Annotated in this window: 43 protein-coding genes; 29 read left to right on the top strand and 14 right to left on the bottom strand. The window is 54.7% G+C overall.

Features of this window, described 5'->3' with window-relative positions; genetic code table 11:
- Positions 1–49: 49 nt before the first annotated feature.
- From L9059_RS26125 to L9059_RS26105, 5 genes are all read right to left on the bottom strand, one after another.
- Entirely contained in the window at positions 50–976 is a 927-nt protein-coding gene (locus L9059_RS26125) for a GGDEF domain-containing protein (protein ID WP_247293760.1), read from the bottom strand.
- A gap of 375 nt (positions 977–1,351) precedes the next feature.
- Positions 1,352–2,092, bottom strand: coding sequence for a YciK family oxidoreductase (locus tag L9059_RS26120; protein ID WP_247293759.1), 741 nt, complete (start codon positions 2,090–2,092; stop codon positions 1,352–1,354).
- Positions 2,093–2,134: 42 nt separating this feature from the next.
- The gene (gene mupP, locus L9059_RS26115; RefSeq protein WP_247293758.1) at positions 2,135–2,806 is read right to left on the bottom strand and encodes an N-acetylmuramic acid 6-phosphate phosphatase MupP; all 672 of its coding nucleotides are present in this window, start codon (positions 2,804–2,806) and stop codon (positions 2,135–2,137) included.
- 4 nt (positions 2,807–2,810) lie between these two features.
- A complete protein-coding gene (ubiG, locus tag L9059_RS26110) occupies positions 2,811–3,509 on the bottom strand; it encodes a bifunctional 2-polyprenyl-6-hydroxyphenol methylase/3-demethylubiquinol 3-O-methyltransferase UbiG (protein ID WP_247293757.1) in 699 nt (232 codons plus the stop codon).
- A gap of 57 nt (positions 3,510–3,566) precedes the next feature.
- Positions 3,567–4,901, bottom strand: a complete 1,335-nt coding sequence (locus L9059_RS26105; protein ID WP_247293755.1) for a TRZ/ATZ family hydrolase — start codon at positions 4,899–4,901, stop codon at positions 3,567–3,569.
- Between the two features lie 107 nt (positions 4,902–5,008).
- Here L9059_RS26105 and mtnA point away from each other — a divergent pair, with 107 nt between their 5' ends.
- The 19 genes from mtnA to L9059_RS26010 all read left to right on the top strand — a co-directional run bounded on the left by mtnA (position 5,009) and on the right by L9059_RS26010 (position 29,954).
- The gene (mtnA, locus tag L9059_RS26100) at positions 5,009–6,085 is read left to right on the top strand and encodes an S-methyl-5-thioribose-1-phosphate isomerase (RefSeq protein ID WP_247293753.1); all 1,077 of its coding nucleotides are present in this window, start codon (positions 5,009–5,011) and stop codon (positions 6,083–6,085) included.
- A 426-nt stretch (positions 6,086–6,511) separates the two neighbouring features.
- On the top strand, positions 6,512–9,169 hold the full coding sequence (gene gyrA / locus L9059_RS26095) for a DNA gyrase subunit A (RefSeq protein WP_247293752.1): 2,658 nt from the start codon (positions 6,512–6,514) through the stop codon (positions 9,167–9,169).
- Between the two features lie 247 nt (positions 9,170–9,416).
- Positions 9,417–10,502 (top strand): 3-phosphoserine/phosphohydroxythreonine transaminase, encoded by a 1,086-nt coding sequence (serC, locus tag L9059_RS26090; RefSeq protein WP_247293750.1) that lies wholly within the window; start codon positions 9,417–9,419, stop codon positions 10,500–10,502.
- Complete coding sequence (pheA, locus tag L9059_RS26085; RefSeq protein WP_045060590.1) at positions 10,502–11,596, top strand: prephenate dehydratase; 1,095 nt, start codon at positions 10,502–10,504, stop codon at positions 11,594–11,596. The genes serC and pheA overlap by 1 nt, the downstream gene beginning before the upstream one ends.
- A gap of 12 nt (positions 11,597–11,608) precedes the next feature.
- Positions 11,609–12,721 carry a histidinol-phosphate transaminase gene (hisC, locus tag L9059_RS26080; protein WP_247293747.1) on the top strand — a complete coding sequence of 371 codons (1,113 nt, stop codon included), beginning with the start codon at positions 11,609–11,611 and terminating at the stop codon, positions 12,719–12,721.
- Positions 12,722–12,749: 28 nt separating this feature from the next.
- Positions 12,750–14,957, top strand: coding sequence for a bifunctional prephenate dehydrogenase/3-phosphoshikimate 1-carboxyvinyltransferase (locus L9059_RS26075; protein WP_247293761.1), 2,208 nt, complete (start codon positions 12,750–12,752; stop codon positions 14,955–14,957).
- Positions 14,954–15,643, top strand: coding sequence for a (d)CMP kinase (cmk, locus tag L9059_RS26070; protein WP_084322379.1), 690 nt, complete (start codon positions 14,954–14,956; stop codon positions 15,641–15,643). Before L9059_RS26075 ends, cmk begins: the two co-directional genes overlap by 4 nt.
- Positions 15,644–15,762: 119 nt before the next feature.
- Entirely contained in the window at positions 15,763–17,454 is a 1,692-nt protein-coding gene (gene rpsA, locus L9059_RS26065; protein WP_028620532.1) for a 30S ribosomal protein S1, read from the top strand.
- Between the two features lie 272 nt (positions 17,455–17,726).
- A complete protein-coding gene (locus L9059_RS26060) occupies positions 17,727–18,005 on the top strand; it encodes a hypothetical protein (protein WP_247293745.1) in 279 nt (92 codons plus the stop codon).
- Positions 18,006–18,155: 150 nt separating this feature from the next.
- Positions 18,156–18,449: an integration host factor subunit beta gene (gene ihfB / locus L9059_RS26055; RefSeq protein ID WP_134422175.1), complete on the top strand. Its 294-nt coding sequence runs from the start codon at positions 18,156–18,158 to the stop codon at positions 18,447–18,449.
- 428 nt (positions 18,450–18,877) lie between these two features.
- Positions 18,878–19,933: an LPS O-antigen chain length determinant protein WzzB gene (locus L9059_RS26050; protein WP_247293743.1), complete on the top strand. Its 1,056-nt coding sequence runs from the start codon at positions 18,878–18,880 to the stop codon at positions 19,931–19,933.
- A gap of 267 nt (positions 19,934–20,200) precedes the next feature.
- A complete protein-coding gene (locus L9059_RS26045) occupies positions 20,201–21,439 on the top strand; it encodes a hypothetical protein (RefSeq protein WP_247293742.1) in 1,239 nt (412 codons plus the stop codon).
- The gene (locus L9059_RS26040) at positions 21,436–22,680 is read left to right on the top strand and encodes an oligosaccharide flippase family protein (RefSeq protein WP_247293741.1); all 1,245 of its coding nucleotides are present in this window, start codon (positions 21,436–21,438) and stop codon (positions 22,678–22,680) included. Before L9059_RS26045 ends, L9059_RS26040 begins: the two co-directional genes overlap by 4 nt.
- Positions 22,677–23,465, top strand: coding sequence for a glycosyltransferase family 2 protein (locus tag L9059_RS26035; protein WP_247293740.1), 789 nt, complete (start codon positions 22,677–22,679; stop codon positions 23,463–23,465). Before L9059_RS26040 ends, L9059_RS26035 begins: the two co-directional genes overlap by 4 nt.
- Complete coding sequence (locus L9059_RS26030) at positions 23,462–24,565, top strand: glycosyltransferase (RefSeq protein ID WP_247293739.1); 1,104 nt, start codon at positions 23,462–23,464, stop codon at positions 24,563–24,565. Before L9059_RS26035 ends, L9059_RS26030 begins: the two co-directional genes overlap by 4 nt.
- Before the next feature lie 158 nt (positions 24,566–24,723).
- Entirely contained in the window at positions 24,724–25,845 is a 1,122-nt protein-coding gene (locus L9059_RS26025) for a glycosyltransferase family 4 protein (RefSeq protein WP_247293738.1), read from the top strand.
- A gap of 31 nt (positions 25,846–25,876) precedes the next feature.
- Positions 25,877–26,854 (top strand): UDP-glucose 4-epimerase family protein, encoded by a 978-nt coding sequence (locus L9059_RS26020; protein ID WP_247293737.1) that lies wholly within the window; start codon positions 25,877–25,879, stop codon positions 26,852–26,854.
- Positions 26,851–27,870: an MraY family glycosyltransferase gene (locus L9059_RS26015; protein WP_247293736.1), complete on the top strand. Its 1,020-nt coding sequence runs from the start codon at positions 26,851–26,853 to the stop codon at positions 27,868–27,870. The genes L9059_RS26020 and L9059_RS26015 overlap by 4 nt, the downstream gene beginning before the upstream one ends.
- A gap of 89 nt (positions 27,871–27,959) precedes the next feature.
- Positions 27,960–29,954, top strand: coding sequence for a polysaccharide biosynthesis protein (locus L9059_RS26010; protein ID WP_247293735.1), 1,995 nt, complete (start codon positions 27,960–27,962; stop codon positions 29,952–29,954).
- A gap of 73 nt (positions 29,955–30,027) precedes the next feature.
- Here the strand turns inward: L9059_RS26010 and L9059_RS26005 are convergent, their stop codons facing one another.
- Positions 30,028–31,185 (bottom strand): acyltransferase family protein, encoded by a 1,158-nt coding sequence (locus tag L9059_RS26005; RefSeq protein ID WP_247293734.1) that lies wholly within the window; start codon positions 31,183–31,185, stop codon positions 30,028–30,030.
- A gap of 250 nt (positions 31,186–31,435) precedes the next feature.
- Here L9059_RS26005 and L9059_RS26000 point away from each other — a divergent pair, with 250 nt between their 5' ends.
- Entirely contained in the window at positions 31,436–32,506 is a 1,071-nt protein-coding gene (locus L9059_RS26000) for an acyltransferase (RefSeq protein WP_247293732.1), read from the top strand.
- Between the two features lie 74 nt (positions 32,507–32,580).
- Here L9059_RS26000 and L9059_RS25995 read toward each other — a convergent pair whose 3' ends face one another.
- On the bottom strand, positions 32,581–33,522 hold the full coding sequence (locus L9059_RS25995) for an NAD-dependent epimerase/dehydratase family protein (RefSeq protein ID WP_247293730.1): 942 nt from the start codon (positions 33,520–33,522) through the stop codon (positions 32,581–32,583).
- A 388-nt stretch (positions 33,523–33,910) separates the two neighbouring features.
- Here L9059_RS25995 and L9059_RS25990 point away from each other — a divergent pair, with 388 nt between their 5' ends.
- The 3 genes from L9059_RS25990 (at position 33,911) to fabF (ending at position 36,541) form a co-directional block, all read left to right on the top strand.
- Positions 33,911–34,246 carry a ComEA family DNA-binding protein gene (locus L9059_RS25990; RefSeq protein ID WP_247293728.1) on the top strand — a complete coding sequence of 112 codons (336 nt, stop codon included), beginning with the start codon at positions 33,911–33,913 and terminating at the stop codon, positions 34,244–34,246.
- A gap of 203 nt (positions 34,247–34,449) precedes the next feature.
- Entirely contained in the window at positions 34,450–35,244 is a 795-nt protein-coding gene (locus L9059_RS25985) for an SDR family NAD(P)-dependent oxidoreductase (RefSeq protein WP_247293726.1), read from the top strand.
- Positions 35,245–35,266: 22 nt separating this feature from the next.
- Positions 35,267–36,541 carry a beta-ketoacyl-ACP synthase II gene (gene fabF / locus L9059_RS25980; protein WP_247293724.1) on the top strand — a complete coding sequence of 425 codons (1,275 nt, stop codon included), beginning with the start codon at positions 35,267–35,269 and terminating at the stop codon, positions 36,539–36,541.
- Here the strand turns inward: fabF and L9059_RS25975 are convergent.
- A complete protein-coding gene (locus tag L9059_RS25975; RefSeq protein ID WP_247293723.1) occupies positions 36,538–37,095 on the bottom strand; it encodes a TetR/AcrR family transcriptional regulator in 558 nt (185 codons plus the stop codon). The two genes, fabF and L9059_RS25975, sit on opposite strands and share 4 nt — an antisense overlap.
- Positions 37,096–37,298: 203 nt before the next feature.
- Between L9059_RS25975 and L9059_RS25970 the strand changes: the two genes are divergently transcribed.
- A complete protein-coding gene (locus L9059_RS25970; protein WP_247293721.1) occupies positions 37,299–38,150 on the top strand; it encodes an urea carboxylase-associated family protein in 852 nt (283 codons plus the stop codon).
- A 61-nt stretch (positions 38,151–38,211) separates the two neighbouring features.
- On the opposite strand, the gene L9059_RS25965 is transcribed toward L9059_RS25970, so the two are convergent.
- From L9059_RS25965 to rfbC, 6 genes are all read right to left on the bottom strand, one after another.
- Entirely contained in the window at positions 38,212–38,379 is a 168-nt protein-coding gene (locus L9059_RS25965; protein ID WP_247293720.1) for a DUF2897 family protein, read from the bottom strand.
- A gap of 109 nt (positions 38,380–38,488) precedes the next feature.
- A complete protein-coding gene (eat, locus tag L9059_RS25960; protein WP_247293718.1) occupies positions 38,489–39,853 on the bottom strand; it encodes an ethanolamine permease in 1,365 nt (454 codons plus the stop codon).
- A gap of 314 nt (positions 39,854–40,167) precedes the next feature.
- The gene (rfbD, locus tag L9059_RS25955) at positions 40,168–41,040 is read right to left on the bottom strand and encodes a dTDP-4-dehydrorhamnose reductase (RefSeq protein WP_247293716.1); all 873 of its coding nucleotides are present in this window, start codon (positions 41,038–41,040) and stop codon (positions 40,168–40,170) included.
- A 16-nt stretch (positions 41,041–41,056) separates the two neighbouring features.
- Positions 41,057–41,932 carry a glucose-1-phosphate thymidylyltransferase RfbA gene (gene rfbA, locus L9059_RS25950; protein ID WP_247293714.1) on the bottom strand — a complete coding sequence of 292 codons (876 nt, stop codon included), beginning with the start codon at positions 41,930–41,932 and terminating at the stop codon, positions 41,057–41,059.
- Positions 41,929–43,011 carry a dTDP-glucose 4,6-dehydratase gene (gene rfbB / locus L9059_RS25945; protein ID WP_247293713.1) on the bottom strand — a complete coding sequence of 361 codons (1,083 nt, stop codon included), beginning with the start codon at positions 43,009–43,011 and terminating at the stop codon, positions 41,929–41,931. Before rfbB ends, rfbA begins: the two co-directional genes overlap by 4 nt.
- 17 nt (positions 43,012–43,028) lie before the next feature.
- Positions 43,029–43,574 (bottom strand): dTDP-4-dehydrorhamnose 3,5-epimerase, encoded by a 546-nt coding sequence (gene rfbC, locus L9059_RS25940; protein ID WP_247293712.1) that lies wholly within the window; start codon positions 43,572–43,574, stop codon positions 43,029–43,031.
- A gap of 207 nt (positions 43,575–43,781) precedes the next feature.
- On the opposite strand from rfbC, the gene kdpF reads away from it, so the two are divergent.
- From kdpF to L9059_RS25915, 5 genes are all read left to right on the top strand, one after another.
- Positions 43,782–43,871 (top strand): K(+)-transporting ATPase subunit F, encoded by a 90-nt coding sequence (kdpF, locus tag L9059_RS25935; protein ID WP_007899818.1) that lies wholly within the window; start codon positions 43,782–43,784, stop codon positions 43,869–43,871.
- An 8-nt stretch (positions 43,872–43,879) separates the two neighbouring features.
- On the top strand, positions 43,880–45,574 hold the full coding sequence (gene kdpA, locus L9059_RS25930) for a potassium-transporting ATPase subunit KdpA (protein WP_247293711.1): 1,695 nt from the start codon (positions 43,880–43,882) through the stop codon (positions 45,572–45,574).
- Between the two features lie 10 nt (positions 45,575–45,584).
- Positions 45,585–47,642 carry a potassium-transporting ATPase subunit KdpB gene (gene kdpB / locus L9059_RS25925; RefSeq protein WP_247293710.1) on the top strand — a complete coding sequence of 686 codons (2,058 nt, stop codon included), beginning with the start codon at positions 45,585–45,587 and terminating at the stop codon, positions 47,640–47,642.
- Between the two features lie 162 nt (positions 47,643–47,804).
- Positions 47,805–48,350, top strand: coding sequence for a potassium-transporting ATPase subunit KdpC (gene kdpC / locus L9059_RS25920; RefSeq protein ID WP_247293709.1), 546 nt, complete (start codon positions 47,805–47,807; stop codon positions 48,348–48,350).
- Between the two features lie 65 nt (positions 48,351–48,415).
- The coding region (locus L9059_RS25915; protein WP_247293708.1) for a DUF4118 domain-containing protein at positions 48,416–50,160 on the top strand (1,745 nt) is incomplete at its 3' end.

Genomic DNA, 50,160 nt, shown 5'->3' with positions numbered 1-50,160 from the left:
GCTGAACCAGTCCCCGCGGGCCGCCTGACGAGCGTGCCCGCTGGGAAACTCAGCCGGCCATGGCCAGCCGGTTACGGCCTTCGCGCTTGGCCACGTACAGCGCGCTGTCGGCCCGGCGCAACAGGCTTTCGGCGGATTCGCCAGGCAGCAAGGTCGAGCAGCCAAGGCTCACCGTCAATTCGATGGATTTACCGTCCGCCTGGTATTCCTGGGCCTGGGTAGCAAAACGCAGGCGCTCGCCGATCATGGCTGCCGCTTCACGGCCGGTGTTGGACAATAGAATCAGAAACTCTTCGCCGCCGTAGCGGAAAACCATGTCCACATTGCGCAACTGGCCCTTGATCGATGCGGCAACCGCCTTGAGCACTTCGTCACCCGCACTGTGGCCATGGGTGTCGTTAATGCGCTTGAAGTGATCGATGTCCAGCATTAATAACGACAGTGGCTGCAGATGCCGGCGCGACATGTCGATTTCCCGCTGCAGCGTCTGGTCCATGGCGACACGGTTGCCGGTGTCCGTCAGCGGATCGCGCAAGGCGCTCTGCGTGGCCACGCGGTAGAGCAGGGCGTTGCGCATCGGAAACAGCAGCGCCGACAGCAGTGATTCGAGGTTGCCTTGTTCCTGTTCAGTGAAGCGCTGATTGCGGCGGAACGTCAGCTCTCCCAGATGTTCGCCCTCATGGCTCAGGCTGTAGCTGATGGAGTGGTGACCACGCTGGCCGAATTCCAGGCGCAGGTCGCTGGCCTTGTGCTGGTAGCTCAAGGCGTCGAGCGGTACGAGTCGCTGAATTTCACGGAAGAAGAGCCCGAGTATGCGCTGTGGCTCCAGGCTGGTTTGCAACTGCAACACCAACTGCTGGCGTACTTGCGCAAGACTGACGGGTCTTTCCAGGATCCGAGGCTGCTGACCAAAGCCCAGGCGTTGCAATTTGGCACTGTCGAAGTCAATTGCGTTGGTCTGGGAAGGTGATTTCATATTGCATGCGCCCCTGAGCAGTAAGACTGTCTTACAAGCTGGGTGAGAGCGGCTTGTGGGCTGCGCATCGTACTGGTCCGTCAGTCCCGTAGGACATCTGCGCCAAGTCTAGTCCGCTTTGTCGACGATTAGTAACCTATCGACTGGAGCCCTGCCCCTATCTGCTATCACTCGCGTGTCTGAGCAAATTTAGAGCGAAACTCATGCCATTCGGTTCATTCGAATAAAAATACTTTTAAATCAAAAGGTTGGTTGATTAGGAGGGCGTTTTGGCAGGAGTCGGCGACGGATGTTTGACTTAAATCAGGCTTGGTTGCGCCGCCCAATACGTGCCGCGGCGTAAAGCCGGCGCGGCACGATAAGGGACGTGCGGTGTTACTGGGCGTTAAAAGCCTGGCCGTTGATGCCAGAACTGTCCGGGCCCATGAGGTAGAGATACACGGGCATGATCTCCTCGGGGGTCGGATTGTTCAGCGGGTTTTCTCCAGGATAGGCCTGGGCACGCATGCTGGTGCGGGTCGCGCCCGGGTTGATGCTGTTGGAGCGAACCGGGGCAACAGTATCGACCTCGTCGGCCAGCGTTTGCATCAGGCCTTCAGTGGCGAATTTGGAAACACCATAGGCGCCCCAGTACGCTCGGCCTTTGCGCCCGACGCTGCTGGAGGTGAATACCACCGATGCGTCCTGGGACAGCTTGAGCAGCGGCAGCAGGGTGCTGGTGAGCATGAACATCGCATTGACGTTGACTTGCATGACGCGCATGAAGTTTTCGCCCGACAGCTGTTCGATCGGCGTGCGCGGACCAATGATCGAGGCGTTGTGCAGCAGGCCATCAAGGTGGCCAAATTCGGTCTCGATCATCGCTGCCAGTTCATCGTATTGATGGGGCAGGGCGGTTTCCAGATTGAACGGGATGACTGCCGGTTGCGGGTGGCCAGCGGCTTCGATCTCGTCGTAGACCTGGGTCAGGTTGGCTTCTGTCTTGCCCAGCAGCAACACGGTGGCGCCATGCGCGGCGTAGGTTTTGGCAGCGGCAGCACCGATACCACGGCCAGCGCCGGTGATCAGGATGACCCGGCCCTTGAGCAGGTCGGGGCGGGCGGAATAATCAAACATGAGAACCTCGAACAAAAACCATTAGCGATCTTTTGACTTAAATCAGCAGCTACACAAAGCGCTATCAAGCACCTTGCGCAGCTCCAGCGGATGATCCACCACCACATCCGCGCCCCAGTGCCGCGGGTTATCGTCCGGGTGAATGTAGCCATAGGTGACCGCAGCGGTCCGGGTCCCGGCATCGCGGCCGGACTCGATGTCGCGCAGGTCATCGCCCACGAACAGTACGCTGGCCGGATCGAGGTCGAGCATCTTGCAGGCGAGGATCAAAGGCTCCGGGTCGGGCTTGCTGTTCTTCACATGGTCCGGGCAGATCAGCAACGCCGAACGCTCTGCCAGCCCCAGTTGCTGCATGATCGGCTCGGCGAAGCGCAACGGTTTGTTGGTCACCACGCCCCAGATCAGGTTGGCTTTCTCGATGTCGGCCAGCAATTCGCCCATGCCGTCGAACAGCTTGCTGTGCACAGCGCACCCCTTGAGGTAGCGCTCCAGGAATTCCAGGCGCAGTTCTTCAAAACCGGGGGATTGCGGGTCCATGGCAAAGGTCGCTGCGACCATTGCCTTGGCACCGCCGGAGATCTCGTCGCGGATGTGCTTGTCATTGATTGCCGGCAGGCCGCGCTGGGCAAGCATGGCCTGGCAAATGGCAATGAAGTCCGGCGCGGTGTCGAGCAGCGTGCCATCCATGTCGAAAAGGACCGCTCTGATTCGCATCGGCTTACTCCTCGCGCAGCGTCTGGATCATGTAGTTGACGTCCACGTCGCAAGCCAGTTTGTAGTGCTTGGTCAGCGGGTTGTACGTCAGGCCGATGATGTCCTTGACTGTCAGGCCGGCCATGCGGCTCCAGGCGCCCAGTTCGGATGGGCGAATGAATTTCTTGAAGTCATGGGTGCCGCGTGGCAGCAGCTTCATGATGTATTCGGCGCCGACGATGGCGAACAGGTAGGCCTTCGGATTGCGGTTGATGGTCGAGAAGAACACCTGGCCGCCCGGCTTTACCATGCGGTAGCAGGCGCGGATCACTGATGACGGATCCGGTACGTGCTCGAGCATTTCCAGGCAGGTGACTACGTCGAACTGCTCGGGCATTTCTTCGGCCAGGGCTTCGGCGGTGATCTGCCGGTATTCGACGGTGACGCCCGATTCCAGCTGATGCAACTGAGCAACTGCCAGTGGGGCCTCGCCCATGTCGATGCCCATGACCGTCGCGCCGCGTTGGGCCATGGCCTCACTGAGAATGCCGCCGCCGCAACCGACGTCGAGGACTTTCTTGCCGGCCAGATTCACGCGTTCGTCAATCCAGTTGACCCGCAGCGGGTTGATGTCGTGCAGCGGTTTGAACTCGCTCTCGCGGTCCCACCAGCGATGGGCCAGGGCTTCGAATTTGGCGATTTCGGCGTAGTCGACGTTGCTCATGGTTCAGTCCTCTAAAACTTGAAAAATCCTGTTGCCCCGGAATCTGTTCCGGGGGACTTACGATTCGGTATGGCCGCTGATGCGCTGGCCCCAGGCCTTGGCGGTAGCACACAGCTGTTCTTCGTCAAGGCGGGTCAAGCGGCGGTCATCGAGCAATTGCTTGCCGGCGACCCACAGGTGCTTCACACAGTCGCGACCGGTGGCATATATAAGTTGCGAGACCGGGTCATACACGGGTTGTTGCGCCAGGCCGGAAAGATCGAAAGCCACGATGTCCGCAGCCTTGCCGATCTCCAGCGAACCCACCTCGGCATCGATCCCCAGCGCCCGGGCGCCGTTGAGCGTGGCCATGCGCAGCGCGCGATGAGCATCCAGCGCTGTGGCCGAGCCGGCGACAGCCTTGGCCAGCAACGCCGCGGTGCGGGTTTCACCGAGCAGATCGAGGTCGTTGTTGCTGGCGGCGCCATCGGTGCCCACCGCGACATTGACCCCCGCCTGCCATAAACGCTCCACCGGGCAGAATCCGCTGGCCAGCTTGAGGTTCGACTCCGGGCAGTGAATAACGTTGGTATTGCTTTCTACCAGCAACTGCAGGTCTTCCTCGCTGATCTGGGTCATGTGCACCGCCTGGAAACGCGGCCCCAGCAGGCCCAGGCGCGCGAGCCGGGCCAGCGGGCGTTCGCCGCGCTGTTCTACCGACTGCTGCACTTCAAAAGCGGTTTCATGCACATGCATGTGGATCGAGGCGTCCAGCTCTTCGGCGATCACCCGGATTTTCTCCAGATTGTCGTCGCCCACGGTGTAGGGTGCATGGGGGCCGAAGGTGATCCTGATGCGCTCATGGTGCTTGAGATCACCAAACAGCTCCACGCCCTGACGAATGGCTTCGTCCGCCGTGCTGGCGCCGGGAATGGGGAAGTCGAGGATCGGAATGGCGATTTGCGCGCGAATACCGCTGTTATGCACCCGCTCGCTGGCAACCTTCGGGAAGAAGTACATGTCAGAGAAGCAGGTGATACCGCCTTTGATCTGTTCGGCAATGGCCAGGTCGGTGCCGTCACGCACAAAGTCCTCGTCGACCCACTTGGCCTCAGCCGGCCAGATGTGGTTTTCCAGCCAGGTCATCAGGGGCAGGTCATCGGCCAGGCCACGAAAGAGTGTCATGGCCGCATGGCCGTGGGCATTGATCAGGCCCGGGCTGAGCAGCATGTCCGGTAATTCACGCACTTCGCGGGCGTCAAGCTTCAATGCCGCGTCGCGCGGGCCGATGAAGACGATGCGCCCGTCGCGGATGCCAATGGCATGCTCCTTGAGGACTACCCCAGCGGGTTCGACGGGTACCAGCCAGGTCGGCAGCAACAACAGGTCGAGCGCAGCGGCAGTGTTCGGCATCGAGGATCGGTTCCAGAGCTTTTGTAAAGGATGGCGAAGTATACCCGAGCGTCTTGGCGGGGGGATCGCTATAATCGGCGGCTTTGTTTCTGAGTGCGGGGTGGGTAATGCGCGATCGACTATTGGCTGCAGAGAAAGTGAAGGCCATCGATTGGCGCGATGGCGCCCTGTACCTGCTGGACCAGCGTGTACTACCGTTCGAGGAAACCTGGATCGCCTATAACGACGCGGCAGGTGTCGCCGAGGCCATTCGCTCGATGGTGGTGCGTGGCGCTCCGGCGATTGGCATCAGTGCGGCCTATGGCATCGTGCTGGCGGCCCGCGCCCGAGTGGCCGAGGGTGGCGACTGGTATGCAGCGCTGGAAGAGGATTTCGCCCTGCTGGCCGATTCTCGTCCCACCGCGGTCAATCTGTTCTGGGCCCTGGGGCGCATGCATGACCGGCTGGATCGGCTGAAGAGCCAGGCTGATCCGCTGGCGGCGCTGGAAGCTGAAGCCATTGCTATTCATGAAAGTGATCGCGAAGCCAACCTGACCATGGCGCAGTTGGGCGTAGACCTGATCCGCAAGCACCAGGGCAACGCCCAGGCGATCCTCACCCATTGCAACACCGGTGCGCTGGCCACCGGCGGGTTCGGCACGGCCCTGGGGGTGATTCGCGGGGCGTTCATCGAAGGCATGGTCGAGCGCGTCTATGCCGACGAAACCCGGCCCTGGCTGCAGGGTTCGCGCCTGACAGCTTGGGAATTGGCCAATGAAGGCATCCCGGTGACGGTCAACGCCGACTCCGCGGCAGCGCACATCATGAAAACCAAGGGCATCACCTGGGTGATCGTCGGCGCTGACCGGATCACGGCCAATGGTGATGTGGCGAACAAAATTGGCACCTATCAACTGGCGGTCAATGCCATGCACCACGGCGTGCGCTTCATGGTGGTGGCGCCGAGTTCGACCATCGACATGCAATTGGCGAGCGGCGATGACATTCCGATCGAGGAGCGTGACGGGCGCGAGTTGCTGGAAGTCGGCGGCAAGCGGGTCGGGGCGGATGTCGATGCGTTCAATCCGGTGTTTGATGTGACGCCGGCGGACCTGATCGATGCGATCGTGACCGAGAAGGGCATTGTCGAACGGCCGGACACGGCGAAGATGGCGCAGTTGATGTGCCGCAAGCGTCTGCATTGATTAACAGTGGCGTTCCACGGGACGCCATCGCCAGCAGGCTGGCTCCCACAGGGTTTGTGATCGATTCGGATCAATGTGGGAGCCAGCCTGCTGGCGACTAGGGTCTGAAAGTCAGTAAACCTTCGTAATTCGGCGCCTGATTCTGCATTTTCATTAGCTCTGAGCCTCTCTCGTCCCCTTCAAGCCCGCCACCAGACAACTAACTACACTCCATGCGCATCAGGGGGATAGGTGCGTGGCGGCTCTTGTGATAACATTCGGCGGTTTCCAAGGTGGCCCGATGCGGCTGCCTTTACTGCGCAGATCCATGGCATAACTCGTTGATTTGTCGTAAGTCGGTGCATGGCACTCAGCCTGCAGCGGCGAGCTTCGTTCGTCCCATATGGATGTGACGAGGTTTCACCAGAAAAAGGAATCAGGCTTCTCATGGGCGAACTGGCCAAAGAAATCCTCCCGGTCAATATCGAAGACGAGCTGAAGCAGTCCTACCTCGACTACGCAATGAGCGTAATTGTCGGGCGGGCACTGCCGGATGCGCGCGATGGCTTGAAGCCCGTGCACCGGCGTGTGCTGTTCGCGATGAGCGAGCTGGGCAACGACTTCAACAAGCCGTACAAGAAATCTGCCCGTGTTGTCGGTGACGTGATCGGTAAGTATCACCCGCACGGTGATACCGCGGTGTACGACACCATCGTTCGGATGGCGCAGCCATTCTCGCTGCGCTACCTGTTGGTAGACGGCCAGGGCAACTTCGGTTCGGTGGACGGCGACAATGCCGCAGCCATGCGATACACCGAAGTGCGCATGACCAAGCTGGCGCACGAACTGCTGGCTGACCTGCATAAAGAAACCGTGGACTGGGTGCCGAACTACGACGGCACCGAAATGATCCCGGCGGTCATGCCAACCCGTATTCCCAACCTGCTGGTCAACGGCTCCAGCGGTATCGCCGTGGGCATGGCGACCAACATCCCGCCGCACAACCTCGGTGAAGTGATCGACGGTTGCCTGGCTCTCATCGACAACCCCGAGTTGACCATCGATGAGCTGATGCAATACATCCCTGGTCCGGACTTCCCGACTGCCGCGATCATCAACGGTCGCGCCGGGATCATCGAAGCCTACCGCACCGGTCGCGGGCGCATCTATATGCGTGCTCGCTCGACCATCGAAGACATCGACAAGGTCGGTGGTCGCCAGCAGATCGTCATCACCGAACTGCCGTACCAACTGAACAAGGCCCGCCTGATCGAGAAGATCGCCGAGCTGGTCAAAGAGAAGAAGCTGGAAGGCATCACCGAACTGCGTGACGAGTCCGACAAGGACGGTATGCGCGTCGTGATCGAACTGCGTCGCGGCGAAGTGCCTGAGGTGATCCTCAACAACCTCTACGCCCAGACCCAGCTGCAAGCGGTGTTCGGTATCAACATCGTCGCCCTGATCGACGGCCGTCCGCGGATCCTGAACCTCAAGGACCTGCTGGAAGCCTTCGTTCGCCACCGTCGCGAAGTCGTTACCCGCCGTACCGTGTTCGAACTGCGCAAGGCGCGCGAGCGTGGGCACATCCTGGAAGGCCAGGCCGTTGCCTTGTCGAATATCGACCCGGTCATCGCCCTGATCAAGGCTTCGCCGACTCCGTCGGAAGCCAAGGAAGCGCTGATCAACATGGCCTGGGAATCTTCCGCAGTGGTCGCGATGGTTGAGCGCGCCGGTGCCGATTCCTGCCGTCCGGAAACCCTGGACCCGCAATACGGCCTGCGCGATGGCAAGTACTTCCTGTCCCCGGAGCAGGCGCAAGCCATCCTGGAACTGCGCCTGCACCGCCTGACCGGTCTGGAACACGAGAAGCTGCTGGCCGAATACCAGGAGATTCTCAACCAGATCGGCGAGCTGATCCGCATCCTCAACAGCGCCACGCGCCTGATGGAAGTGATCCGCGAAGAGCTGGAAGTGATCCGCGCCGAATACGGCGACGTGCGCCGCACCGAGATCCTCGATGCCCGTCTCGACCTGACCCTGGGTGACATGATCCCGGAAGAAGAGCGCGTCGTGACCATCTCCCACAGTGGTTATGCCAAGACCCAGCCATTGGCTGCGTACCAGGCCCAGCGCCGCGGCGGTAAAGGCAAATCGGCGACCGGTGTCAAGGATGAGGATTACATCGCTCACCTGCTGGTAGCCAACAGCCACACCACGCTGCTGCTGTTCTCCAGCAAAGGCAAGGTGTACTGGCTGAAAACCTACGAAATCCCGGAAGCGTCCCGCGCTGCCCGTGGTCGCCCGCTGGTCAACCTGCTGCCCCTGGACAGTGATGAATACATCACCACCATGTTGCCGGTCGAGGAATACACAGAGGGTCACTTCATCTTCATGGCGACTGCCAAAGGCACCGTGAAGAAGACCCCGCTGGAATCCTTCAGTCGTCAACGCAGCGTCGGCCTGATCGCGCTGGAGCTGGACGAAGGCGACGTATTGATCAGCGCCGCGATCACCGATGGCGAGCGTGAAGTCATGCTGTTCTCCGATGGCGGCAAGGTCACCCGCTTCAAGGAGTCCGATGTCCGTGCCATGGGTCGTACCGCCCGCGGCGTGCGCGGCATGCGCCTGCCAGAAGGGCAGAAGCTGATTTCGATGCTGATCCCTGAAGAAGGCAGCCAGATCCTCACCGCTTCGGCGCGTGGTTTCGGCAAGCGCACGGCGATCACCGAGTTCCCTGAGTACAAGCGCGGCGGTCAGGGCGTGATCGCCATGGTCAGCAACGATCGTAACGGCCGCCTGGTTGGCGCGGTCCAGGTGCTCGATGGCGAGGAAATCATGCTGATTTCCGACCAGGGCACCTTGGTTCGTACCCGAGTCGACGAAGTTTCCAGTCTGGGTCGTAACACCCAGGGCGTGACCCTCATCAAGCTGGCCAGCGACGAAACGCTGGTAGGCCTGGAGCGGGTCCAGGAGCCGTCGGAAGTTGAGGGCGAGGAACTGGAAGAAGGTGAAGAAGGTGCAGTGTTCGACGGTGAGATCGTGATCGACGACGTTGCCGAAGACCAGCAACTCGACGCCGCAGCTGACGAAGAACCGCAGGAATAAGCGGGCACACAGGGGGCGGATGAAAATTCGCCCCCTTGTTGTTTGTCTCCCCGGAAATAATGATGCCCCTGTAGGAGCGAGCTTGCTCGCGACGGACGTCAACGATGACGCGGGTTTTCTGATTGAACGCGGCGTCTTCGAATCTATCGCGAGCGAGCTCGCTCCTACAGTTGATCGCGCCAGCCATTCGCGGGACGATCACACCGTACTATTGCGTGACTACCACCAAATCAGAGCGAGATTGGATGTGAGCAAGAGAGCCTATAACTTCTGTGCCGGTCCTGCGGCGCTTCCTGAAGCTGTTCTGAAGCGCGCTCAGGGCGAACTCCTTGATTGGCATGGCAAGGGCCTGTCGGTCATGGAAATGAGCCATCGCAGCGATGAGTTCGTGTCCATCGCCACCAAGGCCGAGCAGGATCTGCGTGATCTGCTCAATATCCCCTCCAACTATAAAGTGCTGTTCCTGCAAGGTGGCGCCAGCCAGCAGTTCGCCCAGATTCCCCTGAACCTGCTGCCGGAAAGTGGCACTGCCGACTATATCGACACCGGTATCTGGTCCCAGAAAGCCATTGAAGAAGCTTCGCGCTACGGCCACGTCAACGTTGCCGGCACCGCCAAGCCTTACGACTATTTCGCCATTCCTGGCCAGAACGAATGGCAGCTGTCCAAAGACGCCGACTACGTCCACTACGCCCCGAACGAAACGATCGGCGGCCTGGAATTCCAGTGGGTCCCGGAAACCGGTGATGTCCCGCTGGTCGCCGACATGTCCTCGGACATTCTCTCGCGTCCAATCGATGTGTCGCGTTTTGGCATGATCTACGCCGGCGCCCAGAAAAACATCGGCCCTAGCGGCGTCGTCGTCAACATCGTTCGCGAAGACCTGTTAGGTCGCGCCCGCTCCCTGTGCCCGACCATGCTCAACTACAAGGTCGCGGCCGATAACGGCTCGATGTACAACACCCCGCCGACCCTGGCCTGGTACCTGTCCGGCCTGGTGTTTGAATGGCTGAAAGAGCAGGGCGGCGTCGAAGCCATTGGCAAGCTCAACGAAGTGAAGCAGCGCACGCTGTATGACTTCATTGATGCCAGCGGCCTGTACAGCAATCCGATCAACAAATCCGACCGCTCGTGGATGAACGTGCCGTTCCGCCTGGCGGACGACCGTCTCGACAAACCGTTCCTGGCTGGTGCCGACGAACGTGGCCTGCTGAACCTCAAGGGGCATCGCTCCGTGGGCGGCATGCGCGCCTCCATCTATAACGCCGTCGACATCGTTGCGGTCAACGCACTGATTTCGTACATGGCAGAGTTCGAGAAGGAACACGGCTAATGTCTGAGCAAGAACTCAAGGCACTGCGCGTTCGCATTGACGCCCTGGACACCAAGGTCATGGAGCTGATCAGCGAGCGTGCACGCTGCGCCCAGGAAGTTGCGCGAGTAAAGATGGCCTCGCTGGCCGAAGGCGAAGTGCCGGTGTTCTATCGTCCTGAGCGTGAAGCCCAGGTGCTCAAACGCGTGATGGAGCGTAATCAGGGGCCGCTGGGCAACGAAGAGATGGCGCGGTTGTTCCGCGAAATCATGTCCTCGTGCCTGGCTCTGGAGCAGCCGCTGAAAGTGGCGTACCTGGGCCCCGAAGGCACCTTCACCCAGGCGGCGGCCATGAAGCACTTTGGCCACGCGGTGATTAGCAAGCCGATGGCGGCGATCGACGAAGTGTTCCGTGAAGTAGCGGCGGGGGCGGTGAATTTTGGCGTGGTGCCGGTGGAAAACTCCACCGAAGGCGCGGTCAACCACACCCTCGACAGCTTCCTTGAGCACGACATGGTGATCTGTGGCGAAGTCGAGCTGCGCATCCACCACCATCTGCTGGTCGGTGAAAATACCAAGACCGATAGCATCAGCCGTATCTACTCCCATGCCCAGTCCCTGGCCCAGTGCCGCAAGTGGCTGGATGCGCACTACCCGAACGTAGAGCGCGTGGCGGTTTCCAGCAACGCTGAAGCGGCCAAGCGGGTCAAGGGTGAGTGGAACTCGGCGGCGATTGCTGGCGACATGGCGGCAGGCCTGTACGGGCTGACGCGCCTGGCGGAAAAAATCGAGGATCGCCCGGACAACTCCACGCGATTCCTGATGATTGGCAGTCAGGAAGTGCCGCCGACCGGTGATGACAAGACCTCGATCATCGTGTCCATGAGCAACAAACCGGGCGCGCTCCACGAGCTGCTGGTGCCTTTCCATGATAACGGCATCGACCTGACTCGAATCGAGACGCGTCCTTCGCGCAGTGGTAAATGGACCTACGTGTTCTTTATCGACTTCGTCGGCCATCACCGTGATCCGTTGATCAAGGGTGTACTGGAAAAAATCAGTCAGGAAGCCGTGGCGCTCAAAGTGCTGGGCTCCTACCCGAAAGCAGTTCTCTAAGGGCGATAGCAAATGAGTGGTGACTTCCTCGCTCTGGCACAGCCGGGCGTGCAACAACTTTCGCCTTACGTTCCGGGCAAGCCCGTGGACGAACTGGCGCGCGAGCTGGACATCGATCCGGCCAGCATCGTCAAGCTGGCGAGCAACGAAAACCCGCTGGGCGCCAGTCCCAAGGCCCTGGCCGCGATCCGCGAAGAACTGGCCGAGCTGACCCGTTATCCGGACGGCAATGGTTTTGCCCTCAAGACCCTGCTGGCCGAACAGTGCCGCGTCGAACTCGATCAGGTGACATTGGGCAACGGTTCCAACGACATCCTCGAGCTGGTCGCGCGTGCCTACCTGGCGCCGGGCCTGAATGCCGTATTCAGCGAGCACGCGTTTGCGGTCTATCCGATCGTGACCCAGGCCGTCGGCGCTGAGGCGCGGGTGATCCCGGCGAAGGAATGGGGGCATGATCTGACGGCCATGCTGGCGGCGATCGATGCCAATACCCGTGTGATCTTCATCGCCAATCCGAATAACCCGACCGGCACCTGGTTCGGCGCCGAAGCCCTCGATGAGTTCCTTCAGGATGTTCCCGAGCACGTGCTGGTCGTGCTGGACGAGGCCTACATCGAATACGCTGAAGGCAGCGACTTGCCGGATGGCCTGGACTACCTGGCGGCCTATCCGAACCTGCTGGTGTCGCGCACGTTCTCCAAGGCCTACGGCCTGGCGGCGCTGCGAGTCGGCTATGGCTTGTCTACCGCGGTAGTGGCCGATGTGCTCAATCGGGTGCGCCAGCCATTCAACGTCAACAGCCTCGCCCTCGCGGCGGCCTGTGCAGCGTTGCGCGATACCGACTACCTGGCCGAAAGCCGGCGCCTGAACGAAGCCGGCATGCAGCAGCTTGAAGCGGGTTTCCGAGAGCTGGGGCTGAGCTGGATTGCGTCCAAGGGCAACTTCATCTGCGTTGACCTGGGTCGCGTTGCGGCGCCGGTCTTCGAGGGGTTGCTGCGCGAAGGCGTGATCGTGCGGCCGGTGGCCAACTACGGCATGCCGAATCACCTGCGCATCACCATTGGCCTGCCTGCTGAAAACAGCCGTTTCCTTGAGGCGCTGACCAAGGTTCTGGCCCGTGGTTGATGTCACTGCGCTGCAACCTGCTGCACCTATGATCGGTCGCCTGGTGGTGGTCGGTCTGGGCTTGATCGGCGGTTCGTTTGCCAAGGGTTTGCGTGAAAGCGGCCTGTGCCGCGAAGTGGTGGGGGTCGATCTGGACCCGCAGTCGCGCAAGCTGGCGGTTGAGTTGGGCGTGGTGGATCGCTGCGAAGAAGACCTGGCTGTTGCCTGCCAGGGTGCGGACGTGATCCAGCTCGCCGTGCCGATCCTGGCCATGGAGAAAATGCTCGCCCGTTTGGCCAGCATGGACCTGGGCCAAACGATCCTGACCGATGTCGGCAGCGCCAAGGGCAACGTGGTACGTGCGGCGACCGAGGCGTTTGGCGGCATGCCGTCGCGCTTCGTGCCGGGGCATCCTATCGCTGGTTCCGAACAGAGCGGGGTGGAAGCCTCCAATGCCGGGCTGTTCCGTCGCCATAAAGTCATCCTGACGCCGCTAGCGCAAACGGATGCGGAAGCTTTGGCGGTGGTCGATCGACTGTGGCGCGAGCTGGGCGCCGATGTCGAGCATATGCAGGTCGAGCGTCACGATGAAGTGCTGGCGGCTACCAGCCATTTGCCGCACCTGTTGGCATTCGGTTTGGTCGATTCGTTGGCCAAGCGCAATGAAAATCTTGAGATCTTCCGTTACGCTGCCGGCGGTTTCCGCGATTTCACGAGAATCGCGGGCAGCGACCCGGTCATGTGGCACGACATCTTCCTCGCCAACCGCGAAGCTGTCCTGCGCACACTCGATACATTTCGCAGCGACCTCGACGCCTTGCGCGACGCGGTCGATGCAGGGGATGGGCACCAATTGTTGGGCGTATTCACTCGCGCCCGGGTTGCCCGCGAACATTTCAGTAAAATCCTGGCCCGCCGGGCTTATGTGGACGCTATGAACTCCAACGACCTGATTTTCCTGGCACAACCTGGTGGCCGCCTGACTGGGCGGATTCGAGTACCAGGCGACAAATCGATTTCCCACCGTTCGATCATGCTCGGCTCCCTCGCCGAAGGCGTCACCGAAGTAGAAGGTTTCCTCGAGGGCGAAGATGCCCTGGCGACCTTGCAAGCCTTCCGCGACATGGGCGTAGTGATCGAAGGTCCGCACCACGGCCGCGTGACTATCCATGGCGTGGGCCTGCATGGACTCAAACCTGCTCCGGGCCCGATCTACCTGGGCAACTCCGGTACTTCGATGCGCCTGTTGTCCGGCCTCCTGGCTGCGCAGGACTTCGACAGCACCCTGACCGGCGATGCCTCGCTATCCAAGCGTCCAATGAACCGCGTGGCCAATCCGCTGCGCGAAATGGGTGCTGTGATCGAGACGGCGGCCGAAGGGCGTCCGCCAATGGTCATTCGCGGTGGCAACAAGCTCAAAGGCCTGACCTACACCATGCCGATGGCCAGTGCTCAGGTTAAATCCTGCCTGCTGCTCGCTGGCCTGTATGCCGAAGGCAAGACTACCGTCACCGAGCCAGCACCGACTCGCGACCATACCGAGCGTATGCTGCGCGGCTTCGGCTACCCGGTGAGCGTCGAGGGCGCTACCGCGTCGGTCGAGTCCGGACACAAATTGACCGCCACCCACATTGAAGTGCCGGGCGATATCTCGTCCTCCGCATTCTTCCTGGTGGCGGCGTCGATCGCTGAAGGCTCCGAGCTGGTGCTTGAGCACGTCGGCATCAACCCTACGCGAACCGGCGTGATCGACATCCTGCGCCTGATGGGCGCCGACATTACTCTGGAAAACCAGCGTGAAGTGGGCGGCGAGCCCGTGGCGGACCTGCGCGTCCGTGCGGCTAGACTCAAGGGTATCGAGATTCCCGAAGAGCTGGTTCCGCTGGCGATCGACGAGTTCCCGGTGTTGTTCGTCGCGGCGGCCTGCGCCGAAGGTCGTACCATCCTGCGTGGTGCCGAAGAGCTGCGGGTCAAGGAATCGGACCGTATCCAGGTCATGGCTGATGGCCTGCTGGCGCTGGGCGTCAAATGCGAACCGACTCCGGACGGTATCATCATCGACGGTGGCCTGATCGGCGGCGGCGAAGTGCATGGGCACGGCGACCACCGGATTGCCATGGCCTTCAGCGTGGCGTCCTTGCGCGCCACCGCGCCGATCCGCATCCATGATTGCGCGAACGTCGCGACCTCGTTCCCCAACTTCCTCGCGCTGTGCGCGCAGGTCGGCATCCGCGTTGCTCAAGAGGCTCAGTCGTGAACATCAAGCCACCGGTTATCACCATCGACGGCCCGAGCGGGTCGGGCAAGGGCACCATCGCCGGGATACTGGCCAAGCGCCTCGGCTGGTGCCTGTTGGATTCCGGTGCGCTGTACCGCCTGCTGGCATTTGCCGCGCGCAACCACGGTGTCGACCTGACCAATGAGGAGTCGCTGAAGCTGCTGGCCGCTCATCTGGACGTGCAGTTCGTCGGGGCAACCGAAGGGCATCCGCAACGCATCATCCTCGAAGGCGATGATGTGACGGATGACTTGCGCAACGAACAGGTCGGCGCCTGGGCTTCCCAAGTGGCTGCCTTGCCGGCCGTGCGCGACGCTTTGCTGCAGCGCCAGCGGGCGTTTCAGGAGGCGCCGGGGCTGGTGGCCGATGGCCGGGACATGGGCACAGTGGTTTTTCCGGACGCGCCCTTGAAGATTTTCCTGACCGCCAGTGCCGAGGAGCGTGCGCGCCGTCGATACTTGCAGTTGAAGGGGAAAGTCGATGGTGTTAGTCTGTCGAGTCTGCTAGATGAGATACGTGTCCGCGACGAGCGTGACACCCAGCGAGCGGTAGCCCCGCTCAAGCCGGCGGCTGACGCCATACAGCTGGATTCCACGGAATTATCCATCGATCAGGTGCTGGAACGCATCATGAGCGAGATCGCCATTCGCGATATCGCCGGGTGACCAAGAAGCGCAGCAGGGGACCAGTCATAGTCCTGCGGTGTTTCTTTAAATGAACGTAACCCACGTCGTCTGGGATGTGGAGATGGGCGTATTCTTCGCCCTTATACTCAGGAATTAAAATGAGCGAAAGCTTTGCGGAACTCTTTGAAGAAAGCCTAAAAACCCTGAACCTTCAGGCAGGCTCCATCATCACCGGTGTTATCGTTGATATCGATTACCAAGCTCGCTGGGTAACCGTTCACGCTGGCCTGAAGTCTGAAGCACTCATCCCGCTTGAGCAGTTCTACAACGACGCTGGCGATCTGACTATCAATGTCGGTGACGAAGTTCACGTTGCTCTGGACTCGGTAGAAGACGGCTTTGGCGAGACCAAACTGTCCCGTGAAAAAGCCAAGCGCGCTGAATGCTGGATTGTTCTGGAAGCAGCCTTCGCAGCCGAAGAAGTGGTCAAGGGCGTTATCAACGGTAAGGTTAAAGGCGGCTTCACTGTCGACGTTAACGGCATCCGTGCGTTCCTGCCAGGTTCTCTGGTTGACGTTCGTCCAGTGCGCGATACCACGCACCTGGAAGGCAAAGAGCTGGAATTCAAGGTCATCAAACTCGACCAGAAACGCAACAACGTTGTCGTTTCCCGTCGCAGCGTCCTCGAAGCCGAGAACTCCGCCGAGCGTGAAGCTCTGCTGGAATCCCTGCAGGAAGGCCAACAAGTCAAAGGTATCGTCAAGAACCTCACCGATTACGGCGCATTCGTCGATCTGGGTGGCGTCGATGGCCTGCTGCACATTACCGACATGGCTTGGAAGCGTATCAAGCATCCTTCCGAAATCGTCAACGTTGGCGACGAGATCGATGTCAAGGTTCTGAAATACGATCGCGAACGCAATCGTGTTTCCCTGGGCCTGAAGCAACTGGGCGAAGATCCATGGGTTGCTATCAAAGCCCGTTACCCAGAAAGCACTCGCGTTACCGCTCGTGTAACCAACCTGACCGACTACGGCTGCTTCGCTGAGCTGGAAGAAGGCGTTGAAGGCCTGGTACACGTTTCCGAAATGGACTGGACCAACAAGAACATCCACCCTTCGAAAGTCGTACAAGTCGGCGACGAAGTGGAAGTTATGGTTCTGGACATCGACGAAGAGCGTCGTCGTATCTCCCTCGGCATCAAGCAGTGCAAATCTAACCCATGGGAAGATTTCTCTGGCCAGTTCAACAAGGGCGATAAAATCTCCGGCACCATCAAGTCGATCACCGATTTCGGTATCTTCATTGGTCTGGACGGCGGCATCGACGGCCTGGTTCACCTGTCCGACATCTCCTGGAACGAAGTGGGCGAAGAAGCCGTTCGCCGCTTCAAGAAGGGCGACGAGCTGGACACCGTTATCCTGTCGGTTGACCCAGAGCGCGAGCGCATCTCCCTGGGTATCAAGCAACTGGAAAGCGATCCGTTCTCCGAGTACGTTCAAGAGAACGACAAAGGCGCAATCGTTAAAGGCATCGTGAAAGAAGTTGACGCTAAAGGCGCCATCATCACTCTGGCCGACGATATCGAAGCGACTCTGAAAGCCTCCGAAATCAGCCGTGACCGCGTTGAAGACGCGCGCAACGTTCTGAAAGAAGGCCAGGAAGTAGAAGCCAAGATCATCAGCGTTGACCGCAAGAGCCGTGTAATCCAGCTCTCCATCAAGTCGAAAGACGATGCTGAAGAGAAAGAAGCCATCCAAAGCTTGAAAGACAAGCCTTCGGATAGCATCGCTGCTGGTCCTACCACTCTGGGCGACCTGTTGCGTGCACAAATGGAAAAACAGAACTAAGTTCTGTCAGACCATGAAAAAGGGCGACTTCGGTCGCCCTTTTTTGTGCCTGCGATTTGGCAAACCCCCGATCCCCCGTAGGAGCGGCCGAAGGCTCGGACCGCGTTCGGACGATCTTTAGATATTTATGGTCGCCATGTCCACCGTGCGCTGAACCAACACCTCCACCAAACTGTCCCTTTCTTTAACAGGATCAATCGCTTATTTGCAGCTAATCTAGAGCATGGGGCGCAAGCACCCTCCGGTAGGGTGCCTGACTAATAAGGAAGTGCATGAACAAGCTCATGGTCGCCATAGCAGTACTGGCACTGGCAGGCTGCACCACCAGCGCCAAGACCCATGCGGTGCGCGGTGTCAGTGGGATAGAGATCGATTGCTCCGGCCTGGGCTCGGGCTGGGAGAAATGCCGTAAACGTGCCGACAAGGAGTGCAAGGCTGCAGGCTACAAGGTAATTGTAAGGTCGGATGACGCCAAGGACGAGGATGAATACCCATTCGGTTTTAATCCCGCAGGCTACCTGACCCGCACCATGTTGGTGATCTGCAGGTAATTTGCGAGGGACGCCATCAATGCAGATGCCCTGAAATTGGGCTGTGCAGGCCGGGTAAAGATATGTCAAATCTTGGACTGTTCAAATGGCTCCGAGCGTGCTAAAACCTCTGAAGCGCTGATCTAGCTGCTTGAAAAAGAAGGGAAAAATATGACGAAGTCGGAGTTGATCGAACGAATTGTCACCCATCAAGGGCTGCTCTCATCCAAGGATGTGGAGCTGGCCATCAAGACCATGCTTGAACAAATGTCCCAATGCCTGGCCACCGGGGATCGTATCGAGATCCGGGGTTTCGGCAGCTTCTCATTGCACTACCGCGCACCGCGGGTAGGGCGTAATCCCAAGACCGGGCAGTCGGTTAGCCTGGACGGCAAGTTCGTTCCGCATTTTAAGCCGGGGAAGGAACTGCGGGATCGGGTGAATGAGGATGAGGAGGAAAATTAAGTGCGAATCGGAGGTATGAGATGCGTCTATTTCGACGTGTAGGAACAGCTACATTTGGAATAATCTTAGCTTTGGTGGCAATTGTATTCATCTTGGAAAATCAACAGCCGTCTAGTCTGATTTTTTTGGGGTGGTCAACACCTTCCCTTCCGCTGTCGATCTACGTTGCTTCCTCCCTCCTGCTAGGCATGGTCATAGGGCCAGTTGCTATGCTCTTAGTACGAAGTTTTTCAGGCAGGAAGCATTAGTCCCGATAAAATATCATCGGCAGCAAATTCCGATGCTCACCGAGAGAGCGCCACCGCTGTTACAATAGCGCTGTAGAACGAAAGTCATACCTGACGTAATAATGTTATAGATTACATCGTGGTCGAACGAACGTGCACCTCACTGCGGTGTTGTGCCGTAATTGAAAAGGCGAGTGAGGCATGCAAAGCAGTACATCACAATCACACAGCAGTGCTGAAATTGACATTCAGGCGCTGGTCCGTTCGGTATGGAAGCGAAAATGGGTTGTAATTGGCGTGGCTTTAGTGTCAACACTACTGGCTGCCGCGTACGCATTTACAGCTAAACCAATTTATGAAGCAAAGCTTTTTCTCATCCCGCCAACGCAAAATGATATTGCTAACTTCAATTACGGACGCACGCGCGATTACGATTTAGTACCTTTGACGATAAAGGATATCTATACCGTTTTTCTGCGAATTTTGGACTCCGAATCGCTTCACCGCGAATTCTTTAATACTGTTTATCTTCCAAGTCTTACAGAGGAAGTTAGAAAGGGCTCCAGGGATGCTTTGTATTCGCGATTCTCAAAGGCTTTAACTGTAACTTTGCCCGTGAGAGACGCAGGCGATCAGTCCGCAGTTACGGTGCAGACCACTAACCCTGAACTGGCGTCGAATTGGGTTCAGCTATACGCTGATCGAGCTGGAGTGTTGACGAAAGAGGAGATAGTTAAGAACGTTACAACAGAAAGTCGGGTTAGGGCTCGTAATCTCCTCCAGCAGATAAAGTCTCTTAGAGAAACTGCAACGCAAATTCGTCAAGATTCCATTACCAAGTTGCAGGAGGCGCTGAGAGTTGCAGAAGCAATTGGTTTGGAGAAGCCACCAATCATTACTGGTAATCCTTCTGTCGAGTTAGCTGGAAGTATGGACGGACAGATTATTTATATGCGTGGATCCAAGGCGCTGAAGGCTGAAATTCAGAACTTGGAACAGCGGCAATCGGACGATCCATTTGTGATGAACCTTCGTGAACTGCAGTCAAAGCATGATTTTTTCAAAAATCTCGATGTCAGTCCTTCCGATGTTTGGGTGTACCGACAGGACGGCGATGTGAACCGACCTGACGCGCCGATCAAACCTAAAAAATCATTGATTATTACTTTGGGCATGATCTTGGGATTGATGGCTGGGGTATTGATTGCTGTCATCTTGTATCTCACAAATGACGCCAGGATCAAGCGGGCTATATGATGATTCCAGCGGTAGCTATTACGCGTATTTTGACTGAGGCATACATGCTGATACTGTCAGCAGGTGCTAATTGTGCGCTATGGATAACTGATGTAGGTGCCCTGCCGTAAGAAGGGCATCTGCTGCAAGCGGAATCACGATGCCAAGGTGCATAATGCTGCAGTGAGCCCATTAAGTTATCATTCGACTGTTTCGTATATGAGCGTATGCCGATCACAAGCGGAAATTAATTTTAATCATGATTAATACATCTAGAGTGGCCGGGGCGTGAGTAATATTACTACCAAGCAAAGGATGCCGTTTTATATTGTTCTATCAGCATGCGCGCTAGTAGTCCTTGGCGATTTGCGAAACGTTATAACGCCCTTCGGATATTGGGTGGTATGGGGCTTGGTTTTAGCATCCGGGCTCCTGGCTGTCAATGCTAGGCGCATACATATAGATATTGTTTTTTTGTGCGCAAGTTTTGGTTTTGCTATTCTAGTCTTGGCGTTGTTGATAGCCGGGCTTGCTAATGCAGATGCGTACACTGCTTATCAAGCGGCAAAATTTATCATGATTTATGCCGTTTTCGTAGTGGTTTATGCCAATTCGCAGTTCTTAGATATCGACGACTTTTATCGGATTTCAGCTACTGCGACGTGTATCGGGTTAACGGTGTTCATAATATCCAAATACTGGTTGAGCGATTACTATATAGTTTTAGGAGACGGGCGACAAGGCAGCCTATTTGCGTATCCTGGGGTACTGTGGAAAACAAGTGCTTTTTTTTGTGCATTTATGATTGCTAAGATGCTCAGCAGTCCCCTATCTAGAATCATGATTACGGCTTTTGTATTGGTATCGTCGATATATTTGCTGTTAGCTGATTCGAGCCGCACAGGTTTTCTGTGGTTTGCGGTGATTTTAATAGCATTCGCTTCAATAGTATTTTTGTTAAATACAGCAAGATTGTTATCGATTGTATCGATATTAATTTTATTGATCGGTCTATTTGCAGTTTTTAATCTAGACGCTATTTATGGTTTTCTGGAAGGGAAGTCACTCCTCGTAGTAAACAGATTGTTCGAAGGCGATCCAATTAGGTCAAAAATGCTCAGCGATGGCATTTTGAATGCTGAGGCATGTCTACCCTTGGGATGTGGATTCCAAAGCTCGACTTCTATAGTGGGTGGTCAGCCTATGGTTATCCATAATGTGTATTTAGCAATCTTAGGCGACCTTGGTGCGCTGGGTGAGATTGGGCTGCTTATTATTGTACTAAGCCCGCTGCTGTTTTTTGCGTTGCGAGAATGGTTTAATGGGCCTGCTGCTGCTGCTCTTGCTTATTACAAATTGGCAGCGTACTTAGGGGCTTCATGCTTTTGCTTCTTGTTGCTCTTTCATCCGTTGAGTTCAGAGATGTCTGAGTGGGGGTATTGGGCAATTATGCTGTCTTGGTTGTCGAGATTATCGAAAATGGGCGAGAGCTCAGAGGTGGTCCAAGAAATGAGCACTAAATTGTGAGGTATTTGATTAAAAATATGGGGTTGTTGTTTTTTGCCCAGTTGTGCGCCTATCTGATACCCATTCTTGAAATTCCCGTGCTAGCAAGGGCGTTGGGCGTCCAAGAGTATGGAAAGGTAGTTCTTATTCAGTCTGTGGCGTTGCTGTCTTCATTAGTAGTAGAGTACGGGTTTTCTCTAAGCGGTTCTAGACAAATAGCACTGGCGAGTGGTGACAAAAAATCTCTGGCAAAAATATATGGTGAAATCTTCTCTGCTAAACTTTTGATCGTAATAATGGTTTTACTGATTGGTGCGGTTGTGTGCCTTATTCAAGGGTCATATTTTTTTGATGTAAAACTGATTTTTCTAGGATTCTTATATTTCTTGGCGTTTGGGTTTAGTCCATTTTGGTTCTTCCAAGGTTTGGAAAAAATAAGCTTGGTTGTAATAATGGAAGTTGTATTGCGTTTTGCAAGCCTGTTTTTATTGTTTTTGTTCGTAAATTCTGCGGATGACGCATTTTTAGCGCTCTGTATAATGTCTAGTTTGGGGTTGGTGAATACAATCCTGGGGAACGCGTTGTGTTTGAAAAAGGTAGGGCGACTATTTTTTAGTTTTAGTGGTGGCTTGCAGCAATTAAAAATTGGTTTTCATGTATTTATATATAAAAGCTCGAATAATATACTCTTAAGCGCTGGCCCTTCCTTGGTCGGTGCCACCTCCGGGCACGTTGCTGTGGCATCGTATGTCCCAGCCGAGAAAATAATTCGTGGTTTCGTAGGTTTCGTTAATCCTATTTTGATTGGCTTTTTTCCGTATCTGAATAGACAATATCTTTCATCCAAGCAAAATACAATTCGCCTATCGTTATTAATTGTGTTAGGGATGTTTGTTGCTGGCATATTCGCTTCGAGCGCGATATTTTTTGTGGGAGACTTTCTAATCAGAAGTGTTCTAGGTCAAGAATATTTGGTAGCAAGTAGCATACTTAAGATATTCGTTTGGATTATACCTTTTAGACTGGCCAATCAGGCTCTCGGGTTGTGTATGTTAATACCGATGGGTAAAGATAGGATAACAAGTGGCCTTATTATGTTTTTTTCAATTCTGTCAATTCTGATGGCTGCTGCTCTTTCTATTTGGTACGGAGTTGGTGGAGTGGTTTTAGGCTTCGTTCTTGCGGAGATTTTTTTGTTCATCGCATTGATGACCGTTGTGGCGAGAATGATATTCCAGTCATTTAATGGGTGTAAGAAATGATTACTGTCGTCACTGCTACATACAATCGAGCATCAACAATTCCGAGATTATATAGAAGTCTTTGCACTCAAAGTTCTTTGGACTTTGAATGGGTAGTCGTTGATGATGGGAGTGTAGACGATACGCCAAAATTACTAAATGAGATTTCTGAAGCATCACCATTCCCAATCAGGGTGATTCAGCAGGAAAATGGTGGTAAGCATGTTGCGTTAAATGCGGGTGCCCAGAATGCACTCACGCCATGGATCTTAATAGTTGATAGTGATGATGCTTTGGTTTCTTCTGCTGTTGAAACAGTAATATCAGGGATTCGTGGTCAGGGCGCTAGTGACGTTGTTGGATGGTGCTATCGTAAAGCGTTTTTCGACATGCGTGTAGTCGGTGCCAGAGTAGACGAAGATAACTGTCCTGAATATATGTCGCCCACTGAAGCGGGCCATCTATTTAAGGGGGATCTCGCGTACGTGTTTAAGACGGAACTACTCCTGCGGCACAAATTTCCTGTGTTTGGCGAGGAGAAATTTGTGCCAGAACTCTATATTTGGAACAAGATAGGAGATGAGGGGCGTATATGTATACATGGAAATACAGTAATTTATCTATGTGATTATTTGGAAGATGGTTATTCAAATAATTTCTCGTCCAACTTGCGGAAAAATCCTATTGGATTTTTAACTTTTTACTGGTCGCAAATTGCCAGGGAGAAAAGTTTTTTTTATAAAATTAAATATTCTATACGTTCTGTTCAGTGTTGCATCTATGTATTGCTTAAAAGGTTCTCATGAAGATATTATTTTTCATCACTAGTCTGGATGTAGGTGGTGCGGAACGTCAGGTGCTTGACTTGGCTCAGCGGCTAGTCGCTCTCGATCATAATGTTAAAATTGTGTATCTTACGGGTTCCGGTCGGCTGCTATCTTCCAATGAACCTTTTGAGGTTGTCGGGTTGGAAGGCGCAAAATCCCTGCACAGCCTTATCTCATGCCTCTTTGCTTTACGTGCGGTGATCAAATCTTTCAAACCCGATGTAATGCATTCCCATATGGTCCACGCTAATCTCTTGGCTCGGTTGGTAAGAGTCATTATCTCTATCCCACGACTTATATGTACAGCCCACAGCAACAACGAGGGTGGTAAGTTGCGGATGCTAGCATATCGCGCGACCAATTTTCTCGCGGATGTAACAACTAATGTCAGTAGTGGCGCCGTTCAGGCATTTGAGGCCAAAGGGGCTGTAAAGAGCGGTGAAATGTTAGTAGTACCCAATGGTATCGATACTCAAAAATTTATGTTTAAGGAATCTGCTCGTTCTTTGATTCGAAGTGTAGAGGGCGTTGAGCCCGGAGATAAGGTTATTCTTGCAGTAGGTCGACTTGTAGAAGCTAAAGACTATCCTAACCTCCTGCATGCCTTCCAAATCCTATGCAGAGATGACGACACGCTTAAACTTTGGATTGTGGGCGATGGTTATTTGATGGAGGACCTGGTCAATTTATCTATCCAATTATCCATACATAATCGAGTTAGGTTTTTAGGCGTTCGGGACAACGTATCAGATTTTTACAGTTGCGCCGATGTCTACGTTCTGTCATCCGCTTGGGAGGGTTTCGGACTGGTCGTCGCTGAAGCGATGGCCACAGAACGGGTGGTAGTTGTAACAGACAGCGGCGGCGTTAAGGACGTGGTCGGTGATCAAGGTCTCGTAGTTTTGCCCGGCAACGCTAATGCCTTAGCTTCAGCAATGAGGCGAGCGCTTAATTTAGACTCTCGTGCTGCTCAAATTTTGGGCCGTCAGGCCCGAGAGAGGGTGATTGAAAGGTATTCTCTCGATAATGTTGTCACCACTTGGGTGGATCTCTATTCGGGGCCAGCGACAACTCGATGAACGGGCATTAACAAGCCGCGCCTAAGGCATGGTATCGTGTTCTTTTAATGCGCCAACTACGGTTCTCAGCAGGGGTTCTCATGGGTGGACTGATCGCCGCATGTTTGATCTGCGACGTATTGGAGCAAGCTCGTTTGCTACGACGAATGGATCTTTAAATGAAGATAGTGTTGATAGGGACCACAGCGGCTTGTGTTCTTGGATTCAGGGCCGATTTGATTCAGGCGTTGGTGGCAAGAGGAGATCAAGTGTATACCTTTGCGCTTGACTTCGACGTTGAAACGCGGGCAAAAGTTAGAGCTCTTGGAGCTGAGCCTGTTGACTACATTTTCAGTCGGGCGGGCCTGAATCCATTTGGCGACATTTTAAACACTTATAAACTGTCAAAACTTATCAAAAACATTTCTCCGGACCTTGTCTTCAGCTATTTCTCAAAGCCTGTGATTTTTGGAACATTAGCAGCTGCGATGGCGGGTGTTAAGAGACGAATCGGTATGCTTGAAGGGCTTGGTTATGTCTTTACCGAGAAACCTGATGGAGCATCGTGGAAAGGAAGGATTTTGAAATGCGTACAGGTTTTTCTGTATAGAATCTCATTTCCATTTCTTGAGCGAATAATTTTTCTTAACAAAGACGATCCTATCGATCTGATTGAAAAGCACAAACTCAAAGCCCGCAAAGTAAGCGTGCTTGGCGGTATCGGATTGAATTTGCGCAATTATCCTTATTCTGCACCGCCAGTCAGACCTGTAAGCTTTATCTTCGTTGGTCGCTTGCTTGCGGAGAAAGGGATAAACGAATTCATCGAGGCCGCACGATTAGTCCGATCGAAGTCAGACTCCGCAACATTTTTGATGTTGGGTGGTCTGGATGAGACAAATCCCGGAGGGCTGAGCTTGAGCGATGTAAGCAAATTAGTCAGTGAGGGATTGGTAGATCACCGTGGTCACGTTGACGACGTAGCTGGCTGGCTTTCTAACTCCAGTGTTTTTGTACTTCCATCCTATCGAGAGGGCGTTCCCCGAAGTACTCAGGAAGCTATGGCTATTGGTCGTCCGGTTATTACCACAGATGTACCTGGTTGCCGGGAGACGGTAAGGGAGGGTGTCAATGGCTTTATAGTCCCCCCGTGGTCGTCGGAAGCGCTTGCCGAAAAGATGCTATATTTTATTAACCATCCAGATCAGATTGAGATGATGGGATTGAATAGCTTCAAAATTGCGCAAGAAAATTTTGATGCCCGTCAAGTAAATGATCGTTTGATGAGCTATTTTCAGTGAGCAGCTCCTTATTGCAAGTTCTGGTGAGTTAATGGAATTCTCTCGTGAAACAGTGTTGTTGACAGGAGCCTCTGGGTTTGTTGGGGGCGCAATTTTGCGCGAGATGGCTCATCGAGATATTTTTAATATTAAGATTGCCACCCGTGATCCGATGGCGGTGGCTTCTACTATTTTTGATTCTGTATTATTTCGCGAATTAGACGTTCAGCAGTGCTGGGCCCAAGCTTTGAATGGGGTGGATATTATTGTTCACTCAGCAGCGCGTGTTCATGTGATGAACGAGCGGGCTGCGAACCCTTTGGCAGAGTTCCGAAAAACTAATGTTGAAGGTACGTTGAATCTCGCGAGACAAGCTGCTGGAATGGGTGTTAAACGATTTGTATTTATTAGCTCTATCAAAGTCAATGGTGAAGTAACTTCATCTGGGTGTCCTTATACCGCTGAGTCCCTCGCAGCCCCTGTAGATGAATATGGTATTTCTAAGCATGAGGCCGAGATCGGCTTACTAAAAATCGCGACTGATTCTCATATGCAGGTCGTAATAATTAGACCCGTGTTAGTTTATGGGCCGGGTGTTAAGGCCAATTTTTTGACAATGATGCGTATATTGGAGAAAAATATACCGTTGCCATTTGGATCTATCGATAATAGAAGAAGTTTAGTTGCGTTGGATAACTTGGTTGATTTTGTCAATGTTTGTTTGACGCACCCTGCGGCAGCGAATCAAATATTCCTGGTAAGTGATGGTGATGATCTCTCTACCACACAACTCCTTAAGAAACTGTCGCGGGCGTTGGGCAGTCATACTATTCTATTGCCGATTCCTGAGAGGCTGATAAGAATCGCATCGAGTATTGTGGGTAAGGCGAAATTGACCGATAGGCTATGTGGTTCGCTTCAAGTAGATATCACGAAAAATAAAACCTTATTGGGCTGGACACCACCCGTATCAGTGGATGACGCTCTTAATAAAACAGTTAAACATTACCAAGGAATCGCCACTCTATGAGCGCATGGTTTCTAATACCGATTATTTTTATCGTGTCTCTGATTCTTACAAGAATGCTTCGCTTGTACGCGCTCAATCATAGTTTAATAGATATTCCAAATCTTCGGAGTTCGCACTCAATCCCTACGCCCCGCGGAGGTGGGGTTGCTATTGTGGTGAGTTTTTTGATGCTACTCCCACTACTATCTTATTATGGTTATCTCCCTTGGGGGCAGGCCGTTGGCCTAGTCGGATCTGGAGGCGCAGTAGCTCTGATCGGGTTTCTCGATGACCATGGCCATATCGCTGCTCGTTGGAGGTTGTTAGGGCATTTCATGGCGGCGATTTGGGCTCTATACTGGGTCGCAAGTTTACCTTCATTGGTCTTTTTTGGTTTTGAGTTAAACTTCGGCATACTGTCGTATTTTTTTGGCGCTTTATATGTCGTCTGGATGTTGAACCTATACAATTTTATGGATGGAATTGATGGTTTGGCGAGCGTTGAGGCTATTACAGTCTGCTTGAGCGCTGCTGTGCTCTATTTTTTTGGTGGTGTTGAGCAGCTAATATGGGCTCCACTCTTTCTAGCTTTTGCAGTATCTGGATTCCTATATTGGAATTTTCCACCTGCAAAGATATTTATGGGTGATGCCGGGAGTGGTTTCTTAGGTGTAATACTCGCGACGCTTTCCTTACAGGCAGCGGCATTATCTCCAAAATTTTTCTGGGTATGGGTAATTTTACTTGGCGTGTTCATTGTTGATGCTACGTTTACTTTAATCCGGCGTCTGATTAGAGGTGATAAAGTGTATGAGGCTCATAGAAGTCACGCGTATCAGTTCGCCTCTCGACGCATAGGCAAACACCTATATGTAACGCTTGGGGTTGCAGCAATAAATATTATTTGGCTTCTTCCATTGGCCTACCTTGTAGCTGTTGAATATCTAGACGGTGTGTTGGCTCTAGTAATTGCGTACTCGCCTTTAATTTTGATCGCTTCAAAATACAATGCAGGCGGAGTAGAAGTGAATTCTTAGTTTTTACAAAGCAACGTGGCTTCTGTTTTATTGCTTAGATGTGTCGGCAATAAATTTCTGAGAGGATGGGTAGGTTGATTGGAGGATTTATGGATAGATTGAGAGAGTTCCTTCTAGGCTTGCCGCGCCGTCAAAAGCGCCTTATCCAGGTATTGGCCGATACTCTATTAGTTTGGTTTGCCCTGTGGATGGCTTTTGTAGTGAGGCTCGGGCTTGACGAACTGACTAACCCGTTCGTTCAGCACGCATGGCTGTTTTTCAGTGCCCCGGCTGTAGCTATTCCATTATTTATTCGGTTCGGTATGTATCGCGCTGTAATGCGCTATTTTGGTAATGATGCACTAATTGCAATTATCAAAGCAGTTTCTCTTTCCTCTCTGATCCTTGGTGTAGTTGTTTACTGGTATAGCAACCATGAAAATGTAGTTCCTCGGTCGATAATTTTCAATTACTGGTGGTTGAGCCTTATCATGGTTGGTGGATTACGCCTGGCAATGCGTCAATATTTTTTAGGGGATTGGTTTTCTGCCGCACAACATGTTCCATTTACCAGCCGTGATAATGGGCTCACTAGGGTTGCAATCTATGGAGCCGGTGCTGCAGGAAATCAACTCGTGGCCGCACTTAGAATGGGTCGTGTCATGAGGCCGGTGGCCTTTATAGACGATGATAGTTCTATCGCTGATAGGGTCATATCAGGTCTGCATGTGTACAAACCTAAACATGTTCAGCAGATGATCGAATCTACTGGCGCGCAGGAAATACTATTAGCGATTCCTTCATCTAACCGCGCGAGAAGACGAGAAATTCTAGGATTTCTCGAAGGATTCCCACTGCATGTACGCAGTATCCCAGGCTTCATGGATTTGGCTAGCGGCCGCGTTAAAGTTGATGATATTCAAGAGGTTGATATCGCTGATTTACTGGGCAGGGATCCTGTACCTGCACAGAGCGAATTACTCGAACATTGCATTAAAGGTCAAGTAGTTCTTGTAACGGGAGCAGGAGGCTCAATCGGATCTGAGCTATGTCGTCAAATTATAGCTCTACACCCTACGACGCTTCTGCTTTTCGAGCATAGTGAATTCAATCTTTACACAATACTTTCGGAACTAGAGCAGCGTGTTGTTCGTGAGTCCTTGCCTTTACGCGTATTGCCGATCTTGGGTTCGGTTCAAAATCAGGAAAAACTTTTAGATGTAATGAAAACATGGCATGTGGCTACGGTTTACCACACTGCAGCTTATAAGCACGTTCCAATGGTTGAGCATAATATTGCTGAGGGGGTACTAAACAATGTCATAGGCACTTTGTACACCGCGCAGGCGGCAGTGCAAGCTGGTGTTGACAATTTTGTACTGATTTCCACTGATAAGGCTGTGCGGCCGACCAATGTAATGGGCAGCACAAAGCGCCTGGCTGAACTCACACTTCAGGCATTGAGTTGCGAACGTGCTCCAGTTATGTTCGGCGATATCACGGACGAGCCGAAGACGAATAAAACCAGGTTCACTATGGTTCGATTTGGCAATGTACTAGGTTCGTCTGGGTCTGTAATACCGTTGTTTCATAAACAAATTAAATCTGGCGGTCCGCTCACGGTTACGCATCCTAAAATCACGCGTTATTTTATGACTATCCCTGAGGCCGCACAGTTGGTGATCCAAGCTGGCTCTATGGGCGTGGGCGGTGATGTATTTGTATTAGATATGGGCGAACCAGTAAAAATTATTGAGCTAGCAGAGAGAATGATCCATCTGTCTGGCTTAAGTGTGAGATCTGAAAAGAATATTCATGGTGACATTTCTGTAGAATTTACGGGGTTGCGTCCAGGAGAAAAATTATATGAGGAGTTGCTTATCGGCGATAACGTAGTCGCTACTCAGCACCCAATGATAATGCGTGCTAATGAAGACTATCTTTCGTGGGAATCGCTGAAAGCGAAGCTTGAAGAGCTTCTCGTCGCAGTCAAGGAAGATGACTATTCCCGCGTCCGGCAGCTTCTTAGGGAAACCGTCAGTGGGTATGCACCTGATGGAGATATAGTTGATTATATATATCAGCAGCGACGTCTTTTACCCTAAATAGTCTGAGCGTCAAAGCAGCCATGCTCATATGAGCATGGCTTTTTTTTTTGATGAAATTAACTATTAGTGATCAGGATCTTTGAGCCACTGTTATTTGTGGTTTGGTGTATTTTGAATGCAGCATAAATCTTTTCTCAATATAAATAAAAGTCAGAGCAGACGCACTAACTACAACAGGAATTACGATAAAATTAACTGCCCAGAAAGTGTATTTTCCGATGCCGGATAGATCGGAAAGCAGAGCAAGTGATTTGAATGTTACGAACAAGATCGGTAGGTGTAACAGATATATGCTGTAACTAATATCGCTTAGTCTATTTAGAAACTTAAAGTGTAACGCTCTTGGGTTTGAAATTGTGACGCATAGGAAAAACAGCGATGTTATTAAATATCTTTCATATCCGTAACCGGGAATTTCGAGAAGACCACAGGTAAGAATAAAGCTAGCCACGGCTGTTATATTGGCAATACATTTTATCGAACAACGTTCTATTTTAACTTTGAGAATGGCTGCCGCAATCATTCCTGTTAGAAAATATGTCCAGCACACTACTGCAGATGTGCCAAGATCAATTGCTGCTAAAATTACTGTCACTAGAAGCGTCAGGTTTCTATATTTTGAGCGATAACATATCGCAACCATTGGTAGTACTGCATAAAATCTCCACTCATGAACAAGTGTCCATGTTACCGAGCTGAGCGGTATCAGTGAGACATCACCAATTTTCATTGGGTTATCGATGAAGTTAAATGAAATAATTCCTGCAAGTGTAGCGATTGTTTCTCTGTTTAGAATAGTCTGGCCGGAGTATATTGTTGCTATAAGTACAACAATTATTGACGAGGCATAATACAACGGAGCTACTCGTTTCAAACGAGCCACGAAAAAACCGTTCCAATCTATTGATTTTGACTTCATGATTTTGTCGAAAAATAAAAAACCTGTGATGCAAAAGAAAATTTGAACACCGAAGGAGCCTAGGTTTGGATATATCTGTCCCCACGATGAGAATCTGCTGTTTGTTACACCTAGATTCGTGAGGACGAATGGAGCATGATTAACAAATACAAATACCGCAGCAATTCCTCGAAGTCCGTTTATAAATTTATATTGGTGGGGGACTTCAGCGCTTTCTATCTTTCTCTTCCATAGTGTTGAAAAAATTATAAACATCAAAACTATCGAGGCTGATATTAGTGCGGTTTCTAAGTTGTATTCTGTGCGCATTGCCGGGCTACTCTTTTTTTTTGTAATTAACTTTCTTAGGTTAGTCCAAGCTTGGATCATAAACGATGTAGATCCTAGAGTGCGAATTTTCTGAAAAAAAGACCTGTGAGCCATTCACTATTTGTAATGGCGCGCACATTTTATTCTTTCGCCGCTATCGTTTGGCCGTTTCAATCATAAATACTGTTGTTTTAAGATCGTTTTTTTTATAAAGTCTTGATCTGGTGGAGATTTATCGGAGGGTGTTGGTTTGGAAATTCTGGACAGAAATTTTAGGCGCGACGATCACTTTTGGATTCATTGTGTCAAAGCGATGGCGATCGTTATGGTTGTTATCTTGCATATTACTGCGCCTTACCACTACCGATTCAATGAGATGCCTGTGTGGGCTTGGAGCGTTGTGAATTTTTATGAGGCGATTGTACGTCCTTGCGTTCCATTGTTTTTTATGGCGTCTGGCTTTTTGCTTCTAAGATTCAATGAGCCAGCTTCTTTGTTTTTTTATAAGCGCTTGAATCGGATTTTAGTTCCATTGCTCTTTTGGACTGTCAGTTACGTTGTCTGGAAAATTTACTACGGGGGGCAGCGATTTGTTGACTTCGGTGGTGTCGCGCAAATGTTGATGTTTCCTGTCAGTTATCATTTGTGGTATTTGTACGCGATCATTGGTTGCTACTTGTTTTTGCCTATTTTACGAAAATGGACGGTAGGAGGAGAACGAGTGTTGCTTTGGTTTTATTGCTGTCTATGGTTTTTCGCAGTAGGTGTTTTACCTTTGCTGCAAAAATATTTTGGACTAAAAAATCAAATAGACATGTCATATGCCACTGGTTATATAGGGTACTTTGTTCTTGGGTATCTGCTAGGAACTCGTGAGTACTCAGTTTGGCACGCAGCTATCTGCGCTGTTGTGATTGTCTTATCCACATCCATTACTGGATACCTTACCTCTAATTTGACTCTTGCAAACGAAGGCGTGTTGGTGGCTGATTTCACAGCTGTCTTGTCACCAAGCGTGATTGTTGCTTCTGCAGCGTGGTTTATATTCATTAAGTATATAATCGTTGAATACTCTAAGTTTCTTCCGGGTAAGCTATATGATTTTGTGATTTCTTTGAGTGCTGCTAGTTTTGGTATCTATTTAATACATGTTATTGTGTTGGATCTAGTGGTTGGTTTTTATGGTCAGTATTTTGGTCTTGAGTTTGAGGGTTTGACTTGGGTGATACCCTTCTTGTCGTTGATCATAATTCTAGTTTCTTATAGTCTGGTTCTCATGATGGCGCGCATAAAATATCTTGGTAGGATAGTCGGCAAATAATATAATGTATTGCTGCGTGTTCTACTAATAGTAGTCTAATAGTAGAGCGGCAGCAATGCACGGTTGGCTTGCTGTTAGTGCACGCTTGAATGCGCAAGCAATTTTTCTAATCCGGATTTTAGAGAGGTTTTATTTTTGATATCATAATGTGTAGCTAATTTTTTATTGTCTGCCAAAGAGTGCCTAATGTCGCCAGCACGAGCAGGAGCATAGATGACGGCAGGCGAACATTTGGTTATTTCGCGTAAGGCTGCTATCAATTGATTTAATGTCGTTGAATGATTCATCCCAACATTAATCGGGTAGCTATCGACCGTTGGAGCCTCTAACGCTTGAACTAAAATCTGGACAAGGTCGTCAACATAAACAAAATCTCTTGTCTGCTCTCCGTCCCCAAAAACTGTTATGGGTAAATTATTCCGGGCTCTATCAGCAAATATGCTAATAACTCCTGAGTATGGCGATGCTGGATCTTGGCGAGGACCAAAAATATTGAAGAATCGAAAGATTGCTGATTCGAAAGCGTGTTGGCGCCTATAGAAATCAATGTAATGTTCACTTGCCAGTTTGTCTGACGCGTAGGGGGTCAGCGGTGATTTTGGAGTGTCCTCACCGATCGCTTTTTCTTCTCCGTTCCCACCATATACTGCAGCACTGGAGGCGAATAATATTCGACTGATTTTTAATTGTAGCATTGCTTCGCACACATTAAGTGTGCCAACGAAATTACTTTGATGAGTACTGATCGGATCGTCGACTGAAGCCTGAACTGAAGCTACGGCCGCTAAGTGCACTACTGCTTTGCACCCATTCATTGCTTGCGCCACCGCTACTGCATCAGCGATGTTTCCCTCTATCAAATGTACGCGTGGATTCTCAAGTGGCAGGTTGCTACGCTTTCCAGTAGATAAGTTGTCAAATACTCTTACGCTGTATCCTCTCTTAAGTAGAATGTCCGTCAAGTGGGAGCCGATGAATCCAGCTCCTCCTGTAATAAAAATTACACCTTTATTCATTCTAGGTCTCACATAGAAAATATACTTTGTTAAAATTTATAAAATTAAATTTTGCTTGTTCTGTTTGTTTGAAGTGTGAATTATACATTGCTTTTGGCTGCTAAGCACTTACTGCACTTTGGGGAGTTGTTAACAAGTCCAATATCGTCTTTCCATACTGTCTACTCGAGACATTTCCATCGTACCTTTCTGATAATGTTGAGCCTATGCCGACGAACAGAGGGTAGCTTCTACGTTCAATTTATGCCTTGTATCGAGTTGGATTCAGATCCCTGATTGTTTCACATCCAGCAACAGACACACTTTTGACAGGCTCCATACATCACCTAAATTTGGAAGGCAGCTTCGGAAAAGCTGCTTTCCCAATCGATGATATGGAGCTTCAACTATGCGTACTGGCTATCTCTCCTCCCTGGTTTTTGCCCTCCTCACCAGTCTATCCATAAGCGCCTATGCCGCGCCTGCGCCGAAAGCCGAGACCAGCGCAAAAACCGCTGCTCAAGAAATTGCCCCCAAACCACAGGCAGTCCAGGTCGATCTCAACAAGGCTGACGCGTCTACTCTTCAGCGTGACCTGGTAGGAGTCGGGGAAGCGAAGGCTCAAGAGATTGTTGCGTATCGTGATATGAACGGTCCATTCGCTGTGGTGGACGAACTGCTCGAAGTCAAAGGCATCGGTAAGGCGATTCTGGATAAAAACCGCGAAAGGTTAGTGGTGAACTAACCTTATCAGTGAGCTTTGTAAGGCCGGTCATTGACCGGCCTTTTTGCATTCTGGCGGCGGTGATTGTTCTCTCCGTCCGTCGATTTTTTAAGATTACGGCTGTCATATTAACTTTAAATTATGCCTATAATAAAATCATCGGCTACTAGCCAAGGGCATTCCCGGCCTTATTCCACTATTGAATCCCCCACAGGAGCACACCGATGACCTCCCCCCAATCCCAAGGAACAGCCCTCATCACCGGCGCCTCTTCCGGCATCGGTGCCATCTACGCCGAGCGGCTGGCCGCGCGTGGTTTCGATCTGCTGCTGGTAGCCCGCGACCAGGTACGTCTGGAAGCCGCTGCTACCAAACTGCGCGCAACTCACGGCATTCAGGTCGAAGTCTTCACGGCAGACCTGACGCAAAAAAACGACGTGCTGAAACTCGAACAACGCCTGCGCAGTGATTCCAGCATCAGTCTCCTGTTGAACAATGCCGGTGTCGCGGCGGATGGCCTGTTGGCCAATTCCGACCTGGACCAACTGGAGCGCCTGATTCAGCTCAACGTCACCACCGTCACGCGCCTCGCTTCAGCGGCAGCCGCCGGTTTCGCCAAGGCGGGCCGCGGCACGATTATCAACATTGCCTCGGTCGTCGCGTTGTTTCCCGAGCGCTTCAACGCGACATACAGCGCGAGCAAGGCATATGTGTTAAGTCTGACCCAGTCCCTGAACGCCGAATTGGATGGTACGGGGGTCAAGGTCCAGGCCGTATTGCCTGGCGTAACCCGCACGGAAATCTGGGAGCGTTCCGGTATCGATGCCTCGCAGATTCCAGCGGACATGGTGATGGAGGCGGGGGAAATGGTTGATGCTGCTCTGTCAGGGCTGGACCAGGGTGAGCTGATTACGATTCCTTCGTTGCCCGATGCGGCCGATTGGGATGCCTTTGTAGCGGCGCGTCATGTGATGGCGCCGAATTTGTCCAAGAGCAAAGCTGCCACGCGATACAAGTGAGGCGGCTTGAGGTGTTTGCGGTATGAGTGATCGTCGAGTGGTTGTTACAGGAATGGGGCTGGTGTCGCCTTTGGGCACGGGTGTCGAAGCGGTATGGGCGCGGCTGTTGGCGGGAAGGTCTGGGTTGCGCACTTTGCCGGACGCTGTGGTTGCCGATTTGCCTACCTCGGTCGGTGGAGTGGTGCCGTTGCTGGCTGATGATGCCGAGGCGGGGTTTGATCCGGATCGGGCGACGCCGCCGAAGGAACAGAAGAAGATGGACCGCTTTATCGTGTTTGCGATGGAAGCGGCACTTCAGGCGCTGGAACAGGCAGGTTGGCAGGCGCTGGATGACACTGCCCAGGAGCGGACGGCGACTATCATTGGCTCCGGCGTTGGCGGTTTCGGGGCGATTGCCGATGCGGTGCGCACCACTGACAGTCGTGGTCCTCGGCGTTTGTCGCCGTTCACCATTCCGTCGTTCCTGGTCAATCTTGCCGCCGGCCATGTGTCGATCCGGCACCACTTTAAAGGCCCGTTGGGAGCTCCGGTGACGGCGTGTGCGGCCGGGGTGCAGGCGATTGGTGATGCAGCGCGGCTGATTCGCTGTGGTGAGGCGGATATTGCGGTGTGTGGCGGGGCGGAAGCCTCGATTGATCGCGTCAGTCTTGCCGGCTTTGCGGCGGCGCGGGCCTTATCCAGTGGCTTTAACGAAACCCCTGAGCGTGCTTCACGGCCGTTCGACAGTGGGCGTGACGGGTTTGTCATGGGCGAGGGCGCTGGTCTTCTGGTAATCGAATCTCTGGAGCATGCCTTGGCTCGTGGGGCCAAGCCGCTGGCGGAACTGGTTGGCTACGGTACCAGCGCGGATGCCTATCACCTGACTGCGGGTCCGGAGGATGGCAGCGGGGCGCACCGGGCGATGGCGTTGGCACTGGCTCAGGCGGGTATCACCCCGGATCAGGTGCAACACCTGAATGCTCACGCAACTTCGACGCCGGTCGGCGACCTTGGTGAGCTGGCGGCTATCAAGTCGTTGTTCGGCACTGAGGGCAAGATCGCGGTGACGGCCACCAAGTCTGCCACCGGGCATCTACTGGGCGCCGCAGGCGGGATCGAGGCGATTTTCACGTTGTTGGCGATTCGTGATCAGGTAGCGCCGGCCACGCTCAATTTCGATAACCCGGACCCGGCGACCGAAGGCGTGGACATTGTTCATGGCAAGGCTCGGCCGATGGCTATCGAGTACGCGCTGTCCAACGGTTTTGGCTTCGGTGGAGTCAATGCCAGCGTGCTGTTCAAGCGCTGGCAGGACTAGTCCTGGGAGTGCTTCAAGTGTTCGCGTGTGACATCAAGGATTCGCTGGGCCAGCCCAGGGTTCTCGACGCTACGCGATAACAGCAGTGCTCCTACCAAGGTCGACATGATGACGATGCTGCGGTCGTCGGCATGTTCACCCTCCAGCGTGCCCTGCACTTGTTCAAGCCGAGCGTTGAGCACGGCATCGGTGGTCGGGCTTGGCTGTCCGCGCAAACCCAGTTCGGATGACATGGTCGGCAGCGGGCAGCCCTGTTGGGGCGACGTCTGGTGCCATTTGGACAGGTAGCTGTCGATAAAGGCGTCCAGGGGACGATCTTCGGCGAACAGCATGGCGCAATGCGCGTCGAGTTCTTCGCCTGCCGCTTGCAAGGCTTTCTCGACCAGTTCGTCTTTGGAGGCAAAGTGCGAGTAGAAACCGCCGTGGGTCAGGCCCAGTGCTTTCATCAGGGGCTGCAGGCCGGTTGCGCCGATGCCGTCACGTCGGAAGCGTGCGGCAGCTTCCTTGATGATGCGCTGATGGGTTTGGGCTTTATGATCCTGCGGGTAACGCATCTTAAATCTCCACGGCAATGCATCATCTTAACCAAGGAAATTTAAATGGTGTCTGTACTTCTACTTTTAAAAAAGCACCCAGATGCTTCGAAGTGTGATCAAACCCTGCGTAACTTGGCATGAATAGTGGTTACTTGCCTGCAGACTTTTCAGTAATCCGGGACCGCTGAGTCTATGCGGTCCGCCTGATCAAGGAGACGACCATGTTCAAAGATTACCCAGCGGCCTATCAGGTCAGCAAGGGCGCGGCTTTGCAGGTGGATACAGCCTTTTACAATCGAATTCGTGAGGCCAAGGACGCTCGCACATTGATCGAGCAATTTGAGGTACCTATCCGTACCGGGCGTGCGTGGCATGTGCCGGCTGGGCATGTGTTTCGAGTGACCACACCGGTCGGTCCACAAGTGGGTGATTTCAACGTGTGGAATGCCAACGATCCGCGCGAACGCCTGTGGGCGGCCCGGACCCGACAGCTGCAAGGCGCTCATGTCAGCACTCATGATCGTCTGTGGTCTAATTTGCCATTTTTACGGCCGCTGGTGACCATCACCGATGACAGCCTGGCCGATTATGGCGTCGATGAGCACGGTGGGCGCTTGCACGACCTGCTGGGCACGCGCTGCGATCCCTATGTGAACAAGATGCTCACTGGCGAAGACTTTCACCACCATTGCCATTCGAACCTTACCCGGGCCGTGTTACCCCACGGGCTGACCGAGTTTGACGTGCACGACGTGCTGAACATTTTTCAGTGCACAGGCCTGAATCATGACGACATGTATTTCATGAAGGCCTGTCCGGCGCAGAAGGGCGACTACCTGGAGTTTTTTGCGGAGATTGATCTGCTGTGCGCGCTGTCGACCTGCCCGGGTGGGGATTTGTCTTTGGCTATGTGGGGGCCAGACGCGCAGGATCCATTAAGCGTATGTCGTCCGCTTGGGGTGGAGATTTATCGGTTGGAGGATGAGTTGCTTGAGGGTTGGAGCCAGCCGGAGCGTGCTGCGTACAATGGGATGCATGGTCTGCACATCGCCAAGGCAGACTGGGAACAGTAAAACTAAAAAATCGCAGCCCCGGTAGGCGCTGCCGAAGGCTGCGATCTTTTCATCTTAGGATTCAGCGATCTTTCGCTTCTTTGGCGTCCATTTCCGCATTGCGTTCGGCGACGCGTTTACGTTGCTCTTCGGTGAGCTCGACCTTGTTGGCGGTGTCACGCAACATCATAAGACCTCCGACGATCGAGCCGATTGCAACAACCAGAATTAACCAGGCATACCAGGGCATAGGGCTCTCCTTGAGGGGCAGGACAGCGGGCGGTGTTCGCCGACCGATCATGCATACCACTTTGAGTGATTGTTCTTCGCAGTGGTTCCATTGTAGGCCTGTTATGGCTTCAGAGACCGGTTAACATCGCATCCACCGGCGCATCGGCTCGCAGTTGTGCGGTCAACATGAAGTACACGAATCCCACCGCCATGAAGCCCAGGAAGATCAGCCCGATCAATGTGTTGAACCAGGCCATCGCCACCAGGCATACCAGCGCGAGCAGCAGCGCAATCATAGGCACCAGCGGATAACAAGGCGCGCGGAATGTGCGCTCCAGGTTGGGCTCGGTTCTACGCAGTTTGAACAGGCTGAGCATGCTCATGATGTACATGACGATTGCCCCGAACACGGCCATGGTGATCATCGCTGCGGTGAGCGTCATCCCGCCGAGGTTGATCAGGCCATCGCTATAGATCGCTGCGATACCGATCACTCCGCCTGCAATGATCGCGCGGTGTGGGGTCTGGAAGCGCGACAGTTTCGCCAGGGATTTTGGTAGATATCCGGCGCGAGCCAGGGCGAAGAACTGGCGCGAATACCCCAGAATGATGCCGTGGAAACTTGCCACCAGGCCGAACAGGCCAATCCACACCAGCATGTGCAACCAGCCGGAGCTTTCGCCGACCACGGTTTTCATGGCTTGGGGCAGCGGGTCGTTGATGTTGGACAAGGTGCGCCAGTCGCCGACGCCGCCGGCGAAGAACATCACGCCCATCGCTAGCAGTACCAGGGTCAGGATACCGCTGATGTAGGCCTTGGGAATCGTGCGCTTGGGGTCTTTGGCTTCTTCCGCCGCCATGGCCGCGCCCTCGATGGCGAGGAAGAACCAGATGGCGAAAGGAATGGCGGCAAACATGCCGGCGATGGCGGGGGCACCGAATATGTCCGAGCCGGCCCATCCATTCAGAGCGAAGTTGCTGAAGCTGAAAGCCGGTGCAACCACCCCCATGAATACCAGCAGTTCGGCGACCGCCAGCACGCAGACGATCAGCTCAAAAGTCGCAGCCAGTTTCACCCCTAGGATGTTCAGCCCCATGAACACGATGTAAGCACCCACTGCCGCGTGTTTTGGATCGAGCGCCGGGAATTGCACGTTCAAGTAGGCGCCAATCGCCAAAGCAATGGCCGGTGGGGCGAAGACGAATTCGATCAGCGTCGCCAGCCCGGCGATCAATCCGCCTTTTTCGCCGAAGGCACGCCGACTGTAGGCAAAAGGCCCGCCAGCGTGGGGAATGGCGGTGGTCAGCTCGGTGAAACTGAAAATGAAGCAGGTGTACATGGTGGCGACCATAAAGGAAGTCACCAGAAAGCCCAGCGTCCCGGCCACACCCCAGCCGTAACTCCAGCCGAAGTACTCTCCGGAAATCACCAGCCCGACCGCAATGCCCCACAGGTGCAGAGTACCGAGTGTGGGTTTGAGTTGTGTGTTCATGCGCTTGCTCCCTGAACGGTTTGGAAAGCTCGGGGGAGGGCGTGTGCAGTGGGCGTGCCAGTATGTATTTGCAGGTCGTAAAGCGCAGAAAGCTGTCGTATCGGAGATGTTCGGCCCCGAATGTGGGCGAGTGCATGCGCCAGTCGGGGGCATTTATACCTGTTATGCCGTCTTCGCGAGCAAATTTATCCAAGCATGACGCTAACCCTGTGGCGAGGGAGCTTGCTCCCGCTGGGGCGCGAAGCGGCCCTAAACCGGGTCTGCTGCGCAGCCCTGCGGGAGCAAGCTCCCTCGCCACAGATTTTCAGCGTGTCCTAAACAATTTGTTCAGACAAACACTCGCGCAGCGCCGCTGTCCACTCAGGCTGACTCACGCCCCACTCCTGCTCCAGACGCGTGCAATCCAGTCTCGAATTTAGCGGGCGGGCCGCCGGCGTCGGATACTCATCGGAAGGGATAGGCAGCAGGTTCGCGCAAGGCGCTCCCCGTTGGCGCAATGCATCGCCGATGGCTTGGGCGAAACCAAACCACGATGTTTCACCTTGGGCAGCCAAGTGATAAATACCCCAGGCGCCCGCATCACCATCCCGCCAGCGCTCGATCAGCGAGAGGGTGCTATTGGCGATGGTGCCCGCCCAAGTGGGTGCTCCGATCTGGTCGGCAACGATGTGCAGTTGCGATTTTTCCTGGAGCAGTCGTTGCATTGTCAGCAGGAAGTTGCGGCCGTGGGTCGAGTACACCCAGCTGGTGCGCAGGATTAGGTGCTGACCCTGTGCTTGGGTGATCGCTCGTTCACCCTCCAGTTTGCTTTGACCGTAAACGCTTAGCGGGTTGGGCGCATCTTCTTCGGTATACGGCCCAGGCTTCGAACCATCGAACACATAGTCGGTGGAGTAATGAATCAAGGGGATGCCAAGCCCCAGTGCTTCCTCGGCGAAAACGCCCGGGGCGACTCCATTGATGGCCACAGCAGCTTCGGGCTCGCTTTGTGCCAGATCGACGGCAGTGTAGGCGGCGGCATTTATGATCAGGTCGGGACGCAACCGTTGAATTTGCTGCCGGATCTGATCGGGATGCGCCAGATCCATCTGGTCGCGTCCTAGGACGATCAGCTCTCCGACTGCGCCAAGGCGCTGCTGCAATGCCCGAGAAACCTGACCATGCCGGCCACTGATGAGGACTTTCATTGAATACCCACAAATTTCATTGAGCTTCACCGGCCAGCTTGGCCAGGTACTGGCCATAGCCGGTCTTGCCAAAATAGTGGGCGCGGTCCAGTAATTGCTCGCGGTCGATCCACTTGTTTTCGTAGGCTATTTCTTCCAGGCAGGCCACTTTCAAGCCTTGTCGGTGTTCGATGGTCTGCACGTACTGTGACGCTTCGAGCAGGCTGTCGTGAGTACCGGTGTCCAGCCAGGCGAAACCGCGCCCGAAACGCTCGACCTGCAGGTCACCGCGCGCGAGGTAGGCATTGTTCACATCGGTGATCTCCAGCTCACCTCGCGGTGAAGGTTTTACCGCCTTGGCGATCTCGATGACATCGTTGTCATAAAAGTACAAGCCGGTGACGGCGTAGCTGGACTTCGGTTTTTTCGGCTTTTCTTCAATCGACAGCGCGAGGCCTGCGCTGTCAAAATCGATCACGCCGAAGCGTTCGGGGTCTTTGACCCAGTAACCAAAGACGGTGGCACCCGAGGTACGGTTTGCCGCGCTCTGCAGCTGCTCGCCAAAGTGCTGGCCATGGAAGATGTTGTCGCCGAGGATCAGGCACACCGAATCGTCGCCGATGAACTCTTCGCCAATCAGAAAGGCCTGGGCCAGGCCATCCGGTGACGGCTGTTCAGCGTAGCTGAAATGCACCCCGAATTGACTGCCATCGCCCAGCAGATTGCGATATTGCGGTAGATCTTGCGGGGTGGAGATCAGTAGGATGTCTTTGATGCCAGCCAGCATCAACACCGAGATCGGGTAATAGATCATCGGTTTGTCGTAAACCGGCAATAACTGTTTGGACACCCCAAGTGTGATTGGATGCAGGCGAGTGCCGGATCCGCCTGCCAGAACGATACCTTTCATCATGCGAACAGTTCCCGGTTATTGATGGCGCCCAAGCGTTCGCCTTGATAGCTGCCGTCCTGGACGCGTCGGCACCATTCTAGGTTATCCAGGTACCACTGGACGGTTTTGCGCAGGCCGGATTGGAAGGTCTCTTCAGGCACCCAGCCAAGCTCACGCTCGATCTTGCCGGCATCGATTGCGTAACGCTGGTCGTGCCCCGGCCGATCCTGGACGAACGTGATCAAATCCGCGTACTGCGCAACGCCTTCGGGTTTTTGCGGTGCCAATTCTTCGAGCAGTGCGCAGATGTCGCGTACCACGTCGATGTTTTTCTGTTCGTTGTGCCCGCCGATGTTGTAAGTCTCCCCGACTGTGCCTTCGGTCACTACCTTGAGTAGCGCCCGGGCGTGGTCCTCGACGAACAGCCAGTCGCGAACTTGCAGGCCGTTGCCGTACACGGGAAGCGCTTTACCGGCCAGTGCATTGAGGATGACCAGTGGAATCAATTTTTCCGGGAAGTGGTAGGGGCCGTAGTTGTTCGAGCAATTAGTTAACAGCACCGGCAGGCCGTAAGTGCGCTGCCATGCTCGGACCAGATGGTCGGAAGCCGCCTTGCTGGCTGAGTATGGCGAGCTTGGAGCGTACGGAGTCGTTTCTGTAAACAGGTCATCGACACCATGCAAGTCGCCGTAGACTTCGTCGGTGGAGATGTGATGAAAACGGAACGCACTTTTTTCGGGCTCGGCGAGGGACTGCCAGTAGGCACGGGCCGCTTCCAGCAAGCTGTAGGTGCCGACGATGTTGGTCTGGATGAAGTCCGATGGACCATCGATGGAACGGTCGACATGGGACTCTGCGGCCAGGTGCATGATTGCCTGCGGCTGGAATCGCTTAAGCACTGCACCCACTGCCGCCTGGTCAACGATATCGACCTGGACAAACTCATAACGTGTGTCGCTGGCAATGCTGGTCAAGGACTCGAGATTGCCGGCGTAGGTCAGCTTGTCCAGATTGAGCACTTCATGCCCAGTTTGCGTTATCAGCTCTCGAATCAGCGCCGAGCCTATGAAACCTGCACCGCCAGTGATGAGGATACGCATGTTAGTTAGCCTTGGATTCACGAGAATACCTCTGCATCCCTCAGGAACATTGCCGCTTGATCCTTGGCGGACAGTTGTGGAACTCCATCCAATTGCCAGTTGATGGCCAGGTCCGGATCGTCCCAACGAATACTGTGCTCTGCGGAGGGGGTGTAGTAGTTGGTGGTTTTATAAAGAAACTCGGCGAAATTGCTCAATACCAGAAATCCATGGGCAAAACCCTCCGGAACCCATAGCTGACGATGATTCTCGGCAGACAACCGAACCGCAACCCATTTTCCGAAGTACGGGGAGCTGCGGCGGATGTCCACCGCCACGTCGAGCACCTCCCCCGCCGTTACCCGAACCAGTTTGCCCTGGGTATTTTCCAATTGGTAATGCAGGCCGCGCAGCACACCTTTTTGCGAGCGTGAGTGGTTGTCCTGGACAAACCGGCTTTCCAGGCCCGTTGCTTCTTCGAAAGCCCTGGCGTTGAAGCTTTCGTAGAAAAACCCGCGCTCATCACCAAATACCTTCGGTTCGATAATGAGAACACCGGGCAAATCGGTGGCCACTACGTTCATGGGGTTTTCTCCGGCATTGAAATTCGATTGCAGACATTCTCGACCAAATGACCGGTCGTGCGCGAGCGGCAATGCTGTAAACCCCGCATAACCCCACTCTTTACACTTTCTTTATCCCCCACCGCACCCCTCGATCTCGTTCCTTTACACCCTCCCTGCCGACAATGACTCCACACGCGGCAATACGCCGTAACACGGAGAAATCCCATGAGCGTTTTGGACGGAGTGTCACTGCTGCTGGCAGTGGGGCTGTTCATTTATCTGTTGGTTGCGCTGTTGCGCGCGGACCGGAACTAGGAGCGGGTATGCACAGTTATGACTATTGGCTGATCCTCGCGTTCTTCGCCGTGGTGCTGATTCCGGCGCCGTTTCTCGGGCGGTTCTTTTACAAGGTCATGGAAGGGCAGCGCACCTGGCTGACTCCGGTGCTGGGACCGGTGGAGCGCGCTTGTTATCGGGTGGCGGGGGTTGATCCGCAGGTCGAGCAGAGCTGGCAGAAGTACGCGTTGGCGCTGCTGGCGTTCAACCTTGCGGGCTTTTTGCTGTTGTTCGCGCTTTTGCTGTTCCAGAACTATTTACCGCTCAATCCGCAGCAGTTGCCGGGCCTGGAATGGACTCAGGCGTTCAACACCACCGTCAGCTTCATCACCAACACCAACTGGCAGTCTTACAGCGGCGAAGCGACGCTCAGCTACCTGAGCCAGATGGTTGGCCTCACCGTGCAGAACTTTGTCAGCGCCGCCACCGGCCTGGCTGTGCTGGTGGCGTTGTGTCGTGGTATCGGGCGCAAGTCCACCAGGACCCTGGGCAATTTCTGGGTCGACATGACCCGTGCCACCCTCTATGGCTTGCTGCCGCTGTGTCTGCTGCTGGCGCTGTTTCTGGTATGGCAGGGCGTGCCGCAAACCTTCGCGCACTATGTGAATGCGGTGACGATGCAGGGCGTCGATCAGGTGATTCCCTTGGGCCCGGCAGCCAGCCAGATTGCGATCAAGCAGTTGGGGACCAACGGCGGCGGCTTCTTTGGGGTCAACTCGGCGCATCCCTTCGAGAACCCAACCGCGTGGAGCAATCTGTTCGAAGTGTCTTCGATCATTTTGATTCCTGCGGCCCTGGTGTTCACTTTCGGCCATTACGTGAAGGACCTGCGCCAGAGCCGCGCGATCATTGCCTGCATGCTGGCGCTGTTCCTGATCGGTGGCGCCACTTCGTTGTGGGCTGAGTACCAGCCGAATCCGAGCCTCAATAACGCGGCCGTTGAACAGACCGCGCCGCTGGAAGGCAAGGAAGCGCGGTTTGGTACTACCGCTTCGGTGCTGTGGTCGGTGACGACTACGGCGGCGTCCAACGGTTCGGTCAACTCGATGCACGACAGCCTCAGTCCACTCAGCGGCATGGTCGCGCTGGTGAACATGATGGTGGGCGAGGTGATCTTCGGCGGCGTGGGGGCCGGGCTCTACGGGATGCTACTGAACGTGCTGATCGCAGTGTTTCTGGCGGGGCTGATGATCGGCCGCACGCCGGAATACCTTGGCAAGAAATTGCAGGCCAGGGAAGTGCAGTTACTGGTAGTGACCCTGCTGGTGATGCCGGTGGGCGTGCTGGTGCTTGGCGCCATTGCGGCCAGCCTGCCAGGGCCAGTGGCGGCGGTGAGCAACCCTGGGGCTCATGGTTTCAGTCAGCTGCTTTACGCCTACACCTCGGCCAGCGCCAACAACGGATCTGCCTTCGCCGGCTTCGGTGCCAACACGCCATTTCACAACCTGATGCTCGGTCTTGGCATGTTGATCGGTCGCTTTGGCTACATTCTGCCGGTGCTGGCCCTGGCTGGCAGCCTGGCGCTGAAGAAAGCTGCTCCGGTCAGCCCGAACAGCTTCCCGACCCATGGCCCGCTGTTCGTGACCTTGTTGACGGTGACCATTTTGCTGGTGGGTGGTTTGACCTTCCTGCCGACTTTGGCGCTGGGCCCGATCGCCGAACACTTGAGCTTAGGTTTCTAAGGAGCCGATGATGAATATGCCCGCAACCAAACCGGCTGCCATGAAGGCGCCGGAACAACCGAAAACGGCGATCGCGGCCCTGTGGCGCCCGGCGCTGGTGCAAGCTTTCGTCAAGCTTGACCCGCGGCAGTTGCAACGTGCGCCGGTGATGCTGGTGGTTGAACTGACCGCCATCCTGACCACCGTGCTGTGTTTCATTCCGGATGCGGCAGTGCCGACTTTTGTCGCCGCGCAAATTGCCCTGTGGCTGTGGTTCACCGTGCTGTTCGCCAACTTCGCCGAAGCCTTGGCCGAAGGCCGCGGCAAGGCGCGCGCCGACAGTTTGAAGGCAGGTAGCGAGGGCCTGAGTGCTCGGCGCCAAACCGCTGATGGCAGTTTTCAAATCGTGCCAGCCGCCAGCTTGCGCAAGGACGACATGGTGCGCGTCGAAGCCGGGGAAATGATCCCCGGTGACGGCGAGGTGATCGAAGGCATTGCGGCGGTCAACGAGGCGGCGATTACCGGAGAGTCGGCGCCGGTGATTCGCGAGTCGGGTGGAGATCGTTCGGCGGTGACCGGCAACACTCGGCTGGTGTCGGACTGGCTGCTGGTGCGGATCACGGCCAACCCCGGGGAGTCGACACTTGACCGCATGATCGCCCTGGTCGAAGGCGCCAAACGCCAGAAAACCCCGAATGAAGTCGCCCTCGATATCCTGCTGATTGGCCTTACGCTGATCTTCCTGCTGGTCGTCGTGACCCTGCAACCCTTCGCCCATTTCGCCAACGGCAGCCTGCCGCTGGTGTTCCTCGTGGCATTGCTGGTTACGCTGATTCCAACCACCATCGGTGGGCTGTTGTCGGCCATTGGCATCGCCGGGATGGACCGCCTGGTGCGGTTGAATGTGATCGCCAAATCCGGTCGCGCGGTGGAAGCGGCGGGGGATGTACACGTGCTGTTGCTGGACAAGACCGGCACCATCACGTTCGGCAATCGTCGTTGCACAGCGGTGTATGCGGCGCCGGGTGTGAGCGACAAGGAATTGGCCGAAGGTGCGTTATTCGCTTCGCTGGCCGATGACACGGCGGAAGGCAAGTCGATCGTCGAATACCTGCGCGGCTTGCATCCACAGCCGGAGCCGTCTTCCGGGACCCTGACGAGCGTGCCGTTCAGTGCCGAAACCCGCCTGTCCGGTGTTGACTATCAGGGCCGCGTGTATCGCAAGGGCGCGGTGGATTCGGTGCTGGCTTTTGTTGGTCTGAAACGCGCCGACCTGGCACCCGCGCTGTCCCGGGAAATCGACAAAATCGCCCAAAGCGGTGGTACGCCATTGCTGGTGTGCACCGACGGCAAACTGCTCGGTGCGATCCACCTCAAGGACGTGGTCAAGCCCGGCATCCGCGAGCGTTTTGCCGAGCTGCGCAAGCTGGGCATTCGCACGGTGATGGTGACCGGCGACAACCCGCTCACAGCGGCGGCGATTGCAGCCGAAGCGGGTGTCGATGACGTGCTGGCCGAAGCCACTCCGGAGAAAAAACTGGCGCGCATTCGGCATGAGCAGAACGACGGCCGATTGGTGGCGATGTGCGGCGACGGTGCCAACGACGCCCCGGCCCTGGCCCAGGCTGACGTCGGCATGGCGATGAACGACGGGACTCAAGCGGCACGCGAGGCGGCGAACATGGTCGACCTCGACAGCGACCCGACCAAGCTGCTGGACGTGGTGCAGATCGGCAAGGAATTGCTGGTGACTCGCGGTGCGCTCACGACCTTTTCCATCGCCAACGACGTGGCCAAATATTTTGCAATCCTGCCGGCGTTGTTCGCCTCGATCTACCCGCAGTTGGGCGTGCTCAACGTCATGCAACTGAGCAGCCCGCAGAGCGCCATTCTCTCGGCCATCGTGTTCAACGCCTTGATTATCGTGGTGCTGATACCGCTGGCGTTGCGCGGTGTGCGGGTGCAGGCCGCGAGTGCGGCGGCGTTGCTGCGGCGCAACCTGCTGATTTATGGGCTGGGCGGGATTGTGGTGCCGTTCGTGGGGATCAAGGCGATCGACATGCTGTTGACGGCGTTGCATCTGGTTTGACCGCTTGTGTGGGAGCCAGCCTGCTGGCGATGGAAGTTAACGATGACGCGTTCTGTCTGGATGAGCGCGTTGAACTCAAGTTTTTCGCGAGCAAGCTCGCTCCTACAGGGGCAGTTTGCTCACGAACCACAGAATTTGTTACCCGAATTCGAGGAATCTGAAATGTCCACAATGATCCGCCCGGCCTTGAGCCTGCTCGTTCTCATGACCCTGATCACCGGCGTTGCCTATCCCCTGGTTGTCACCGGTGTGGCCCAGGTCGCTTTCCCCAGCCAGGCCAACGGAAGCCTGGTGCAGGACGCCAGTGGCAAGGTGCGTGGCTCTGCACTGATCGCCCAGGATTTCACCGGTGACGCCTGGTTCCATCCACGACCTTCAGCCGGTGCCTTTGCCACGGTTTCCAGTGGCGCCAGCAACCTTGCGCCAAGCAACCCGGCGCTGGCCACGCGGGTACTTGAGGATGCCAGCAAACTGCTGGTGCCAGGCCAAGGCCCAGTGCCCCTGGCGCAACTGACTACTTCCGGCAGCGGCCTCGATCCGCACTTGCCTCCTGCGGCGATTGCCTATCAACTGGCGCGAGTTGCGACAGCGCGCAATTTACCGGTGTCGACGCTTGAGCAATTGATGGAAGCGCATATCGAGCAACCGCTGGTGGGACCGCCGGTGGTGAATGTGTTGGCGCTGAACATTGCGCTGGATAACCTGTAGATCTGCTCGCGAAGGCGGCCTCACACACACACACAATCAACATCTGAAACCAGGAAAGTTTAAGCATGAGCAACACCGGCCGAGCCGACGCACTGCTAGCAGAACTACCCCGTGATGGCCGTGGCCGGCTCAAGGTTTTCCTCGGCGCAGCCCCGGGTGTTGGCAAGACCTACGCCATGCTTCAGGCCGCGCACAGCCAGCTGCGCCAGGGTGTGAAAGTGCTTGCCGGAGTGGTCGAAACCCATGGTCGCGCGGAAACCGAGGCGCTGCTCGGTGGTTTGCCACAGCAGCCCCTGGTGCGCTCGGAATACCGTGGCGTGATGCTCGAAGAAATGGACCTCGACGGCTTGTTGGCGGCCAAGCCCAAGCTGGTGCTGGTCGACGAACTGGCTCACAGCAACGCCCCGGGCAGCCGTCACGCCAAGCGCTGGCAGGATATCCAGGAACTGCTCGCCGCGGGCATCGACGTGTTCACTACGGTCAACGTCCAGCACCTGGAAAGTCTCAATGACCAGGTGCGCGGCATCACCGGCGTTCAGGTCCGTGAGACCTTGCCGGACTGGGTGCTGCAGGAAGCGTATGAACTGCTGCTGATCGACTTGCCACCAAGGGAATTGCTCGAGCGTCTGCGCGACGGCAAAGTCTATGTGCCGGAGCAGGCGCGGGCGGCCATCGATGCGTTTTTCACCCAGACCAACCTTACCGCCTTGCGTGAGCTGGCGATGCAGACTGCCGCCGCGCAAGTCGACAATGACCTGGCCCAGGGTTATCGCCAACTCGGCCAGGATGCGCCGGCCGTGCGCGGTCGGTTGCTGGTTGGGGTCGATGGCGATGAGCAGGCCGAGCGCCTGGTACGGCATGCCAGTCGGGTCGCCCAACGTCGCCACTTGCCTTGGAGCCTGGTGCATGTGGACAACGGTAACGTGCGCGACGAGCAGGCACGCTTGCGCCTGCAAAGTGCCCAGCAACTGGCCGAGCGCCTGGGCGGCGAAGTGGTGTTACTGCGTGCCGGCGAGGTGGCGAAGACCTTGATCCAGCATGCTGGCGAACGTCGCGCCAGCCTGATACTGGTCGGGCAATCCCGGCAGCGTTGGTATCGGTATCTGTTCGGTGGTGGCCTGGCTTCACGACTGTTGCGCAATGCGCGTGGGCTGGAAATCAACGTCCTCGACAGCGATCACCCGCACCGTTCGCCACGTCCGCGTTCGACCCAGCCACTGGTGTGGTTCGACTATGCGCTGGCGCTGGTCGCGACCCTGCTCGCCAGTGCGCTGGCCTGGGCTGTGGCCAGTGTGTTGGCGTTGCCCAACATCTCACTGGTGTTCCTCGCGGCCGTGCTGCTGGTGGCCGTGCGCAGCAGTCTCGGCCCGGCGCTGGCCTGCGCGGCGCTGTCGTTCCTGACCTACGACTTTTTGTTCATTCCACCGAATTTTTCCTTCAGCATCCAACGCGAAGAAGACGTGCTGACCCTGCTGTTTTTTCTGCTGATGGCGGCACTCACTGGCAACCTCGCGGCGCGTCAGCGTCGACAATTGCAGGCGCTGCGCGATACCCAGGAAGAGACCAGCGAACTGCTCGACCTGTCACGCAAACTCACCGCCGCCACTGATCGCCAGGCGGTGGTCAGCGCGGCAGCGCAGCACCTCAATGGTTGGAGCGATGTGCAACTGTGCCTGCTCAATCGCGACGGGCAGGCGGGCTGGAAAGTTGAAACCGGTGGCCCGTTGACCTTTACCGAAGCGGAACGCGCGGCTGCCGATTGGGCCTGGCAACACGATCAGCCGGCGGGCGCGGGCACCGGAACGCTGCC

It is taken from the genome of Pseudomonas violetae (genome assembly GCF_023072615.1).
Taxonomy (GTDB): Bacteria; Pseudomonadota; Gammaproteobacteria; order Pseudomonadales; family Pseudomonadaceae; genus Aquipseudomonas; species Aquipseudomonas violetae.
Note: the sequence above shows the minus strand (reverse complement) of the source record. Positions and strands in the feature narration are given on the sequence as shown.

Bases quoted from the DNA above. Each gene is read 5' to 3' on its own strand.
- mupP (WP_247293758.1), bottom strand. From the start codon at position 2,806: ATGCGAATCAGAGCGGTCCTTTTCGACATGGATGGCACGCTGCTCGAC.
- L9059_RS26025 (WP_247293738.1), top strand. From the start codon at position 24,724: ATGAAGATAGTGTTGATAGGGACCACAGCGGCTTGTGTTCTTGGATTC.
- mtnA (WP_247293753.1), top strand. From the start codon at position 5,009: ATGCGCGATCGACTATTGGCTGCAGAGAAAGTGAAGGCCATCGATTGG.
- kdpF (WP_007899818.1), top strand. From the start codon at position 43,782: ATGAGCGTTTTGGACGGAGTGTCACTGCTGCTGGCAGTGGGGCTGTTC.
- rfbA (WP_247293714.1), bottom strand. From the start codon at position 41,932: ATGATGAAAGGTATCGTTCTGGCAGGCGGATCCGGCACTCGCCTGCAT.
- L9059_RS26120 (WP_247293759.1), bottom strand. From the start codon at position 2,092: ATGTTTGATTATTCCGCCCGCCCCGACCTGCTCAAGGGCCGGGTCATC.
- L9059_RS25970 (WP_247293721.1), top strand. From the start codon at position 37,299: ATGTTCAAAGATTACCCAGCGGCCTATCAGGTCAGCAAGGGCGCGGCT.
- L9059_RS26075 (WP_247293761.1), top strand. From the start codon at position 12,750: ATGATCGGTCGCCTGGTGGTGGTCGGTCTGGGCTTGATCGGCGGTTCG.
- L9059_RS26050 (WP_247293743.1), top strand. From the start codon at position 18,878: ATGCAAAGCAGTACATCACAATCACACAGCAGTGCTGAAATTGACATT.
- kdpC (WP_247293709.1), top strand. From the start codon at position 47,805: ATGTCCACAATGATCCGCCCGGCCTTGAGCCTGCTCGTTCTCATGACC.
- rpsA (WP_028620532.1), top strand. From the start codon at position 15,763: ATGAGCGAAAGCTTTGCGGAACTCTTTGAAGAAAGCCTAAAAACCCTG.
- eat (WP_247293718.1), bottom strand. From the start codon at position 39,853: ATGAACACACAACTCAAACCCACACTCGGTACTCTGCACCTGTGGGGC.
- hisC (WP_247293747.1), top strand. From the start codon at position 11,609: ATGAGTGGTGACTTCCTCGCTCTGGCACAGCCGGGCGTGCAACAACTT.
- L9059_RS26005 (WP_247293734.1), bottom strand. From the start codon at position 31,185: ATGCGCACAGAATACAACTTAGAAACCGCACTAATATCAGCCTCGATA.
- L9059_RS26020 (WP_247293737.1), top strand. From the start codon at position 25,877: ATGGAATTCTCTCGTGAAACAGTGTTGTTGACAGGAGCCTCTGGGTTT.
- L9059_RS26035 (WP_247293740.1), top strand. From the start codon at position 22,677: ATGATTACTGTCGTCACTGCTACATACAATCGAGCATCAACAATTCCG.
- kdpB (WP_247293710.1), top strand. From the start codon at position 45,585: ATGAATATGCCCGCAACCAAACCGGCTGCCATGAAGGCGCCGGAACAA.
- L9059_RS25975 (WP_247293723.1), bottom strand. From the start codon at position 37,095: ATGCGTTACCCGCAGGATCATAAAGCCCAAACCCATCAGCGCATCATC.
- gyrA (WP_247293752.1), top strand. From the start codon at position 6,512: ATGGGCGAACTGGCCAAAGAAATCCTCCCGGTCAATATCGAAGACGAG.
- L9059_RS26105 (WP_247293755.1), bottom strand. From the start codon at position 4,901: ATGCCGAACACTGCCGCTGCGCTCGACCTGTTGTTGCTGCCGACCTGG.
- L9059_RS25965 (WP_247293720.1), bottom strand. From the start codon at position 38,379: ATGCCCTGGTATGCCTGGTTAATTCTGGTTGTTGCAATCGGCTCGATC.
- rfbB (WP_247293713.1), bottom strand. From the start codon at position 43,011: ATGCGTATCCTCATCACTGGCGGTGCAGGTTTCATAGGCTCGGCGCTG.
- ubiG (WP_247293757.1), bottom strand. From the start codon at position 3,509: ATGAGCAACGTCGACTACGCCGAAATCGCCAAATTCGAAGCCCTGGCC.
- rfbD (WP_247293716.1), bottom strand. From the start codon at position 41,040: ATGAAAGTCCTCATCAGTGGCCGGCATGGTCAGGTTTCTCGGGCATTG.
- kdpA (WP_247293711.1), top strand. From the start codon at position 43,880: ATGCACAGTTATGACTATTGGCTGATCCTCGCGTTCTTCGCCGTGGTG.
- ihfB (WP_134422175.1), top strand. From the start codon at position 18,156: ATGACGAAGTCGGAGTTGATCGAACGAATTGTCACCCATCAAGGGCTG.
- rfbC (WP_247293712.1), bottom strand. From the start codon at position 43,574: ATGAACGTAGTGGCCACCGATTTGCCCGGTGTTCTCATTATCGAACCG.
- pheA (WP_045060590.1), top strand. From the start codon at position 10,502: ATGTCTGAGCAAGAACTCAAGGCACTGCGCGTTCGCATTGACGCCCTG.
- L9059_RS26030 (WP_247293739.1), top strand. From the start codon at position 23,462: ATGAAGATATTATTTTTCATCACTAGTCTGGATGTAGGTGGTGCGGAA.
- L9059_RS26015 (WP_247293736.1), top strand. From the start codon at position 26,851: ATGAGCGCATGGTTTCTAATACCGATTATTTTTATCGTGTCTCTGATT.
- L9059_RS26060 (WP_247293745.1), top strand. From the start codon at position 17,727: ATGAACAAGCTCATGGTCGCCATAGCAGTACTGGCACTGGCAGGCTGC.
- L9059_RS25990 (WP_247293728.1), top strand. From the start codon at position 33,911: ATGCGTACTGGCTATCTCTCCTCCCTGGTTTTTGCCCTCCTCACCAGT.
- L9059_RS25995 (WP_247293730.1), bottom strand. From the start codon at position 33,522: ATGAATAAAGGTGTAATTTTTATTACAGGAGGAGCTGGATTCATCGGC.
- fabF (WP_247293724.1), top strand. From the start codon at position 35,267: ATGAGTGATCGTCGAGTGGTTGTTACAGGAATGGGGCTGGTGTCGCCT.
- L9059_RS25985 (WP_247293726.1), top strand. From the start codon at position 34,450: ATGACCTCCCCCCAATCCCAAGGAACAGCCCTCATCACCGGCGCCTCT.
- L9059_RS26125 (WP_247293760.1), bottom strand. From the start codon at position 976: ATGAAATCACCTTCCCAGACCAACGCAATTGACTTCGACAGTGCCAAA.
- L9059_RS26010 (WP_247293735.1), top strand. From the start codon at position 27,960: ATGGATAGATTGAGAGAGTTCCTTCTAGGCTTGCCGCGCCGTCAAAAG.